Origin of the sequence: Mesorhizobium sp. M0217 (assembly GCF_040321955.1) — a bacterium.
In the GTDB taxonomy this organism is placed as follows: Bacteria; Pseudomonadota; Alphaproteobacteria; order Rhizobiales; family Rhizobiaceae; genus Mesorhizobium.
The window spans coordinates 1-57,671 of record NZ_JAMYSN010000001.1; the positions used below are offsets into that span (position 1 = coordinate 1).

General features: G+C 59.8%; 50 protein-coding genes (1 of these 50 running past the window's edge). 22 read left to right on the top strand and 28 right to left on the bottom strand.

Features of this window, described 5'->3' with window-relative positions; genetic code table 11:
- The 8 genes from NKJ18_RS00005 to NKJ18_RS00040 all read left to right on the top strand — a co-directional run.
- Window positions 1-2,700, top strand: a 2,700-nt coding sequence (locus NKJ18_RS00005) for an Ig-like domain-containing protein (protein WP_352757580.1), incomplete at its 5' end; no start/stop codon positions are given.
- A gap of 67 nt (window positions 2,701-2,767) precedes the next feature.
- Window positions 2,768-3,139, top strand: coding sequence for a hypothetical protein (locus tag NKJ18_RS00010; RefSeq protein ID WP_023736102.1), 372 nt, complete (start codon window positions 2,768-2,770; stop codon window positions 3,137-3,139).
- 34 nt (window positions 3,140-3,173) lie between these two features.
- Window positions 3,174-3,923, top strand: coding sequence for a lytic transglycosylase domain-containing protein (locus NKJ18_RS00015; RefSeq protein WP_023736103.1), 750 nt, complete (start codon window positions 3,174-3,176; stop codon window positions 3,921-3,923).
- Window positions 3,924-4,021: 98 nt separating this feature from the next.
- Window positions 4,022-5,221, top strand: a complete 1,200-nt coding sequence (locus NKJ18_RS00020; RefSeq protein ID WP_352757584.1) for a type 1 periplasmic-binding domain-containing protein — start codon at window positions 4,022-4,024, stop codon at window positions 5,219-5,221.
- A gap of 13 nt (window positions 5,222-5,234) precedes the next feature.
- Window positions 5,235-5,942 (top strand): thermonuclease family protein, encoded by a 708-nt coding sequence (locus NKJ18_RS00025; RefSeq protein WP_352757586.1) that lies wholly within the window; start codon window positions 5,235-5,237, stop codon window positions 5,940-5,942.
- 165 nt (window positions 5,943-6,107) lie between these two features.
- Window positions 6,108-6,860 (top strand): GGDEF domain-containing protein, encoded by a 753-nt coding sequence (locus NKJ18_RS00030; RefSeq protein ID WP_023691474.1) that lies wholly within the window; start codon window positions 6,108-6,110, stop codon window positions 6,858-6,860.
- 102 nt (window positions 6,861-6,962) lie between these two features.
- Window positions 6,963-7,202 (top strand): hypothetical protein, encoded by a 240-nt coding sequence (locus tag NKJ18_RS00035; protein ID WP_352497624.1) that lies wholly within the window; start codon window positions 6,963-6,965, stop codon window positions 7,200-7,202.
- Between the two features lie 9 nt (window positions 7,203-7,211).
- On the top strand, window positions 7,212-7,526 hold the full coding sequence (locus NKJ18_RS00040; protein ID WP_352757588.1) for a hypothetical protein: 315 nt from the start codon (window positions 7,212-7,214) through the stop codon (window positions 7,524-7,526).
- 410 nt (window positions 7,527-7,936) lie between these two features.
- Here NKJ18_RS00040 and NKJ18_RS00045 read toward each other — a convergent pair whose 3' ends face one another.
- The 3 genes from NKJ18_RS00045 to NKJ18_RS00055 form a co-directional block, all read right to left on the bottom strand.
- Window positions 7,937-8,182, bottom strand: coding sequence for a hypothetical protein (locus tag NKJ18_RS00045; RefSeq protein WP_023714697.1), 246 nt, complete (start codon window positions 8,180-8,182; stop codon window positions 7,937-7,939).
- Window positions 8,183-8,219: 37 nt separating this feature from the next.
- Window positions 8,220-8,369, bottom strand: a complete 150-nt coding sequence (locus NKJ18_RS00050) for a hypothetical protein (protein ID WP_023815062.1) — start codon at window positions 8,367-8,369, stop codon at window positions 8,220-8,222.
- Window positions 8,370-8,476: 107 nt separating this feature from the next.
- Complete coding sequence (locus NKJ18_RS00055; RefSeq protein WP_352757590.1) at window positions 8,477-8,773, bottom strand: hypothetical protein; 297 nt, start codon at window positions 8,771-8,773, stop codon at window positions 8,477-8,479.
- 179 nt (window positions 8,774-8,952) lie between these two features.
- On the opposite strand from NKJ18_RS00055, the gene NKJ18_RS00060 reads away from it, so the two are divergent.
- Window positions 8,953-9,465, top strand: a complete 513-nt coding sequence (locus tag NKJ18_RS00060; protein WP_023753040.1) for a response regulator — start codon at window positions 8,953-8,955, stop codon at window positions 9,463-9,465.
- A 1,129-nt stretch (window positions 9,466-10,594) separates the two neighbouring features.
- Here NKJ18_RS00060 and NKJ18_RS00065 read toward each other — a convergent pair.
- Entirely contained in the window at window positions 10,595-11,065 is a 471-nt protein-coding gene (locus NKJ18_RS00065) for a pyridoxal phosphate-dependent aminotransferase (protein WP_081726094.1), read from the bottom strand.
- A gap of 481 nt (window positions 11,066-11,546) precedes the next feature.
- On the opposite strand from NKJ18_RS00065, the gene NKJ18_RS00070 reads away from it, so the two are divergent.
- Entirely contained in the window at window positions 11,547-12,977 is a 1,431-nt protein-coding gene (locus NKJ18_RS00070; protein ID WP_023821907.1) for a coiled-coil domain-containing protein, read from the top strand.
- Between the two features lie 289 nt (window positions 12,978-13,266).
- Here the strand turns inward: NKJ18_RS00070 and NKJ18_RS00075 are convergent, their stop codons facing one another.
- The 9 genes from NKJ18_RS00075 to NKJ18_RS00115 all read right to left on the bottom strand — a co-directional run bounded on the left by NKJ18_RS00075 (window position 13,267) and on the right by NKJ18_RS00115 (window position 23,833).
- Window positions 13,267-14,604 (bottom strand): HlyD family type I secretion periplasmic adaptor subunit, encoded by a 1,338-nt coding sequence (locus NKJ18_RS00075; protein WP_352757870.1) that lies wholly within the window; start codon window positions 14,602-14,604, stop codon window positions 13,267-13,269.
- A gap of 26 nt (window positions 14,605-14,630) precedes the next feature.
- Entirely contained in the window at window positions 14,631-16,343 is a 1,713-nt protein-coding gene (locus NKJ18_RS00080; RefSeq protein WP_023737037.1) for a type I secretion system permease/ATPase, read from the bottom strand.
- A gap of 335 nt (window positions 16,344-16,678) precedes the next feature.
- Window positions 16,679-17,593 carry a class I SAM-dependent methyltransferase gene (locus tag NKJ18_RS00085; RefSeq protein WP_023805942.1) on the bottom strand — a complete coding sequence of 305 codons (915 nt, stop codon included), beginning with the start codon at window positions 17,591-17,593 and terminating at the stop codon, window positions 16,679-16,681.
- A gap of 70 nt (window positions 17,594-17,663) precedes the next feature.
- A complete protein-coding gene (locus NKJ18_RS00090; RefSeq protein ID WP_352757593.1) occupies window positions 17,664-18,923 on the bottom strand; it encodes a polysaccharide biosynthesis/export family protein in 1,260 nt (419 codons plus the stop codon).
- Window positions 18,910-20,187, bottom strand: coding sequence for a hypothetical protein (locus NKJ18_RS00095; RefSeq protein ID WP_023753035.1), 1,278 nt, complete (start codon window positions 20,185-20,187; stop codon window positions 18,910-18,912). Before NKJ18_RS00095 ends, NKJ18_RS00090 begins: the two co-directional genes overlap by 14 nt.
- Entirely contained in the window at window positions 20,184-21,188 is a 1,005-nt protein-coding gene (locus tag NKJ18_RS00100; RefSeq protein WP_023753034.1) for an SDR family NAD(P)-dependent oxidoreductase, read from the bottom strand. The genes NKJ18_RS00095 and NKJ18_RS00100 overlap by 4 nt, the downstream gene beginning before the upstream one ends.
- A gap of 44 nt (window positions 21,189-21,232) precedes the next feature.
- A complete protein-coding gene (locus NKJ18_RS00105) occupies window positions 21,233-21,907 on the bottom strand; it encodes a sugar transferase (RefSeq protein WP_023681043.1) in 675 nt (224 codons plus the stop codon).
- On the bottom strand, window positions 21,904-23,055 hold the full coding sequence (locus tag NKJ18_RS00110; protein WP_023737039.1) for a DegT/DnrJ/EryC1/StrS family aminotransferase: 1,152 nt from the start codon (window positions 23,053-23,055) through the stop codon (window positions 21,904-21,906). Before NKJ18_RS00110 ends, NKJ18_RS00105 begins: the two co-directional genes overlap by 4 nt.
- A gap of 49 nt (window positions 23,056-23,104) precedes the next feature.
- Window positions 23,105-23,833, bottom strand: a complete 729-nt coding sequence (locus tag NKJ18_RS00115) for a nucleotidyltransferase family protein (RefSeq protein WP_023681041.1) — start codon at window positions 23,831-23,833, stop codon at window positions 23,105-23,107.
- 635 nt (window positions 23,834-24,468) lie between these two features.
- On the opposite strand from NKJ18_RS00115, the gene NKJ18_RS00120 reads away from it, so the two are divergent.
- Complete coding sequence (locus NKJ18_RS00120; RefSeq protein WP_023670902.1) at window positions 24,469-25,146, top strand: LuxR C-terminal-related transcriptional regulator; 678 nt, start codon at window positions 24,469-24,471, stop codon at window positions 25,144-25,146.
- Between the two features lie 101 nt (window positions 25,147-25,247).
- Here NKJ18_RS00120 and NKJ18_RS00125 read toward each other — a convergent pair whose 3' ends face one another.
- Entirely contained in the window at window positions 25,248-26,966 is a 1,719-nt protein-coding gene (locus NKJ18_RS00125) for a PAS domain S-box protein (RefSeq protein WP_352757595.1), read from the bottom strand.
- A 254-nt stretch (window positions 26,967-27,220) separates the two neighbouring features.
- Here NKJ18_RS00125 and NKJ18_RS00130 point away from each other — a divergent pair, with 254 nt between their 5' ends.
- Both NKJ18_RS00130 and NKJ18_RS00135 read left to right on the top strand, forming a co-directional pair.
- The gene (locus NKJ18_RS00130; protein ID WP_023689781.1) at window positions 27,221-27,898 is read left to right on the top strand and encodes a helix-turn-helix transcriptional regulator; all 678 of its coding nucleotides are present in this window, start codon (window positions 27,221-27,223) and stop codon (window positions 27,896-27,898) included.
- A gap of 159 nt (window positions 27,899-28,057) precedes the next feature.
- The gene (locus NKJ18_RS00135) at window positions 28,058-29,194 is read left to right on the top strand and encodes an NAD-dependent epimerase/dehydratase family protein (protein WP_352757597.1); all 1,137 of its coding nucleotides are present in this window, start codon (window positions 28,058-28,060) and stop codon (window positions 29,192-29,194) included.
- A 49-nt stretch (window positions 29,195-29,243) separates the two neighbouring features.
- On the opposite strand, the gene NKJ18_RS00140 is transcribed toward NKJ18_RS00135, so the two are convergent.
- From NKJ18_RS00140 to NKJ18_RS00165, 6 genes are all read right to left on the bottom strand, one after another.
- Window positions 29,244-30,449, bottom strand: coding sequence for an acyltransferase family protein (locus tag NKJ18_RS00140; protein WP_081731308.1), 1,206 nt, complete (start codon window positions 30,447-30,449; stop codon window positions 29,244-29,246).
- A gap of 221 nt (window positions 30,450-30,670) precedes the next feature.
- Complete coding sequence (locus NKJ18_RS00145) at window positions 30,671-32,839, bottom strand: polysaccharide biosynthesis C-terminal domain-containing protein (protein ID WP_031247041.1); 2,169 nt, start codon at window positions 32,837-32,839, stop codon at window positions 30,671-30,673.
- A 69-nt stretch (window positions 32,840-32,908) separates the two neighbouring features.
- Window positions 32,909-35,110 carry a GumC family protein gene (locus NKJ18_RS00150; RefSeq protein WP_023733255.1) on the bottom strand — a complete coding sequence of 734 codons (2,202 nt, stop codon included), beginning with the start codon at window positions 35,108-35,110 and terminating at the stop codon, window positions 32,909-32,911.
- A gap of 1 nt (window position 35,111) precedes the next feature.
- Complete coding sequence (gene asnB / locus NKJ18_RS00155) at window positions 35,112-37,109, bottom strand: asparagine synthase (glutamine-hydrolyzing) (RefSeq protein WP_023733256.1); 1,998 nt, start codon at window positions 37,107-37,109, stop codon at window positions 35,112-35,114.
- Between the two features lies 1 nt (window position 37,110).
- On the bottom strand, window positions 37,111-38,370 hold the full coding sequence (locus NKJ18_RS00160; protein ID WP_023670893.1) for an O-antigen ligase family protein: 1,260 nt from the start codon (window positions 38,368-38,370) through the stop codon (window positions 37,111-37,113).
- Window positions 38,367-39,593, bottom strand: a complete 1,227-nt coding sequence (locus tag NKJ18_RS00165) for a glycosyltransferase family 4 protein (protein WP_352513641.1) — start codon at window positions 39,591-39,593, stop codon at window positions 38,367-38,369. Before NKJ18_RS00165 ends, NKJ18_RS00160 begins: the two co-directional genes overlap by 4 nt.
- A gap of 963 nt (window positions 39,594-40,556) precedes the next feature.
- Between NKJ18_RS00165 and NKJ18_RS00170 the strand changes: the two genes are divergently transcribed.
- Together NKJ18_RS00170 and NKJ18_RS00175 are read left to right on the top strand one after the other, a co-directional pair.
- On the top strand, window positions 40,557-42,035 hold the full coding sequence (locus NKJ18_RS00170) for a M10 family metallopeptidase C-terminal domain-containing protein (RefSeq protein ID WP_023670890.1): 1,479 nt from the start codon (window positions 40,557-40,559) through the stop codon (window positions 42,033-42,035).
- Window positions 42,036-42,123: 88 nt separating this feature from the next.
- Window positions 42,124-42,336: a DUF768 domain-containing protein gene (locus NKJ18_RS00175; protein WP_023670889.1), complete on the top strand. Its 213-nt coding sequence runs from the start codon at window positions 42,124-42,126 to the stop codon at window positions 42,334-42,336.
- A gap of 79 nt (window positions 42,337-42,415) precedes the next feature.
- Here the strand turns inward: NKJ18_RS00175 and NKJ18_RS00180 are convergent, their stop codons facing one another.
- A complete protein-coding gene (locus tag NKJ18_RS00180) occupies window positions 42,416-43,141 on the bottom strand; it encodes an AAA family ATPase (protein ID WP_023670888.1) in 726 nt (241 codons plus the stop codon).
- A 342-nt stretch (window positions 43,142-43,483) separates the two neighbouring features.
- Between NKJ18_RS00180 and NKJ18_RS00185 the strand changes: the two genes are divergently transcribed.
- The 5 genes from NKJ18_RS00185 to NKJ18_RS00205 are packed head-to-tail and all read left to right on the top strand — an operon-like array spanning window position 43,484 to window position 51,113.
- Entirely contained in the window at window positions 43,484-46,234 is a 2,751-nt protein-coding gene (locus NKJ18_RS00185; RefSeq protein ID WP_023691500.1) for a non-ribosomal peptide synthetase, read from the top strand.
- Window positions 46,231-47,211, top strand: coding sequence for an NAD(+) synthase (gene nadE, locus NKJ18_RS00190; RefSeq protein ID WP_280790677.1), 981 nt, complete (start codon window positions 46,231-46,233; stop codon window positions 47,209-47,211). Before NKJ18_RS00185 ends, nadE begins: the two co-directional genes overlap by 4 nt.
- Before the next feature lie 6 nt (window positions 47,212-47,217).
- Window positions 47,218-49,245, top strand: coding sequence for an asparagine synthase (glutamine-hydrolyzing) (asnB, locus tag NKJ18_RS00195; protein ID WP_352757600.1), 2,028 nt, complete (start codon window positions 47,218-47,220; stop codon window positions 49,243-49,245).
- The gene (locus tag NKJ18_RS00200; RefSeq protein WP_023830100.1) at window positions 49,235-50,791 is read left to right on the top strand and encodes a class I adenylate-forming enzyme family protein; all 1,557 of its coding nucleotides are present in this window, start codon (window positions 49,235-49,237) and stop codon (window positions 50,789-50,791) included. The genes asnB (NKJ18_RS00195) and NKJ18_RS00200 overlap by 11 nt, the downstream gene beginning before the upstream one ends.
- A gap of 55 nt (window positions 50,792-50,846) precedes the next feature.
- Window positions 50,847-51,113 (top strand): acyl carrier protein, encoded by a 267-nt coding sequence (locus tag NKJ18_RS00205; protein WP_023670883.1) that lies wholly within the window; start codon window positions 50,847-50,849, stop codon window positions 51,111-51,113.
- Window positions 51,114-51,166: 53 nt separating this feature from the next.
- Here the strand turns inward: NKJ18_RS00205 and NKJ18_RS00210 are convergent, their stop codons facing one another.
- Window positions 51,167-51,859: a N5-glutamine methyltransferase family protein gene (locus tag NKJ18_RS00210; RefSeq protein WP_023697126.1), complete on the bottom strand. Its 693-nt coding sequence runs from the start codon at window positions 51,857-51,859 to the stop codon at window positions 51,167-51,169.
- Window positions 51,860-52,345: 486 nt separating this feature from the next.
- On the opposite strand from NKJ18_RS00210, the gene NKJ18_RS00215 reads away from it, so the two are divergent.
- Both NKJ18_RS00215 and NKJ18_RS00220 read left to right on the top strand, forming a co-directional pair.
- Window positions 52,346-52,717: a response regulator gene (locus NKJ18_RS00215; protein WP_023670881.1), complete on the top strand. Its 372-nt coding sequence runs from the start codon at window positions 52,346-52,348 to the stop codon at window positions 52,715-52,717.
- Between the two features lie 371 nt (window positions 52,718-53,088).
- Window positions 53,089-53,292 carry a hypothetical protein gene (locus NKJ18_RS00220; protein WP_155921622.1) on the top strand — a complete coding sequence of 68 codons (204 nt, stop codon included), beginning with the start codon at window positions 53,089-53,091 and terminating at the stop codon, window positions 53,290-53,292.
- 173 nt (window positions 53,293-53,465) lie between these two features.
- Here the strand turns inward: NKJ18_RS00220 and NKJ18_RS00225 are convergent, their stop codons facing one another.
- The 6 genes from NKJ18_RS00225 to NKJ18_RS00250 all read right to left on the bottom strand — a co-directional run.
- On the bottom strand, window positions 53,466-53,651 hold the full coding sequence (locus NKJ18_RS00225; RefSeq protein WP_023697125.1) for a hypothetical protein: 186 nt from the start codon (window positions 53,649-53,651) through the stop codon (window positions 53,466-53,468).
- A gap of 188 nt (window positions 53,652-53,839) precedes the next feature.
- Window positions 53,840-54,034, bottom strand: a complete 195-nt coding sequence (locus NKJ18_RS00230) for a hypothetical protein (RefSeq protein WP_023701119.1) — start codon at window positions 54,032-54,034, stop codon at window positions 53,840-53,842.
- Between the two features lie 208 nt (window positions 54,035-54,242).
- The gene (locus tag NKJ18_RS00235; RefSeq protein ID WP_352757602.1) at window positions 54,243-54,746 is read right to left on the bottom strand and encodes an NAD(P)H-dependent oxidoreductase; all 504 of its coding nucleotides are present in this window, start codon (window positions 54,744-54,746) and stop codon (window positions 54,243-54,245) included.
- Window positions 54,747-54,857: 111 nt separating this feature from the next.
- The gene (locus NKJ18_RS00240) at window positions 54,858-55,913 is read right to left on the bottom strand and encodes an aldo/keto reductase (protein WP_023670876.1); all 1,056 of its coding nucleotides are present in this window, start codon (window positions 55,911-55,913) and stop codon (window positions 54,858-54,860) included.
- 20 nt (window positions 55,914-55,933) lie between these two features.
- Window positions 55,934-56,881, bottom strand: coding sequence for an ABC transporter ATP-binding protein (locus NKJ18_RS00245; RefSeq protein ID WP_352594890.1), 948 nt, complete (start codon window positions 56,879-56,881; stop codon window positions 55,934-55,936).
- On the bottom strand, window positions 56,859-57,671 hold the 3' portion of the coding sequence (locus NKJ18_RS00250) for an ABC transporter ATP-binding protein (RefSeq protein ID WP_352594888.1). It continues 186 nt past the right edge of the window; 813 of the gene's 999 nt are visible here — the last part of the coding sequence; the start codon falls outside the window, past its right edge; its stop codon occupies window positions 56,859-56,861. The genes NKJ18_RS00245 and NKJ18_RS00250 overlap by 23 nt, the downstream gene beginning before the upstream one ends.

The window sequence follows — 57,671 nt, forward strand, 5'->3', positions numbered from 1 at the left end:
GTCACCATCGGCGGCACCACGGTTGCCATCGGCAGCCTCAACGGTTCGACCTTCCCGGGCGACCACGGCACGCTGCTGATCACCGGCTACAACGCCGTAACCGGCGTAGCGACCTACCAGTACACGCTGACCAGCCCGACCACGGACGTTCCCGCCGTCACCGAGACCGAGACCTTCTCGCTCACCGTCTCGGACGGCACCTCGTCCTCGGCTCCGGCGGCAATCGTCATCGACATCGTCGACGACGTGCCGACCGCCAACAATGACACCTGGGGCCTGACCGTCACCGGCGCCACAATCCTCACCGGTCTCTTGACCAATGACGTGTTTGGCGCCGACGGCGTCGATACGGACAATGCTCCAACGCCAGGCCAAGTGACCGTAACGACAAACGGCGCCCACGGCACGGTGGTCTACAACAACGATGGAACGTTCACCTACACGCCGACGGGCATCTATATCGGCTCGGACTCTTTCACATACACGATCAAGGACGGTGACGGCGACACTTCGACGGCCACGGTGACCCTGAATGTGCAGACCAACACCGTTCCATCGGGTGGCGGGACAGCGTCGTTGACATTGAACGAAGCCGCGCTCGACACTACGCTCGATGCCTCGGCGCCCGCGGATCTCCAAGCTGGGGCCGTGACCGGCACCAATCCGAGCAGTCGCGGCGAGACGGCGCAAGCAATCAGCGGCATCACCTTCACCACGACCGGCGAAGCCATTAATGTTGCATTCGCCAACCCGACCGGCGATCCAAACTGGGTGGCGCCGACTGTTTCTGGCCTAGCCTCTGGATACACAATCAGCTGGGCGCTCGTCGGCAACCAACTCGTCGGCAGTCTGATACAAACGGCCGGCAGCGTGAACCTCGGCGCATTCGTCTATCTGGCGCTGTCAAACACAAGCGCCGGCGCCAACAGTTCGTTGACACCCGTCGTTACCGCGACACTGACCGACCAGCTCCAGCATCTTGCCGGCTCGGGCAACGTCACCATCAACGGGCTTCAGGTGGTGGCAACCGACACCAGCGGTGATCATGTTTCCGGATCGGTCAATCTGACGGTCCTGGACGACGTTCCGCTGCCATTCAAGCCGGATGGCATCTTCGTGGAAAACACCACGCATACGGTGCTGACGGAGAGCATCAATTTTGCCGCGAGCGCCGGTGCTGACGGCGTTGGCAATGTCGTGTTCAACGTGACCGAAGGCGCGGCCGTCACATCAGGCAGCACAAACATATTCCTGAATGGCGAGCAGGTCTTCTTCCACGTCGTCGATACGCATACTGTGGAGGGACGGACCTCGGCCGCGAACGGCAGCGACCTCGCTTTCACGGCGACCCTGAACCCGGCGACAGATACTTGGACATACACCCAGGCCGCGACGATGTTTGCCGGCAACCAGTTCAATACGGCGAACTTCTCGCCAAGCGGCGGCAACAACCAAGCGATTGTCCTGGACTCCATCGGCTCAACCAGCGACCTGCTTGCAACCGCCAACAGCCCCAATTTCGTGAACACCAGCACAGGCAGTTGGGGCGTCGATGGCGGAAACAGCATCAGCCCTGGTGAGAAGATCCGCTTCGATTTCGTCAGCAATGCAACCACCGACGGCACCATCGCCGGAACCCCCGCGGGCATCGGGGCGGGAACCCACTATACGGATCACTACGAGGTGGCTAGCTATACACAGGGGATTGGCAATGTCTCGGGACCGGGCCTGGTTTCGATAACGATCCGCCCGGTCAACGCCGACTATGATAACACCTACATAGGTGATGTTACCGGCGAAAGCACGGCCCTCGGCGCCTTGGTCACTGTCGTCAACGGCTCCGGCGGAGCTACTCCGACCGCAACGAACAATGGGGACGGAACGTGGACGATCACCGGTCTCGCGCAAGGCGACACCTTTACCGTGGTTGCAAATTCGGACCCGTTCAGCGCAATCGAAATTTCGGCCAATGTAGGCTCGAATGACTTCAAGCTAGGCCCGGTCACCTACACGACCGCCAACGCCGTCACACCGTTCGACATCTCGATCCCGGTCACGGCGACCGACGGTGACGGCGACCCAATTGCCGGGTCAGTGACGGCACACCTTTCGCCCGATCTCAGCACCTGGCAAGGAACTTCGGGCGTGGACACTCACACCACGACCGCGACAGAAACCACGCTGCTCGGCGAGGACGGTAACGACACCCTCAATGGACTCAATCTCCAGGCTGATATCCTCTCCGGCGGACGCGGCGATGATACCTTGTCGGGCAACTCCGGTAACGACACGCTTTACGGCGGCTCGGGAGCGGACATATTGTTCGGCGGCGACGGCAACGACCTGCTGATCGGCGGTTCCGGTCAGGACACGCTCACCGGTGGTATAGGCGTCGATACGTTCAAGCTCGAGCACCTCGACATCAAAGATCTTATCGCTGACTACAGCGGTGTCGGCGGCCATGGCGACATCATCGACCTTACCTCACTGTTCGATACAGCCGCCGGAGGGGCCAATGTCGGCGACTTCGTGAACTACAATGCGGGAACGAACACTCTCAGCGTCGACGCCGACGGTTTGGCCAACGGCGCCAATTTCGTGGACGTGGCCACCTTGACGAACGCACCCGTCGCCAACACGATCACCCTGCTCTACGATGACGGAGTGACGCAGCATACGACAACGGCAAACGTGGTCTAGGAGCATGGTGCGGGGCCACGCGACTATGCTATGTATTAGAGATTAGGAATACAGAGGGGATCTCATCATGAAACGTTCCGTAAGACTGTTGGTTTCCGCTGCGACGCTGTTTCTGGCAGTCGGATCGACGGGCTATGCCGCCGACATCATCGACGGGCCGGTGGCCGACCATTGCCGGACCGTCGGCACATCGAACCTGGTGTTGAACGACAACATCGTCGATCTCAAGGTCCAGGTGGTCAAGCTGATGGACGAGTCGGTGGCCGTCGCCAACAGCTCGGAATGGATCAATTCGTCCCGCCCCGCCTTCGTCTGGGCGTCGGAAGCCAAGGTCGCCTGCGGCATGGCCTATGGCTACCTCAAGACGAACTACAAGGACGAGGACACGCTCAACAAGTGCGAGTGCTTCCACGACCGCATGGTCGAGTACATGAACTGACCGAAAGGGATCAAGTCGCGCCGACAGGCTGACGATGATCGCCCGTGGAAGATTGTCGAGAGCGATTGCCGGAGCGATCGCACTGGCCGTTTTTGCCCCTGAAGCCCGTGCCAACTGGCTGGAACGACCTGCCCTCGAGCAGCAAGCTCCGTCCGGCTTGACGCGGCCGGTTCGCTGCGATTTCGCTCCGGAATGGACGCGCGAGACATTCAAGGCGTTCGCGACGTGCCAGGCATCGCTCTACGGCCTGGAGCCGGTGCTGGCGCACGCGGTGATGGAGATCGAAAGCGGATTCGATCCCGATGTGCACGGCGCCGATGGTGAAGTCGGGTTGATGCAAGTGATGCCGGCGACGGCGCGAATGCTTGGCTTTCGCGGTTCGCTCGACGAACTCGCGGTCCCTGCGACCAACATCGCGCTCGGCGTCAGATATCTGGCGCAGGCAAACAGCCTTGCCGAAGGCGATCTTTGCACGACCGTCATGAAATATCGCGCCGGGCACGGTGAAACCCGGTTCTCCGAACTTTCGGTCCGCTACTGCCGGCATGCGCGCGCAATCCTGGCGAGAGAAGGTTTTGCGGTGGCCGGCCCGCTACCGGTGGCGACGTTCGGATTCTCCGCATTCCCGACAGCAGGAGACGATGGTGCCCCTGCCCCGGCGAGGCGGATTTGTGTGCGCCGGCTGTTCGTGCCGGGCCCGCGATACATGAAATGCACGGACTATCGAAGCGCCGGGCAAGCCAGAATGATCAAGGCGCTCCGGGCAAGACTTTTCGACGGCTGAGCCAAAATCCAGCAATTGCAAAGACGGCGAGGCAAGTCTGCCGTAAGATGAACGGATGAGACCGGGACAAATACCCGGCGGGATATGAGGGAGGCATCATGGATTCTGGCCGGCAGCGACACGGTTCGTGGACGTGGGCGATCGTCTTTGCGTTCGCGGGCATAGTGTCGGGCTGCCAGTCGAAGGGCAGCGTCTCGGACGCGCTCGACCCGGCGGCGATCGCCGCACCCGGAGCGCCGGCCGCCGGCGCTGTTGCCGGTCCCGCCCAGGCGACGCAATCGCTCGGCACGGGATCGACGAAGGTCACGATGCTGCTGCCTTTGTCGGCCCCGGGCAACGCCGGCGAAAACGGCAGGAAGATGCTCGATGCGACCAAGCTGGCGATGGCCGACCTTGGAAATGTCCTGCTCACGGTCACGGTCGAGGACACCAAGGGCGACAGCGCGCACGCCAGCGAATTGGCGGTGAAGGCGATCACGACTGGAACTAAGATCGTCATCGGCCCGGTCGAACTCGCGGCCGCGCAGCACATAGCCAAGCTCTCGGGATCGAAGCGACCGCCGGTGCTGGCGCTGGCCGACAATTTCGCCGGCGGCCCGGGCGTCTATGCGGTGCGCCTCAACGAGGCCGACAGCGCGGCCGCGGGCGCAGCCGGCCTGGCGGCCAAAGGCAGCAAGAAGTTCGTGTTGCTCGTTGCGGCGGGCGCGAATGCCGGCGTGGTTGAAAAGCGGGTCGCCAACAGCCTCAGCATCTATGGCGCGACACTCGCCGTCACCATTCCGTATCCGGCCGGCGATGGCGGCACCAAAGTGGTCAATGATGCGGGCTCGCTGGTCGAGGCTCCCGATGCCATCATCATCGCCAGCGGCGACGACAATCCGGCGCAGATCCTTGCGGCGCTCAAAACGAAAGGCATTCCCGGAAAAGCAGTCGCCGTCATTGGAACCAACCGCTGGCTGGAACATCCGATGGAGCCGCTGTTTGAAGGGTCCTACATCGCCACGCTCGACCCAACCGAAACCGGCCCGATCGCCGACCGCTTCAAGACGACCTACAATTATCCAGCCGACGCCAATGTCGCCTACGCCTATGATATGGTCGCCCTGACAGCAGGAATTGCAAGTTCGGCCGGGCCTGACGGCTTCAGCAAGCAGGTGCTCGAAAATCGGAGCGGATTTCGCGGATCGACCGGCCTGTTCCGGTTTCGGGCGGATGGCTCCAGTGAGCGATCCATGCCCTTCTACCAGGTTCAAAAAGGTGCACTCAAGCTGGTCGCCAAATCGACATCGGGGTATTGAGGGGCAAGGAACCTTGCTTGAGTTGATGGGCTGGCTGAGGCACAATCGCTTGATAGCGCTCGGAAGCCTGCTCCTCCTGGCAGGGGTCTTGTTGATCATCCGGGCCGCAGATCTGCTTCCGAACAATCGGCCGGCGCCACGTCAATCCATCGATCATAGCCAGGCAATGCGACCAGTTGCGACCGTCGCCAATACGCCATGGCGAGGACGGGCACGCAAGATTGCTCAGGACCTTATCGCGCCGCCACAGCTTGATCCGGCGCAAATCGAACGGGTCGAGCCGCGCCCGCCGCTCAGCGACCTTGGTCTGGCTTCGCCTGCAGGGATGCGGATGCCAAAGGATTGGAAAGAGGTCCTGCTGTACCAACCGGTTGCCACCTCGTCGGCAACCTTCAAATCGATGGGGCGCAAGGTAGCCATCAGCGGGATCCAAGGCATTGACCTGGATGAGACCTGTTCCTTTCGTGGCATCGCCTGGCCTTGCGGCCAGCGTGCGCGCGCGACGTTCAATTCCTGGCTGCGCGGCCGGGCGCTGAAATGCGTCGTGCCGCCGGAAATCGATCGTTTTGCCATTGCGGCACCGTGCAGCTTGGGCAAGCAGGATGTCGGCGCGTGGCTTGTTTCCAATGGCTGGGCGACGGCCTTGGCGAGTGGAATCTATGGCAAGGCGGAGGCAGTGGCCAGAGACGCGCAGATGGGGATATTCGGCCCGCCGCAATAGCCGATAATTCGGTGTCGTTGCTTTTGCCGCCGTAGCCTTGCTTTTGAAGGGCTGATTTCGGGCCGATGGTAGGTGATTGCGCCATTACTAAAATTGTATGTTTCCTCGAAACTGAAAGTGCAGCACCTTGGCCTTATGACAGCCGATCAGGCGGGAGATTGGCTAATGATGACACCAATGGCGAATAGCTCGCCCCGGCAATGGAAAGATATCGCATGGCTGACTGCCCTGGGATCGGCGGGAATTCTGCTCCTCTCGGTTGGCCTAAATTATCTGCTTCTGTTCTCGGAAGCCTTGACGCCCTTCGGCCGCAGCATGGTCACCGCGATCCTGTTGCCGGTCATCGTCGGTGGCCCACTTTTCCTGTTCATTGGACTGCAGCGGACCGAGCTCGTCCGTTATCGAAAAGAACTCAACAAGTCGGCGACCTTTGACAGCCTGACAGGCTGCCTCAACCGGACAGTCTTCACGTCGATGGTTGAAAGGAGAGCAACCAGGCCGGAATCGTCTGGTCCAAGATCTGGCGCCTTTCTGGTCATTCATCCCGAACACATCAGGTCCATCAATCTGCGCTTCGGCCTTGGCTGGGGTGACGAAGCCTTGCGGCTCATAGCCTCGACCATCCAGTCATCGGTACGCAAGGAAGATCTGGTGGGCCGGATCGGAACCTCCATGTTCGGGGTCTTTCTGCCCGGTGCGACAGAAGACGACGCCAGGGAGATCGGCGACCGTATCCGGGCGCGCGTGGCCCAAGCCTATTTCGCGCCAAAAGGAACCGCGGACACGCTGACCATCAGCGTCGGCGGCGTGGTGTTTGAAAACGAGTTGGAATTCGAGGACATGTTCCGATCGGCGGAATCGCTGTTATCCGGCGTCGAACGCCAGCCCGGATTTCAATTGTCGCACCTCCACAACTAGCTGAAACAAGTCGTTGCCGGAGGAACACCGCCGCAAATGTCTTGCCGCACGGCTGCGGCAGCGATCATCTTGGCCCTTGTTGCCAAACCGGACGATTGACCCATGGGCGGTTTCAACCCGTGGGAGGTCTGGTTCCTGACGGTGCTGACGGCATCCCCGCGCATCGCTGGCAGTATTTGCCGGACCGACCAAGTTCTGGTTGCCGCTGGTTGCAGCAACCTTGATCGCCTTGATGGCCGGCTATCGGACCATGCTGCTGCCGCCGAACTCTTGACAGGTCGAGACACCCGCCGCGCGATTAGCATCAGGTTCGGCGCTCAGGGTACGAGCGACAAAGCTTGAGGCACACAGATGCTGGATCCCCACGGCTCTCTCTTCATCGGTGGGGATCACAAGCGCGTCGACGTCGGAACCAGCAAGGCTGATGACCTCGTCGCCTCGCCCATTCAGCTTGTGGTCGATATTAACCGCAAGCCAGCGGCCACAGCCCCGGCCCTCTCTCACAGTTCGAAGACGCTTTCGATTTCGCCGTTGATTTGGTCGGCAGGGATGCCAGGCTTCTCGGCCGCTGTCGTCAATTGGTCTGCTAAGTCGCTGGCGGCGATCGGATCGCCCTGCGTCACAATCGCGGCGCGGAGGGGTTTTATTAGCTCCCCCTCATCTTGACGCCGGCGCCGGCTGCTCCAAAGTCTTGGGCATGGCTCGGGGAAGTATCAAAGTTGGCGACGAGGTCGCAGTCACGGCGATTGTGCGCGGCCGGGTGACGCCCGATCGCATAAGCGTGACGATCCCCTCCTACGACTTCCCGCATTCTGTTGTCGATTCGACTTGGAAGGCTGTGATTGGCCAGCATATGGAATTGATCGGCCCTGTCACACGCATCGACGGGGACAAGGTAACCGTCAGCCTCCGGCCATTGGTGACTGTCGACGCCGAGCACGTGCGCCTGGTCGAAAGCAACGTGGCGCTTCCGCGAGCGCGAAAAAGGCCGCTCGTTGACAAAGTTTAACTTGCCTGCCCACCCAAGGAACGGCCAGTGAAACTTTCCCCATCACATCGGCTCTGGTCGCCTCCCGCTAGCTGCCGGCGCGTTGCGATATCGGCGCAGTAGACGGGTCGGCATTTTCCGAACTTTCCGACATCTCGTCGCGATGACGTTGGCGAAGGCGCTTCAGCAGTTCGCGTGAGGCTTGGATCGCCCTGCGCGATTGATCCATGTTCTGGCGAAACGTGGCGCGTTCCTCCATGGACTTCTGCCACTTCAGCAAGGTAGCCGTAGTCGCAGTGGCCGCTTGAGCGATATCTATGGGCGTTGCAACCATCGCATCCTCCCAAAAAAGGCAATGGTAAACGCAATCTTTATAGGCCCGCCGAAACCCTTTCTTCAATCAAAAACGACCGTACAGATTCATACACCAAATGGTATTCGTCGGGGCGCTCGACGGCGGCTTCGTCGACCTCGGCCTCCATCTCGTCGTTGACGGTTTTGGTCTTGCCAAAACCGTCCATCGCCACACCGTCAAGCCCTGCAGCCAGCTGGCACCTCACGCTCCTTGCCATCCTTGCGCGCTTGGGCGCCGTACATCCAAGCGTAGGTGGCGCGTTCCTGATCTTTCTTAGGCATGGCCATTTGCATCATCCTCCCGGAAATCCAGCAGCCTTGCGTGCCGCAGCTTCTCTTCGCCTTTGAGGGTCTTGACCCAGCCAACCAGTCCGGGCTTCAGCCACTCGGCCTTGTCCTTTTTATGCCCCTTCGGGACCGGGCCGCCAACCTTGCCCTGGACGCGATCCCAAAGCGCTTGCCGCTCATCGGCACTGAAGTTGACGAGTGCGCCGCCTTTATAGAGGCCCTTTTCAGCGATGATCACCTGGGTAGCTTTGCCGCGCTCGCGCTGTGCACCGATGATTTGCATTTCCTTTTCCTCAAAGCACTTGATCTTGCGCCAAGCGCTCGTTTGCCGCTGCGATATGGGCTGCCCTTGAGCTTCGAGACCATGTCTTCTAGCCCGTCTCGTCGACCAGGTGGTAGACGGCGTCACCAGTGCGGCATCGCTCCGCTGAATTGAATGCGCCCGCCGGCAGGGATCATTTCGTGCAGGATCTCGCCGCGATCTTCGGTCGGCATCCCGCGCAGGTCATGATGCGTGGAACCCTGCCGGTTGCTGACCGTTCTCCGTCAATGGAAGCCCCGAACCAACAGAGCCAAACGATCCTCGTGGTTGACGGCGACGTCATCGCCCGATGCGTCATCGCGGACTATCTCCGCCACTGTGGCTACAGGGTGATTGAGGCCCATTTCGCACGTGAGGCGCAACAAGCGTTGAACTATGCGGAGTTCGGTGTCGACACCGTCTTGTGTGACGTTGACCTGCCGGGCAACATGAACGGGTTCCAACTGTCGAAGTGGGTTCGCGAGAACAAGCCCGAGGTCAAAATAGTGCTTTCCGCCGCAGTAGAACGAACTGCGATCGCGGCGGGCGACCTTTGTCAGGAAGGCCCGCACCTTGCGAAGCCGTATGAGCCGGCCAACGTAGTGGACCATATCAGGCGACTGCAGCGTGTTTGGAGCTTACGATCCAGGAACCCTGGTGCAAAGCGCAATTGATCTCTGTCCAGACGCCGAGAGGCTCGTCTGCATACCAATGGTGATTTAGCCCTGCGAACTGGACGCCGCTCAAAGGAAGAACGGCGTATAAGCCGCAGTCCTGCGTGCGGCCGCAACAGTGGACGGTTGTCGCGCGCAGGACGGAGGAAATTCGCCCTCCTGCGCGGGCGGTGAACGGGATACCGTAGGAGCGTCAGCATAGCGCCGGCCACAGGATGGGACGCGGCACCGACTGTCCCCGTCCGGTAGTCCGCATGTTTTGGTCGAAGCCGACCGGCTGAGATCGTGCGCATTTTGGTTCTCGACGGTACGGCCGCTGATCGGCGATGATGCGAGGACCGAGTTGCCTGGAAGAAATCGATCTGGTCTTGCACCTTTTTTGCTTCCTCATTCGCGGGGCAGCTTGTGATTTTCCAGCCTGACAGACCCTCCCCTGTCTATAAGAAATTTCCCGACGCATGAGCGCACGTCCAACACAGTGCGGGCTCCAATGCTCACCGGCTGCGCGAGAATGGTAACCACCTACCTTGAGGGGAGCGCCACGTGCGTAGTCAACGATGCAGGCGCTGCCAACCTCGGCATCCCCGGGAATAGCAGGCTTATAAATGAATATATCGTTGATCAACGCTATCGGCGCAGCCGCCGGGAGATGGACAGACCGCGTTCCAGCTAGGGGTATCGATGTTCCAGGCTAAAGGCATTGGCATGCCCGAATTAGAAAAAAGACCTGAATCCCGTAAAGCAGCAACAAAATGCCGAAAGCTATCCAGAAGCCGGGTCGCGTAAGCAATGCCAGATCTTTTCTTAGCTGCTCCATTCACATCAACTAACATGGCCAAGCGTCGTTCCCGTCCGCTGGGGACAAATTTCAACTAAGCTGATCGTCGCATAATGGCCGCGCCACTGCGGATCGAGACACCTCAGCGCCCCGCATGAGCACGCGCAACTCGATCGGAGGCGCAAGGAGAAAGTTCGGAACGGTTCCAAGAACCCCAAGCAAATTGAGCGCCGCAGCGGACGATAAGGTTCACGCATATCCCCGGCGAACATCCGCACAGCATTGGTCAACATCAACGGCAGAAGGGCGTCCGAAAAGAAACGCATCTCTGCGTCACCGCCTCATCGAGAGTCACCGCTGCGGCATCCTGAATACGGTCGGCGATCCGAAGAGCATGCATTGCGCAAGATTTTCCAGATGAACTGATGCCGAGACCGGCCCAAGCGTCCACCCTAGCCTCCAGCCGGTCATTGCATGAGACTTCGACAGGCTGTTCACAATTATCGTCCGCTCTCTCATTCCGGGACTGAATGCTATTGAGAGGAACTCGCCGTCGAACACTGTGCTGCGGTAAACCTCATCGCTGATGATCCATAGATTGTGCCGCTCGGCAAATGTGGCAATGGTTTCCAGATCCTCCTTGCCGAACACATATCCGCCGGGATTGTTTGGGGAGTTCAGCAAGATCGCCCGCGTTCGATCTCCTACCGCTGAACGGAGAATATCCTCGGATGCCTTCCGCCGCGCATTTTGCAGCGATAGTTTGACGGGTCGGACCACTGCTCCATCGGCGCGTATTGCCGCTTCGTATGTAGATACCAAGGCTCAAGGCAAAGCACCTCGTCGCCAGCTCCGGCAACGGAAGCTTAGTGCGATTGAGCGGCCAGGCGGCCGGTCCCCAATTCGTTCGAATGATGCGCTTGCCTCGCCAATGTCGCATGGTGAGTCAGCCGGCAAACCAAAACACTCAACCGCCGGTTAGGCCCGGCCGCCTGATGCGCCCCACAAGAGGCTGTGCCGGGCCGTTCGTCGGGGCTTCTGCACCTGAGTTGTTAATGTGCCCAGGCAACACACCATTGACGCCAAGACGATGGCAAGAAGGGGAGCCGCGCAGTCCTCAAGAATAAGTCAGCAGGCACCTAGACCGATGTAGGGCCTTCCGATCGCAGCTCTCGGCTCCTCGCGGCGCCGGCGCCCTGGCATCGTTTGATTGAACGAAGACGCTGAGTTGAGCTCTCGATACAAAAGCATCTCAGTCCTCGTGCCTCAATGGTCCGGGCATGCGGCTGCAGGGGATGAAGTCATGAAGTTCAGGGATTTGATCAGACGCGCCGAGGACAATGTGGAGAGGTCGTTCGACGATCTCGAAGCTGACTTGGCTAACGCTGTCGACCAGTGCCTCGATTTGGAGGATGTCGCCGACGTGCCAAACATGGCAGGCGAAAACAACGAACAGGATGACAGCGTACCAAGCGAGGACGGTGCCGGCGACGACGATGATAGCTCGCCGATACCAGCGCATCGGATGACCTCACATACGCAGAGCCGAATTGCTGCCGTGAGCTCGTTTAACGGCTTGTTCCACGATGCCAAGCTCCATTTCGAGGAGATCAACGCAAAAATCTCCGAAATTACAAGCACATGTCAACTGACGTCCGAGTTTTTTCACATCCTTCACGCGGACATTCTCCGTGCCAACGAACTGGAGTTGGCGAATCAAAATCTGATCGCAGATCAAAGGAACTTGTCGGAAACACTCAATGACCTGAACAGACGGTACTGTGAGCGTCAAGGCACCGTCGAGACATTGCAGCAGCGCCAGGCAAGCCTTGTTCAGGAGTGTGAAGTGCTCCGTGGCGCGTTGGCCGCGGCAAGGCTGGAGCTGGTCGAAGCGGCGAACACCACCACAAAGAACGAAGCGGAATTTGGCGACCTCACGAACATGCTTGCCGCCGCAAATGTCGAGGCCGACAGGCGCTCCCGAGAGAACAAACAGCTGCGTGAAAAGAATGTGAGCCTGTCTATTGACCTGGAAAAGGCCATGAAGCGGGAGGAAGAGGCACGGCATAGGCTGGATGCCTTCTCCACGATCCATGCCAACGAAGCTGCGCGAAATTCCGAAATGCTGAGTGCGCTCGGCAAGAGCGAAAAAGAGGCAATCAAATTGCACACCTCACTCGAGGTTGCGCAGGCGAAGCTATGGGAGGTGACCGAAGCAGCCAGGATTATGCAGGCGGACATGGATGGCGAGCTTAAACGCTGCCAGGCTGAGAACCGAGGATTGCGCTCAGAAATTCAAAGTCTCCAATCGCGCTTCGAACTCGCCTCAAACGCAAACAACGAGGCCGCGGCCGAGATCGCCAGGCTCCAGCTACAATGGAGCGACGCCCTGGCCGAAAAACAGGTGACCGACGAAAGGTTGGCCGCACTCACCGAGGAGGCCGAAACCAACAAGGTGAACCTTTCCAAGATCGCCGCAGATTTTGCACAGCTGTCCATGCAGCAGGCGTCCGATCAGATTGAACTCGATGTGAGACGGCAGGAATGCGAGGACTTGCGGGTCGAGATTGCCTCGGTCAATGCTCGGGTCAGGGAATTGCTGCCCTACAAGAGGTCGCATGGAAGCGCGAACGCCTTGCCGCATACATCTGACGTGGCAAATGTAGCGGTGACTGCAGACCGAACGGTGCATGCCGCACGCCGTGTCCGCCGCAGGGCCCTCGCCGCGTCGTAGGAGCAAAGAACCTCTCCTCGTGAGGCAATTGCCCATGTCGATGATCGTGGAACGGTATGCGCTGTTTGTTGCGCAAAAGATGACAGGACACTAACGCTGTTGTCGGGGCAGGACTTGGTGAGGCGGCCAGGAAAATCCTGTTGGGGCATCCTTGTAGCCGGGACAATGTCCCAGACGAGCCTCGCGCGTCGGCCGCAGGCGTCACCCCTGTGGCATCACGTCGCCTACCCTAATATGTCAGCAAGCACGCCTGCCGTGTTCCCGCGGTCGACCGCTCACAGCCGCCATGTCATTCCCGGAAAGCCCTCGACATCTGGTCGGTAAGCGGCTTCAGCAGATAAGACCAGACGCTGTGTTCGTCCGTACTTATGTGAACCTCCGCTGGCATACCGGGTTTGAGCACTTTGGCATCGGTCAGACAGGTGGACTTGTCTTCGACATTGATGCGCGCCGAGAAATAAGAAAGCTGGCGCTGTTGATCTTTTATCAGGTCCGCCGAGATGCGCTTGACAGACCCTTGGCAGGCAGGCGTAGTGCCGGCGTCGAAAGCCGGAAACCGGATCGAGACCCGCTGACCTGGACGAACGTCATCTATGCGCGACGGCGCAATCAGCGCGTCGACGACAAGGTTGCCGGTGTCAGGGACAATCATCATGAGAACCTCGCCCGCGGCAATCACGCCGCCGATCGTGTGAATGGAAGATTCCTGTACGGTTCCCGATTGCGGCGCGCGGATGGTGTTTTTGGCCAGTTCGTCCTGTGCCACAACCTTGCGCTCGCTGAGTTCGGTTTGCTTGGCTTCCGTTTCACGAAGTTCGCTCGTTACGTCACTACGCCTTTGTTCATCGAGCTGAAGAATCTGCAATTCGGTCTCGCTGATCCGGGCCTGCGCCTCGGCAACTGCCGCCGCGAGGCGCCCTGATTCTCCGTGCGCCCGGGTGGCATCCAGTCTGATGTTGCTAAGTCGCTCTTTGGACACCAGTTTCTTTGTAAAAAGCGCCTGTACATCGACAAGATCGCCATCCAGCAGGACCACGGATTGTTCTTCCGCGGTCTGTTGCGCCTTGAGGCCCTCAACTTGGCGTTCGAGTTGCTTTGAGCGGCTTTGCAATTGTGCCTTCTGCCCGTTGAGGGCCGTAGCGCGGCTGTCGAACAGCGTGCGCTCGCCGTTCACCAGCGCAGCCAGCTCCGGCTCGCCCATTCGCGCTTGAAGGCTGAACGGAAGCTGCATCTCCGACAGGCCTTGCCGCTCTGCCTCCAGCCGCACAAGCCGAACCGTTGCCCGATCAAGATCCTTGCTAATTATCTGCAGATTGGCTCGTGTCAGTGTGTCGTCCAACCGTGCCATCACATCGCCGGCCCGTACATGATCCCCGTCTTGCGCGAAGATGCCACCTATCGTGCCGCCCGTCAGATGCTGCACCTTCTTTATGTTGCTCTCGACCACCACGGTCGCCGGCGCAATTACCGCGCCAGCAATCTTGGTCAGACCGAGCCAGAGCCCGCCGCCGGCAAGCAACATAACCGTGACCGCCGCACCCAGGATCAGGTTGGCCCCGATTCCATCGCGCGTGCCCGAAATCGCGTTGCGCCGGCTCCCATTGCCGATCGGGGCCGATGGAGCCATCGTCGCCTCAGACAAAAAAATATTCCTCATGCGTGACCGCTCACCCCTTTGTGCATCGCGACGGCCGCTGCCGGGCGTTCAACCGGCGCAGCAAAGGGGCGGATGACGTTGGCCAGGACCTCCTCGCGTGAGCCGAAGGCGTGAAGCATCCCATTGGACATTACGAGTACCCTGTCGATGTTGGTAAGGGCAGAAGGACGGTGCGCAACTACGATGACGATGCCTCCACGTCTGCGCACTGCCAGGATCGCGCCGGCCAAGGCGGTATCGCCATCGACGTCCAGATTTGAATTCGGCTCGTCCAGAACGACAAGAAACGGATCGCCGTAAAGTGCCCTTGCAAGCCCTACGAGTTGCCGCTGTCCAGCCGACAAGGCTGTTCCTCCCTCGCCCATGCGTGTTTGAAAACCGTTCGGCAATCGCATTATCATTTTGTCGACGCCCGCTGCCTTGGCAGCTGCCAGCACGCCCTTGGCGTCGCCCTTCCCGCCAAATCGCGAAATGTTATCGGCAACCGTTCCATCAAACAGTTCGACGTCCTGGGGCAGGTAGCCAATATGTGCTCCAAGGTGTTCTTGGTCCCATTGGTCAAGCGAGGCGTCGTCCAGCCTCACCGTGCCGCGAAGTGGCTGCCAGACGCCCACCAGCGCGCGCACAAGCGTGCTTTTGCCAGAGCCGCTCGGGCCGACAACGGCCATTCCCGTCCCTGCAGCCAGGCGGAAGTTGACATTGGCTACCGTCGGTTTTTGCTGGCCCGGTGGCGCTATGGTCAGGTCCTCGACCGCAAGCTCCGCTTGGGGGCGCGGAAGTTCCATATGTTCGTCCCGGTCAGGAAAAGCGGCCAGCGCCGTTGCCAGTTGCGAATAGCTTTGCCGGAACGCGGCGAAGCCTCGCCAGTTCGCGATAGCGGCGTCAACAGGAGCCAATGAGCGGCCCAGCAAGATGGAGGATGCGATGATCACACCTGGCGAGGCTTCGCCTCCTATCACCAGGTAGGCACCCAGTCCAAGAACGCAGGACTGCAAGGCCAAACGCAGTGCCCTAGAGAGTGCCCCGGTGGCGCCGACGACGTCGGAAAGCCTCTCTTGGTGCCGCAGATATGCGTTATTGATCTCGCCCCAGCGGTGGGCAAGCCGTGCGGAAAGGCCCATCGCGCGTACGACTTCCGCGTTGCGGCGTCCGGATTCGGCGAGATTGCGTTGCGACACCAGCGTCTCGGACGCGCGTGTCACCGATGTGCGGCCAAGAACTTCCGCCATGACCGTGAGCAGCACGACAATGATCGCACCGCTTGTGGACAACAGACCGAGCGCAGGATGCAGGAAATAGATGATCAGCAGGTAAAATGGAATCCACGGAGCGTCGAATATAACAGTCGGCCCCATTCCGGAAAGGAAGCCGCGTAACTGATCGAGATCACGGAGGGGCTGTATCCGGTTCGCATCCTGCCCGCCAATGAGCGGCAAGGACAGCGAGAGGCCGAACACCCTCTGCTTCAAATTCCTATGGACACGATTGCCCACTCGAACCAGCAGGCGCAGCCGCACGAAATCCAGCAGCCCGTAGACAGCGTAAAGACCCAGCATTCCGATGGTGAACCCGACAAGCGTCGGAACGCTCTGCGAAGGTAAAACGCGATCGTAAATTTGCAGCATATAGACCGAGCCGGTCAGGGCGAGAAGGTTTATGACTGCCGAGAAGATGCCGACGCCTACCAGGCCAGGCACGGTCCCAAGCATTGCGCCTCGCAGATCCGACGAACTCCTTCCACCAGGGTTCATAGGCTTCGACCTCCCGTGAGAGATCGTTGCGCAAGCTCACTGGCCCCACTGGGCACCGACAATCTCTTGCTGTTCAGGAGCGTATCCCCTTAGCCTTCTAATATTACGCCCCACTAACATGCTTGGACTTTAGTCAAAATGTAGCAAAATCGTGGCGCTGCCCTCAGAAACCCGGAACCCACATGTCAAATCGGGGGAAAACTGCCGTTCCATGGTATTTGGGCGGGGCTTCATGCCGGGCGGAGCGGCCCAAGAAAACCACCCCCTGCCCTTTTTCGGGACATTTTCGCGCTTTAGCGCTTCCTCGCAACAACCAGGAAGTGTTGCGCCAGCTGGCCAGGAACGCAAAGCCTTCTGCAGGCCTTCTCGACAGGCTGCATCATCATTTCACAGAACCCTGGCAACAGGTTTCCCGGCCGAGGCAGGTAACCGTACGGTATCGTCTGCTCGACGGTGAATCCCGAGGCAGTCAGGAGGGCCTTGAACCTCGCCGCGCTCAGCGTGTGGCGAATTGTGCGTCCAGACACTCGATTGAGCAGCCGGCACGCCAGGCCGACGGGCGACGTCGCATTCATGTGAACGTTGCACACAAGCCGCCCGCCATCTTTCAGGTGCTCATTGATCGCTTTCAGTGCATGCCATTTCAGTTCATCCTCTGCGTTCAGGAAAAAACGAAATGCGGTTACCACATCGAACGTCATACCCAACTTCTCCCTTGTCACGTCGACGTGACGCAAACTCACATTGGGCGGTACTTGAGCGCTGTCGAGCATAGTTCTGGAAACGTCGGCGCCAACCACCTCGCTGAAGAGGCCGGCGGCTACCTCGGCGATGCGACCTGTTCCGCATGCGAAATCGAGGCAGTTTCGGCTCGCTCCGCTCAAGGGGCGAAGAACGTTGAGGATCAGGGGCTTTTCGATGTTCTCCCAAAGCGCGCCATAATAGCCGGAACTGTGCGTTTTGTTGTAATGTAGGCCGTAGCCGGGCGCGCAATGGCTGGTCCTATAGCCGTCCGACACCCAGCCGCCCTGCGCATTGCTCTCCTTGCTGGACGTAAATTCCTGCCAATTTCCGGACTCACCGGCGCGCGACCTGGACCGCACAATTCGCGCTGACGGCATATGGGAAGCATAACTTGCAGACTGCGTCATCTGATCCGCGTTCGTTGAGGGTGTCAGGGTCGCTCCCTGGTTGAAAATGCGCCTCACCTTGGATCTCCGTTCAATTGGGTTGCCCCCCCGATAGAACAGTAAGCTCCGCACGGACTGCGCTGACGCCCTATTGGACTGCCACACTTTGCAGTTCACTGCTGAATCTGGCTTCGAGAGTATCCCCCGGCAGCACAATCGCATCTTCGTCAACCAACAGCTTGCGCCATTCATTGCCGATCTTGCGCACGATGGTCACCTGGGCCCGTACCGTTTCGCCGGCAATCGGCAATGGCTGTGTGGATGCTCCGGTCGGCTGCAGCTTCTCGCTGGCGGCATGGAGCCTGGCGGTGACATCCGCCAGCCGGGCGTTGGTGTCCTTCAGATCCGTCAGCAGGCCAATCCTCCTTTGATTGTCGTTGCGTTCGTGCTGTCTGACAAAGACCTCCTGCTGGCGCCGCGCCCTCATCAGTTCGACCGAGGTTTGAAGCGCGCCGCTTGAAGATAAAAGCAACGCGCGCCTGACATCCGCGAGCCGGGTGTTGGTCAGATTGCCTGCATCGAATGCCTTCGTCACTCGCGCCAAATCTTGCTCATCCGCCTTCACGCTCTCGCCCTCGACTCGTTCGCGTTTCTGCAAAACGCCAATTTGCTCGGCAGCGTCCGTCCGGCCCTTCTCCAGAAAATCCTGCTCTTGCCGGAAATCACTCAGCGCAACCTTTAGCGCCTCTGCTTCAGCCTGAGCCATCGCGGCTACAACGCTCGGCGAAAGAGGTGATCCCTGTGGTGTCTTCTTGTCGAAATCCGCCTGGCCCTGAAGCTCGGCGCGAATGCGGGCAGCGTGAAGGTATTCTTTCGTGTAATCTCCCCAGAGCATTTCGTAATCGCGCTTGAGATCGACCGGATCAGGCCCGGCCTGGCCCGCCCGTGATCGCAAAAAACTGAAGCCGCCGGAAACGGCCAGCGCCTGCCGTACAGTCATGAGCGGACGGTAGGCCTGTTGTCCTGGGGTGAGCACATCGCCCGTTACATAGATCGGGCGATAGTCCGCTATGATTGCTGTGACATCGTCGGGCTCGACAGTAACTGTCTGCTCCCGCCCGTCAGTCAGACGCACGTGAAAAATCTTGCTTGGCAAGAGCTCTTGCATTCGCCTTTGCAATTGAGACGCCGTCAGGCCTGCGACCATGATCATCCCCGCCTCCGGAAGGGCGATATTGCCATCCATCTGGACTACGGCGCGCTGCGTCCGATCAGGGATCGGCGCTATTCCTATCTCGACCGTATCGCCAGGTGACAGTTGATAGGGCTCGACCTCGCCTGCGCAAGCCATCGAGGTTAGCGACATCATCACGACTGCGCCAAGAACGTATCGTCTACTGAAGGTCATTTGCGACAATCTCCTTCCGGTCGAACACCGGCTTCAAAGGCCATTCAACACGAGTAACGAAATCGTATACCGGGCCACCGGGCACGCCCCAGTTGCTGGACCAGACCACCTGGGTGCCGTCTGGAGACGGAGAGGCATGCGTCTCGCTCCAGTAGTCGAAGGGCGCGTTGTGCGTGTCTGCGACACGGCGGACCTCTCCACTGCCGTCTAGACGCAGCGCAATGACTTGCTGAGCGTAAGGCGCCCAATCCGGGTGCTGCGATAGTTCGGCTGGCGTGCCGCCATAACTCAGAAACACCCAGCCGGGCCTGCCGAGCGACCTGAGTGACGCATGCATGGCCTCGCCATATTTCATCAGCGAGGTAGCCTTGCCATCAGCCAAGCGGCGCTTGATCACCTGATATTTGTCAGGATCCGATTTGCTGATCCCGACATAGATTTCGCTTCCGTCGGAATCGACCGTCATGTCGCCATGGCCTGGTCGATGGTGCTCCATCCACTTCTGGCGCAATATGCCGTCTATGGAGAAGACGAAACTCGCTTCGATTCCGTCCGGTAATTGCTGGGAACACAATATGTTGATTCCGAGTGGTGAGATTGAGCAGGAGCCGGTTGTTCCCGGGAATTCGGCAAGATCGATATCGGGGAATTTCTGCCGTAGCTTTAGATCGTAGCCAAAGACCACCGCTCTGCCGTCATTGTTCGTTGCACGCACCGCAATCCGGCTGCCGTCGCGGCTCGGATTGCCTTTGTTGGGTCCAAATTTGAGGTTGGAGTACGCTGCGGAGGCAAACACGACGTCCTCATGATCGGTACGTGGCGCCCATGTCGCAATCTGCCGGCCCCCGACGCAGATCATCAACTCGGGATCAGTGGGATGCCATTCGCATTCGGTAGCGCGGTTGCGGTGGAACAAAGGCAAGTAGGTTTGTCCGTCGAGAAAGCACAGGCCACCGCAACCATTGGCGATCAGGAGCAGGCTCTGGTCGGCATTCCAAGCCTGTGCGCTTGAGTAACGGTGGGTGCAGTACTTCTTCCCGCATACACCTGCCCGGCCGAGAACGCCCGGTCTGGTGATCCGTGCGAAAACCATGCCAGACCAAGGATCCCTTGTTTCGTGCACATAGCCCGGCAGGTTGTCCACAACCGCTGTGGCCGCCGCCTCCGCTGCCTTGCTTTGACGGCCGCCGGCAACGTAGATGTTGGGAGATATGGCACCGGCAGCCAGCAACAGCGCCAACGCATGACGGCCGCCCAGGGTCATGTCATGTAACCCACTTCGCGCCGTACCCGGCCTTCACTAAGGCGCTCGCGCCACCACGTGATTGTTCGCTCCAGCCCATCGCGCAGGCTGGTCTGTGTCCGCCATCCAGTCTCACGTTCAAAGCGCGAGGAATCGGCGAGCAAGGCGCGAACTTCGGAATTTTGCGGCCTCAGGCGCCTTTCATCACGACGGACCGGCTTTTTGCAATCGGTCAACTCAAGAACAATGGCCAATACGTCCGAGACGGTCGCAGCGCGTTGGCTGCCAGCGTTGTAGGCGTGGCCGAACTCGAGCTGGGCGAGACCTGCGGTCAGGAACGCTGTCGCGGTATCTTCGACATAGGTCAGGTCGCGGATCGGGCTGGTATCCCCGATCATGATTGCAGGACATTTCGGGTCGAGGACCTGCCGGATAATGGTCGGCACGATGGCGCGTTCACTCTGGCGCGGGCCATACGTGTTGAAGGGTCGCATGATGACCACAGGGACATCGAACGACCTGGCGTAGGACTCCGCCATCATGTCAGCGCCGATTTTGGACGCCGAATACGGTGACTGTCCCTGCAGGGGGTGTGTTTCGCCGATCGGCATGGTTTGGGCAGTTCCATAGACCTCGCTCGTCGAGGTATGGATCACCCGCTCCGTCTCCCACAGGCGCGCCGCTTCGAGGACATTCACCGTGCCTAAGATGTTGGTTTCCACATAGGACTGGGCAGCGGCGTAGGAGTATGGAATCGCAATAAGCGCCGCCAGATGAAAAACCACGGCTTGGCCGCGCATGATCCGGTTAAGGAACGCACTGTCGCGGACGTCACCACGGACGAGCCTCAACTGGCTGCGGATGGTGTCCGGCAGATCGTCTAGCCATCCATGGCTGTCGAAGGAATTGTAAAGGGCAAGGGCTGTGACATCTGCCCCGTTGCGAACAAGCGCCTCCGTGACATGCGAACCGATGAATCCGTCCGCGCCGGTCACCAGGACTTTCTTTCCATTGTAGCTCATCACTGCGCATTCCCTTGGCTGTTTGGAACGCTTCCCTTGGATATTCAAACGTCGATCGGCGGTACCGGAACCCAACCGACCACTGCCAGCACTCCCCGCACCATCCACGCGAGGTCGGAGACGATGGTGCGTCGCGGATAATATGAGAGGTCCAGTGTTGCCTTGGCGGGGAACATGACCTCCCGGTAGAACACGATCGGATCTACGGATTGGGGGAAGTAATGCGCTTCGTGCCGAAAAACGACCTGGGCTGGTCCCAGCAGGCCTGGCTTGTATTGCAGCACGGCCCTAAGCTCGCCCCGGAAACAATCGGCGAAAGCCAGGCTCTCGGGCCGTGGGCCGACGATCGCCATTTCGCCTTTGAGGACATTCCACAGCTGCGGTAGTTCGTCCAGCTTCGTCGCTGCGAGAAAGCGGCCAACGGTGGTCATGCGTGTATCGCCCACGACCGTCAGCGCAAGGCCTTGAGAGCCGCAGTTCACACCGAATTTGCGAAATTTGTACATGCGGAAGGTTCGGCCGCCGGCCCCGATGCGGGTCTGAGCGAACAAGATCGAGCCACCGCCCTCGAGCAGAAGCGCTCCGGCGATCAGCAGCATCAATGGCGCCAATGCGACGGTAGCGATGCCCGCCACCGCAAGATCGATTGCGCGTCTCGCAAAGCCGTGATCAGGATTTGGAACGAACATCCGGTGAAAGGCAGGGTCTAACGCATTCATGCAGCAGTTCCTCTTTGGGCGCCTGCTTTGAGCGCGCCTGTTTTGAGCGCGGCTGCCAGGGCAGCCACGACTGATTCGGCGGCGGCGGAAGTGATCTGGGGGTGCAGCGGAATTGTGAGCTCTCGCTCAGCGAAATCCTCTGTTCGGGGCAAACTCACGCCGGGAAGGCGCTCGCGGTAGAACGTCATTTGGTGCACCGGCGGGTAGTGGATGGTGGTCTGTATGCCCTGTGTCCGCAGCTCGTCGATGACATCCTGCCGGCTCGCGTAGCGCGGCAGGACGATCGGCATGATGTGGTAAGCCGACGTCCGGGGTTCGCTAAATGGAATGACAATGGCTGGGCAACGGTCCGCGATCAGGCGTCGGTACAAGACAGCTATGATACGCCTGATTTCGTTCCACTCTTGCAGGTTCTGCAACTGAACCAGCCCTATTGCCGCTCGCATCTCGTCCATTCGGTAGTTGAACCCGAGCATCGTGACATCATATTGCGGCGTACGACTGTTCAGCCGCTGATGCGTCCCCGTGGTCATTCCGTGCCCGCGGGCCAGGCGAACCCTGTCGAGCAGATCGGGGTCACGTGCAATCACGGCGCCCCCTTCGGCCGTTGTCATGTTCTTGTTGCCATAGAAGCTGAACGCGGCCGCGGCGCCGAAGGTCCCGACTTCCCTAAGCCCGGGCGCGTGCGCAGCGTCCTCGATGATATGCAGCCCGCGAAGCCGGGCGAACCGCTGCCATTGTTCCCGATCGGGGAGATACCCGGCGAAGTGAACGAGAATGACCGCTTTCGTGCGCGTCGTGCACCGCGCTTCGGCTTCCGCAACCGAGATCAACGGCACGTCGACGGACTCGATATCGACGAAGACCGGCGTCGCCCCTACATACAGCACCGCATTCGCCGTCGCCACGAACGTCAGCGAAGGAACCAGTACTTCGTCGCCAGGGCCGATGCCCAAAGCATGGAGGAGAAGATGGAGCGCTGCGGTGCAGGAACCAACCGCAACGCAATCTCGCGCGCCATGCATGCTGGCAAAGGCCTGTTCGAACTCTCGTACCCTGTCCCCCATCGTAAGCCAGCCGCTATCAATCACCTGCGACAGGGCTGCCTTCTCTGGCACGCCTAGGATCGGGGCGCTCACCAAGAGCATCTTGACCTCCTGAAAGCCTTGTTAGTGGCTAGACCTCTGCATCAGACTTTCATGCGGCTGCAGCGGCAGCCGCGACCTCGATTGAGGACGACTGATCTTCCCAGGCAATTGCCTGTGCATTCTGGAAGTCATCGACACGACCGATGTCGAGCCAAAGACCGTCATGCTTGTAAACATGCACGGTCGTGCCGCCCTGCATCATCTGCAGCATCAGGTCATCGAACCCAAATGGGATCCCGGACGGAATGAACCGCAGGACATCTGGGTTCATGCAGTAAATCCCCATGCTGACGAGATGGGAAAGCGTCGGCTTTTCCCGGAAGAGCTGGACGGTATTGTCGATCTCGTCGATGACCCCGAAGTCCATCTTGATATGACGGCACGCCGTGGCGATCGTAACGGGATCCCTATGCAAGCGGTGCGCGGCTACAAACCGGCTCAGGCTTAGATCTGTGAGGACATCGCCGTTCAGAACGACAAATGTTTCGTTCAGTTCATCCCTAATCAGAGAGAGAGGTCCGACGGTGCCGAGTGGCTCCATTTCCTGGGTATATTTGATCTTCAAGTTCCATTGCGATCCGTCGCCGCAGACGCTACGGATCAAATGTCCTAGATACCCTGTCGTAATATATACCTCTTCAATGCCGTTGCGCCGCAGCCACTTCAAAAGCAACTCAAGAACAGGCCGGGCCCCTATCGGCATTAATGGTTTCGGCAGGACCGATGTAAACGGTCGAAGGCGCGTACCCATCCCACCACATTGAATCACCGCTTTCATTCGATCCTCCTGATCTGCAGTTGGCTTTGTTCGGGATCGGTGTTCCATTGTCCGGCCAGGGCACACCCTCAAATCCGGCCAAACCTCGGCGGCAATCCGAACATCATATGCGAAAAGGTATGTGACAGCCGGGGCGGCTGTCGTCGTGCATTCGAATGGTAGGGATTCAAAACGTTCAAGGTATTAGATGGCCACGAGATCAACAGCCGATAGAAGCGCGATTGGGCACTGATCATGACGCCGATAAAAACGAAAGCAGTTGCTTTCAAGAAAGCTGCGATCCGCCAGGGCCGGACCGGCCTACAGGTCCGGCGACAGCGGGTGGCGACATAACAGATGCCACATGATTACGATGGTCCTGAACAGCTGGCTTTGGACCCAGAGATGGGAAACCGGCATCGTTTTGCCGACGGGCACCGCACGCCAGGGTTAAAAATCTATGGATGAGCTTCGCAATTTAGTATTATATTAGACGTTCTGGATGTGCGTGGATGGGACGCTGCGGACATCACTGTGATGCGTTGACCAGTGGATGGCCGCCATTTTAGGACCACCACGGATTGTCGATCATAGGCGAATGGGAGGTTCCAGCGGGTTTTCTCGTCGGGAACCGAGTAACGCGTTGGGGTAGTTGCATGGCTCGGATCGTCATTGCCGACGATCACGGCTTATATCGGCGTGGTCTCCGGCTGGCACTCATGGCTGGAATTCCAAGCGCCGAAATATTCGAAGCTTCGTGTTTCGATGCCGCGGTCAATCTTTTAGAGGAGCAGGCGTCCATCGATCTTGCGATCCTCGATCTGAACATGCCTGGGCTGTTCCATCAGGAAGTGCTCAGCGACTTTATGGCTGCCTATCCTGACACTCGCTTTGCGATCGTTTCCGGGGATGATTCCCGCTCGGAGATACTGACCGCGCTTTCGATCGGACTTCACGGGTATATCGTCAAATCGCAGAGCGACGAAGAAGTCGTGCTGGCTGTAAACGAAATCCTCGCTGGCCGGATCTATGTGCCATCTCTGCTATCTCGAACGTCTGCCGACCAGAGATCGCATGCCCCCCCACCTCCGGTTCAAAATCCCAGCCGCCGGCACGAGGGCTCGGGCGACGTCGCTAGGCTGACGTCTAGACAGAAGGACGTCCTCAAGCTGATGGCAGAGGGGTACTCGAATAAGGAGATTGCCCGTAATCTGGACATTGCCGAGGCGACAACGAAAATCCATGCCGCAGCCGTGCTGCGTGAGCTTGGGGTTAGAAACCGTACCGAAGCAGCTGTGTTGCTCCAAAGCTGGCTGACGAGACAGGCGAGTTGACGTATGCCCCTCGAACCGGCCCGAGTTTGCTTGCAGGAAATCGCAGCAAAGGGCCCACACCATCGGTTAATTGGCCAATTCGGCTTCGACTTGGAGGGGCTCTATTGCAATCCAAATTCCTCAATTTCTTTGCGCGATACACGCAGCGAATATCGAAGGCCATCTTCGGTTATTTCCATATTCGGGGAATGCCCGACAAGCGGCGCGCTGTCCACACCGATTATCAGTGACCCGAACCCGCGGCGTACGACTTTTGAACTCTTCCGTCGGCCCGATTCCACCCAATCGAACACGAGGTCGTCACCTTCGTCCTCGGATGCAAATCGCCACTTAACTTCGACCTTGCCATTCGGGTCACCCAGCGCACCATGTTTCACCGAGTTTGTCGTCAACTCGTGAAGGATCATCGCCAAGCCCTCGGCGGCGCCGCTTGGCACAGTGAGGGAAGGTCCACTGATCGTAATGTCGCGTGTCTCCTTGAAGGGCTGCAATTCCCGGTCCACGAGTTCATGGAGCATCCCTGACAGGTTGGCATGACGAGAAAGGATGCGATGGGTCGCCTCCAGTGTTCGAATCCAATCGATCAACATCTCCTTGTATTTGGCAACATCATTGTCGGGAATATCGATCATGTTGACCAGAGCTCTGATCACTGGAAACACATTGCTGAACCGATGGCGCTCTTCGCGCATTATGCGCTCGCGTCTCTTTACGGCGGCGCGAAGCAAAGTTGTTTGTCGACGTTCGGTCAGATCCGCCGCCACCCCGATGCGCATTTTGCGGTCGCCGTGCTCTTCCTGCCGTCCACGCAATGCAATCCAGCGTGTGTGACCATCCACTTGCCGGACGCGAATCTCGACGTCAAAGTTCAATGCCGATGAAGGCTTTGCCGAGGCGGACAACTTCGGCCAGTCGACGGGATGGATTACGGCCGAGAGTTCTTCCAAGCGGCGGACTGGGGCCGGAGGCAGACCAAGGATGTCCCAGAACTTGCCGGAGCCGGCGACTGTCCCATCCTCAATGTCTATTTGCCATGTGCCCAGGCGCCCGGCAGATACGGCGAGATCGAGCCATTCCTTCTGAGCCCGAAGGGCCTCGCGTGCCGCTTGTCGCTCGGAAATATCGTCAATCACCGCGAATACGCTCTCATTTGGCGCCTCTTCCCGCGGCGACGAAGACAGGGCCAGGTGAGCCCAGAATGCCGTGCCATCCTTGCGCAAAACGCGGATATCCGTAGCAGACGCGGTCCCATTGCCCAAATCTTCCAAAAGTTTCCGCACAGTACCTCGATCGTCGGGGACAATGAGTTCCTCCAGCTTGAGTTGGGCAAGTTCCTTGTGCGCGTAGCCGGTCATCTCCAAAAGCCGTCTGTTCGACTGCAGCAGTTCGCCATGGCGATTGGTATTAGCAAAGCCCAAGGCGGCAGCGTCGATGGCACCGAGCCTCGCTTCTGCCACCCTGAGCGCACCATGCAGATCTTGTCGCAGGCGGTGGAACACAGCTGCGATCAGGCTACCCGAACCCAGAAGGAAGACGGCCCCGGTCCAGTCTCCACCAGTGAGGTGACCGTCCAACAGGTGTCGCATCCACAAGCCGGCGACCGCCATCAGAAGCGTTGCTGCGATGGCAACAAAACGGCCCTCAAGATACACGATGACAACGGTTATGGGGATAAACGCAACAAGCGGCAACGGCTGGCCGCCATATACCGTACTTATCGCCTCGAATGCTATCGATGCTGCAAACACCAAAAGCGAAGCTAGATGAGCCCACGTAGTGCTCGACACATTCGATTTGAGCCAGCGCAGGTCCGAACCCATGCGCAAAGACTACAACTTTCGGTCTAGTCCGTCGAGACTAGGCCGAAGGGGTGGCACCTAATCCCAATGCCCGATTGCCATGACTTTGCCGGCGAATAAAATCATGGTGTCAGGAGCGCTCTTCAGAAAGATATATCCAAGAGACGCTGCGGAAAAACCATTCGCAGATTTCTCGCAGTATGTGGAAATTCAAGTTGAAGCAGCAACTTCATCAGATTTGATTTGCGTCAGTAGCAATGGGTTGGGTGGAAGCGATGACACTGATTGAAACGCGAAACGATGCGCTTGCAGGCAGGCAATACATTGTATTGAACGATACCCGCCACGAAAGGCCGATAAGCCTTGTGGACCGGCCGGACGCAAGGGTCGGCGGATCTCGACGACGCAGCCTGGAATCCATCACCGGCATGCTTGATCGTATGGGTTGCGGCTATCTCGTCCTGGACCGAGACAAGAAAGTAATAGAATGGAACGCTGCCGCTCGGGACACCCTCGCACGCCAGGGCGAAGCAACTGATACAGCCGTCGAGCTTGCTGCCGGGTTGAGGCGGCTGGTCGCGAATGTTCCGGTCCACCTCCAGCCGGGCTCACTCTCATGGGTAGTGATCCACAGCAGAGGCGACAGGCCGGTGACCATGAACGAGACGGGGGTCGTTACACCGGACGGGACAACCGTCGTCGCATTGCTGGACCGGGATAACAAATCGGCGGCCAACCCTCGCACGTTGCAAAGGATGTTCGGTTTGACCAGCGCGGAAACGCAGTTGGCGCTACGCCTGGCTCATGGCGACGCGCCCCTGGAGATCGCCCGCAGCTGGCATCTCAGTCGCACGACTATCCGCTCTCAGCTCGCCTCGCTGTTCGCCAAGACCGACACGAGGCGTCAGGCGGAACTAGTGGCTCTTTTGGGGCGCATTTCAGTTTTGCCATGAGAAATCGACTGCTGTCTGCATCCGCTTTGATTCAGACAGCGGCGGCCCGCATTGAGCGCGCTGTCGCGTAGATCACAAGGCCGGCGGCGCCATTTCCGATCGTTCAAGCGCTGCCGAGATAGCGCGGAACGCGGAACCTGGAAACGGGAGTGACTTGCCATGGCCGAAGCAGATTCGAAGGTCAACAAGCTGGCGGATATCGTTCACGGGCTGCAGGATGGTGCTGCGTCGAACCTTACGCACACGGGGCCGATCATCGTCACGGGCGCCGCTGGGTTCATCGGATTTCATGTTGCGTCACGCCTTTTGCGGCTCGGCGCCGAGGTCATCGGCGTCGACAACTTCACGCCTTACTACGACCTGAAGCTGAAGGAGGCGCGATTTACACGGCTCTGCGCCGAGCCGAGGTTCACGCCGAAGCGCTTCGACCTGGCGGACCGGTCGCTGGTGAAAGCGCTGTTCTGCGAATTCCAGCCATCGCACTTCGTGCATCTGGCCGCCCAGGCCGGGGTGCGTCATTCGCTCGTCGACCCGCATGCCTATGTGGAGTCAAACATAGTCGCATTTCTCAACGTTCTGGAGGGCTGCCGACACGCGGGCGTCAGCCATCTCGTTTATGCCTCGTCGAGCTCCGTATATGGCGCCAATCGACGCATACCCTTTTCCGAGCATCATGGTGCCAATCATCCGGTGAGCTTCTACGCCGCCACCAAGGCCGCCAACGAATGCATGGCGCATTCCTACAGCCATCTGTTCGGCTTCCCCGTAACCGGACTGCGCTTCTTCACCGTCTATGGCCCCTGGGGCAGGCCCGACATGGCAGTCTATACTTTCACCCATGCCATCGCCGAGGGCCGAACGATCGAAATCGCCAATGCCGGGCGCGTATGGCGGGATTTCACCTATATCGACGACATCGTAGAGGGGGTGGTTCGCGTGCTCGCCAAACCACCGTGTCAGGATCCCGGTTGGGACGGTCGCGCTGCCGATCCTGCCACCAGTTCGGCGCCATATAGGCTCTACAATATCGGCAATGATCGGCCGGAAGAAATCAACCATCTGATCGCGCTCATCGAGACGGCCCTTGGTCGCCGCGCCGTTCGCGTCAACGTACCTTTACCGCCAGGTGACGTCCTGGAAACCCGCGCCGATGTCAGGGACCTCCGCCGCGCCGTTGGCTTCGCACCGGCGACAACACTGGAGGACGGCGTGCAACGTTTCGTGGAATGGTATCGGGAATTCCATGCACGCCCTGTGGGGCAGGTGCGACCAGCTGGCCTTCCGGCAACGGCATAGTGAGCACAACGCCGCCATTTCCTTGGTGTGACAGGGTGGCGGCTCGCCTTCAATCTGTCTTGGGATACGCCGGCACTGGAAGGGGCCCAAGCTGCCGTCCTGTACTGTGCCCGACCCCCAAAAGGCGCCGCGCATAGCGGGTGAGCGGCTTCTCGAACAGACGATGGGTGATAAATGCCACGCCGAGGGTTATCGCCAAGGCCGAACCGATGAAGGCCCACGGACCGAGCACAAAGATCAACCCTGTACGCCAGAACAATATGCGCATGGCGCGGATCACGAATGGATGCATGAGGTAAAGAGCGTATGACGCATCGCCAACGCCAGCGGCCCACCTCGCCGCCACGCTGTCATGCCTCAGTTTACCCGGCGGTGCCAAGGCAGCACTCCAAACAATTAGAGACGCCGGAATGCCATACACGACAGAGCGACCAAAGCCGGCCGAGATATCGGGAAACGCCGCCGCAAGCATCAGGGCACCCAGTCCCGTTGCGGCCATACAGGCCCTGATTGGGCCGGAAGGCCGCAGGCCTGAGGCGCACATGACCCCGATCATCGCGCCGAAAGCGAATTCGAGGATGATCGGATTGGTCCAGAAACCCCAGGGCTCAGGCAAAGGAGCCCCAAGAGCGCCCGAGAGCACCATCCCAACCAGGATCGCGAGCAGGACCGTAACTGCCCACCGCATGGGCAGCACGATCGTCGCCGTGAACAGCACGTAAAACAGCATCTCATAATTGAGCGTCCAACCCAACTCGTAGACCGGCTGAACGACGCCGTCAGGGCGACTGGCCGGAACGAATAAGTAGGATTCGACTACAAACCTGAAATCGACGTAGCTCTGGTTGAGAAGATTTGGGGCGGCCACCGCTACCGCAATGTAGAGCGAGGTGAGCGCCCAATATAGCGGGACAATTCGCGCGATCCGGCGGGAAATGAAGAGACGCGCGCCCCCGGGCTTTGCGAACAGCTGTCGCGACGTATGCACCATGATAAGCCCGGAAATCACGAAGAAAATATCGACTCCAGCGCTCCATGGTATCGGATTCCAGCTCTGAAAGGTGCGGCCGGCCTGTAATTCCAGGGTGGCCGCATCATGCTGGGCGTGTCGCAGCGCGACCGAACTAGCCGCGAGGGCGCGCAGGACCTGGACCTGGGTGAGGGTTTCGCGTTGGCTGCGCTCGACAGGCGTCGATCTCTCCGAGCGACGGCGCACTGCAGGCGCCGAGGCGCTCGCCATTCGGGCTTGTTCCATGGATGCTCCGCAGATTGTGAGCACACCGTGGTGCACCTCCGAAACTGATGCATCCTTCAAATGACGGACACCGCCCGCAAAGTATCGGCTGCCCGCGGGGACGCGGGTGTCCGGAACAGGTATACGCCGAAGCGTCTGCGCAGCCCTATGGCCTTTGTGCGATCCGGGCTTCGTGACTTCCTGCCCGAACGACGGCGATCACCGTAGCGAAAACAGTGGTCTCATTTGCTCGCCCTCAAGAACCAATGCCATTGACGGGCATCGACCGCGCTCGGCCTCATCGACAGCAAGGCAAAAACCAAGCCTGGCATGATTTTCAGTCGCTTGCGGATATAAACGGCCATGGCAATGCTCCAGATGCTCAGTGCAAGTGCCACACCCACCGCAGCGCCAAGCAGGCCGTACACCGCAACTCCGGCTGCACAGGCAATTATATTGGCCACTGCACCCGCTACCATCGTCGTTGCCGCAGCCCATTCATTTCCAGTCATGGTCAGGAGATTCTGTTGGGGCCCGCACAGCGCGACAAAGACATATCCCAAAATCAGAACCCGTGCGATCGGCGCTCCCGCGCTATAACCCTCACCGAAATAGCTCAAGAACGGCTCGACTATCACCATCATTGGGACGGCCACCAGGATGGCACCGCCAGCAGAAAGCAGGGTTGCGCGCGCGAACAGTTGTTGTAGGCCTCTGCGATCGCCTCTGACGTAGAGATCGGCTGCTGTTGGCGAAAACATGGTTGCCACGGCGATACGGGACAGGCCCACGAGCATCGCGACATTCAAGGCCAGCGCGAAAATACCCGCTTCAGCAATATGGCTTGTCCAGCCCAAAACCAGGACTCCTGCCCGACTGACGAAAACATCGAGCCCAGTGATGAGCATGAGCGGGGGGACGGCAAGCCACCATTCCCTCGAGGCATAACTTGGCTTGGCGTGTCCCAGGCCGGGTGGTTCAAACCTCCTCGCGATGATGAACACCAGCGCCGCTGTGAAAGCGGAACTCACAAGCACCGCCATCGTCACCGAGGGCGCATCCACTGTTCGAAATCCCGACAATGCCAGGAGCGCTACCAACACGAGCAGGAGTCCGTCTCGCATGATGCGCTCCGGCAACAACGCCGAGACAACGCCGCCGAAAGCACGCACAAGCGTGGCTCCGAGAGCATAGGCCGTAACCAAGGGCACAGCCATCATGCCGAGCACGATGCTTGTCTCAAGCCCTCTTTCCGTTGGATCTGAAAGGAACAGGACGGACGCAGCGCCGATCATCCCGAACAAGGTTGCCGCTATCAGCGATCTCTGCAGCGCAAATCTTATCACCCCGCGGGCCAGATCAAGCCTGCCACTGGCCCTATAGGCCGGGAGGAAACGCAACAATGATACATTAAAGCCAAGCGTTGCCAGATAGGCGAGCACTGACGTCCAAGCCTGAACGTAGGAATAGATACCGTAGTTGTGAGGTCCGATAAGGCGTGCAATTGCCAACTGTGCAAGACTGGTCAAACCAGCGCCACCAATATAGATCAGCAAGGCGAATATGCTTGCCCAAGCCAGCCGCGAGCCCATGTCCTTGTTGCGCGGCGGTGCGGTTGCTGAACCAGTTACATCTGCGCGATGAGCCGGCAACTCAATTTGCTTTTCGCCGACCGACCTATCGAAGCGCGACAATGCAGAAAGTATTTGTCTCTCAATCCGACAAATACTTTTAAAGGTCGATGGACCATCGGTGTTTTCGACGGAGATGATTTCCCGGCCAGATGTTGTCAGGAGGTCATGCATCGCTTCAAAAACGGCGAATGAGCGCATGTTAACGCTCAAGTCGGCCTCGAAAATCCGTTCCGCCGGCGGCTCAAGCTCCATCCGCCGACGAAGGCGACTTTCCACGACCGCAGCTGGCACCAAGAGCCTGACGGTGAGATCGGCCGCCGGTGCGAGGCTGAGCGCCTTTTCCAGCGCTCTGGGGTTGGTGCTCCCATTGAACATCGCAAGCGAACCAATCGCTTGAACATATCCTTGATCGAAAATTATAATTTCGGGCGATTGCTCCGCAGACTTCCAGCAACGCGAAAGGTGCAGGATGTATCGCCAGATTCGCGCGCGCCATATTCGGTTTTTTGGCGGTATCATCCTCACTATTGCAAAGGAACTGGAAATATCATCGGCTCGCCCTGCCGAAAAAAGCAGTATTCTGGCTGTTGAAAACATCGCCGATACGATCCGTGATATGAACAGAAAGATTCCGAGATCATATTTGGCGGCCCTGGTGCTTGGCTTGTAGCTGAGAGCGACCTTGGCGTGATAGCCTTTCCCGCGCAGCTGCTGCGCAAGCGCATGTGCGAAGGTTGTTTTGCCGGATCCTGGAGGTCCGAAAAATTCAATGATCATCGTGTATCTGGCTCGATTTAGGGGCTCGATCGCTCCCTGGAGCTTCTGTTGAAGATCGCACACGCATCTTCAAACCCTCTCCAACAGAAGATCGGCGTTGTCTCCGAGCCTGGAGCCGGCTAGCCTCTTCAGGTTCACCCGGGTGAGCACACTCCCTACTGGAACGGTGGCGGATCCGCCGGCCCCTATTGCATCCAGAGCACCACGGGCAATGCTGCGCCTCGTCCTTGCCCAGCGAACGGCAAAAAGCACCGAATCGGCCCAGCGCTTAAGCAGCCTGGTTTCAGGCCCCCCGAGGCCCAGGGGACCGTTCATGATGACCACGTCGTAGGCCGAACGCAGCTCCTCGGTGAACTGGCATTTGTCGACGGTGGACAGAAGCGTCAGGAGATCATCGGAAGGTGCTGGAGCGGCCATGAGGTCGATACCGATTTCCGGCATCCTCGTAATTGCATCCTTCAGCACGCAACGTTCATTCACATAGTCGCCGAAGGAGTTCCGGGCCTTGTCGGTGCTGAATTCACCACGAAACCCGTTCGTGAGCCGTACATCCTTGCGATCGAGATCGAGGAAAAGCACTCTTCCTCCCAGCCGCGTTGCCGCCAGCGCCAGGCTCCATGCCAACTCGGTCTTGGCATCGTCCTGGATGCTGGACGTCACGAGAATGATATGCGGCGGCTGCCCCTTCCCCTGAGTTGGCGCCGCAGTGACGAGCAGCGAAGTCACGGCGCGGCTGAACGGCAAGTTCTGCTGGCTCAGAACCAGATGCCGCAGCTTTCTGGCGTTAAGTCCCGCAACCCTGGGAAGCAGTCCTACGCACGGGACCCCAAGCTCGGCCTCGGCTTCGGCTTCACTGCGCAAGGTTTGGTTGAAACCGTTGCGGACCAGGACAATGACCGCCCCCATGAGACCAAAGACGACCATGCCGGGGGGAATCAGGAAAATTGGCGACAATGTCATGGGGGTCGACGGCGGCCAGGCGGTCGAAAGGACCGCTACGCCTGGGGAAGGAGCGGCGATGCGACGTGTCAAGTCCTGCTGCCGGCTCAGGAGTTCGTTGTAATGCTGCGTCACGATGGCTACCCGAGGCTCAAGGGAACGCAGCCCCGAAAGTTGGCTCGCCGTGTCGGCCACGGCCGCGTCGAGCATCGCTTTGCGACTTTCAAGAGCCGTAGCCTGGGACCGGTAGACATTTGCCTCGGCAGCGATTCGGGCAACGCTTTGCTCCATTTCGCGGGCGATCGCGTTGCGCAGATCGCCGTCGGCGGCGGCACCCGACTGGCGTGTCACCAGGTCCGTCAACACGGGCGACCCGATTTCTTCAGCGATGGCCGTGACCGGGGCGCCCGCCTTGCGCAGGTCCTCAATACGGCGAAGGCGCGCTTCCGACGCGGAAAGACTGGCTTTCGATAGGAATATCTGCCGGCCGAGTTCCGCTGTCTCACTGGCTGCGTTGTTGGCCGCAGTCTGATCGACGGCGCCATGCGTGAGCCGGTATGTCTCCAGCCGATCTGTCGCTTCGACAAGATCCCTTTGTACTTGCGGAAGGCTGGCGACTATCGAATCCAGATGAACCTGATCCGATGCTCGGCTTTTTTGTACCAGATCTTGAATGTAGACCTGGGCGAACGTGTTCGCGACAAGTGCCGCACGCGCCGGACTTGGATCGGTGAACCCGATGGTGATGACGCGCGATCGCAGCTCTTGTCCGACCCTCATTCCCTTGCGTAGCGCCTTCAGCTCGGGCGCGTCCGCTGCGTCCGGATTTTCCGCCACTGTCTTATCCTGTCTCCAGGCCCTGTTCAGGAGGTCGATGAGGAACGAGCCAGCCGCGGGCGGGACGGCATTGACGACGCTCTTTCCGTTACCGTCGACTGGTTGGGCTTTGCGCAGTGCTGCCAGGACCCGACGCAGGTGGCCTTGCGAGGAGAGCATCGTCAGATGATCATCGATGTTCGATTCCAGCGAGTCCTGGGCGGATGCCACGCCGCCCGAAGCACTGCTGCTCGGGGCATCGATAATGACCTGGGTAGTTGCCTCGAACAGCACCGGGCGGGTGAAGCCTGCCAGTCCGGCCAGGATGCCGCCCAGAAGGGCCATGGCAAGCAAGAACCATTTTCGCGTCGTCAGGATGATGACGAGCTGGTGGAAGGGTGACGATTGCGTTGGCTCGCGTGGCGGCCGCATCAAGCGCAGATTGGTTTCAAGTGTCCCAGCTTCCATCTGCTTGGCGCGCGGACGCCGGGCGCGGTTGGCTATGGAACCTTCCATCTCAATCCCCTGTCAGTTCGATATGGTAAGAAGGGTGCGTGGCGACCGTCGATGGCCGCATGGCTTCGTTGCGCCACGCCTGAAACATGAGCACCGGCCACAGGTCGCGGAAATTATCTTGGCTTCCATGCAGATGATTGCGCCAGCATGCGTCGACCTTCTCACGGTCGATGACCCCGTCCCCGGAGCGGCCGATCGTGGCAATTATATCGGTTGCCCAGCCGCGCAAGGGCCCTTTCAACCAAGTCCCGACCGGAACGTCGAAACCTTGCTTGGGCCGGTCGACCAGTCGGCGTGGTACATAACGATCAAGCAGTCGGCGAAGCAACCATTTGCCCTTCCCGTTTCGGACTTTGGCACGGGCTGGCAAGCGCCAGGCGAATTCAACGACGCGATGGTCCAGGATCGGGCATCGCCCCTCGAGGCTGCTGGCCATGGTGGCTCGATCGAGCTTCACCAAAATGTCGCCCGGTAGGTAGCCTGTCATGTCGGCGAATAGGAGACGCGAGAGCAGGCCGTCGAGCTTTGTCGTGTCGGTAGGTGCTGTCGACGGCTTGCGATGAACAAGGTCGTTGGCTGAAGATTTGGTCAGTTGCAGAAGGAGTTCGTCCTCATCTCGCGCCGCGAGCAGGCGGGCAAGGCGAGCCAGGCGGTCACCGCGCAAGCCATGCCGCATATTCGATGAAAGCGGCAGATTGCCGAAGATATCTTTCTGAGAGGCTTGGGCCAGCAACCCAGCCCCCGATGCCAACAGCCGGCGAAATGACAATGGCAGCTCATGCTGCTTTGTGAGGCGGGTTGCCAGGAAGTGTCGAGAATAGCCTGCGAAGCACTCGTCGCCACCATCGCCTGAAAGCGCCACGGTTACATGTTGCCGCGCGAGCCGCGACACCAGCAGCGTCGGTATCTGCGATTCATCGGCAAACGGCTCGTCCCAAATCCGGGGCAGCTCCGGAATGACCTCAAGCGCGGCGGCCGGCGAGAGATGAAGTTCCGTATGATCGGTGCCCAGATGCCGAGCCACCGCGGCCGCATGGGGAGCTTCATCAAACCCACCTTCGCCGAACGCTATGGTGAACGTACGAACGGGGTTTCGGGACTGTGCCTGCATCAGCGCGACGACAGTCGAGCTGTCGATTCCGCCCGACAGAAAGGCGCCCAGCGGCACATCTGCAATCATTCGTTGCTTGACGGCCAGGCGGAGCAGGCTGTCGAGCTCGGTCGCGAGGTCCTCGTCGCTGGCGGCTATCGGATCGCGCTGTCCCTTGCTGGCGACATCGGCCAGCGACCACCAAGGGTGAATGCGATGCGCAAGCGAACCGGTGCCGCGGGCGTCGGCGAATTGCGCCGCAGTGACCGACAGGATTGAACCAGGCGGCAGCTTGAACACGCCCTGCCAAATGCAACGGTCATCCGGCACCCAGCCGTTGGAAACCATCGTCGTCGCCGCATCGACATCGAGTTCCGGAGTGAAGCCTGGGAAGCAAGTGATCGCCTTCAGCTCCGAGGCGAAGACAAGCGCGTCACGTGTCAAGGCGACATAGAGTGGCTTCTTGCCCATTCGGTCGCGGGCAAGCTGAAGCGTTCGGTTCTCCAGGTCCCACAGCCCGAAAGCAAACATGCCAGCGAAGCGCGCGAGGGCTGCATCAAGGCCCCAGCTTTCGATCGCGCACAGCATGACCTCCGTGTCGCTGGCGCCGCGGAAATGATGGCCCGCCCCTTCCAGTTCACGGCGCAGATCGCGAAAGTTGTATATCTCGCCATTGAAGGTGATGACATACCGACCGCTCGCGGAGAGCATTGGCTGGCGACCCGCTCCGGACAGATCGACGATGGCCAGTCGCCGGTGGCCGAAGGCTACCCCCCCTTCACGGCTCACCCAGAAGGCCTCACCGTCAGGTCCGCGATGACGAAGCGCCGTCGCCATCGGTCCGATGGCCCTAAGCGCACTTGCGTTGGGTGCATCGGGCGCCAACAAAATTCCGGCGATCCCACACATTCTAGCATCTCCTCTCGCGAACAATCGCGGGGATCGCTTCCGGCGTCCCAGCGACAAGGCAGAGGGTCAGACAGAACCACACGATCGGATGGCGGATGACCAAATGCGGAGCACTGAAGACGGCGATCGATGCCACGAGCGCCACCAGAGCATCCAGCTTCGCCCGCCAGGCGGACAACGCAGCCGAGCCGAAGATCCACATCAGGGCTAGAACCGAAATCAGGCCGCCCTGAGTGTAGAGATCCAGGATGGTGCTGTGCGCCTCGAAGGGCCGCGGCAAAAACTGTTGATTGACCACGGGGGGACTATCTAGGTGCGGGCCCGGACCCAGTCCAAGCGATCCCGATCGTGCCCCCTTCTCCAAGGCTGCATTCCAGAGGTAGAGGCGAAGCGCCGCGGTTTGGGCAGTCGCTTCCCCGCCCTTGTCTTTGGTCAGGCTCTTGGCGAAGTCTTCGGCGCTGGAGGCCTCGCTGAGGGCATAGGGCGCTATAGACAGGGCCAGCGGCAGGAAGCCAACGGCCATCAGGACGGCAAGCTGCCTTGAAAGGCTCGCCTTATTGCCGTCGCTCGCCAGCCAGGCCCGGACCCGCAGCCCGAGAAGGATCAGACAAGCCAGGACCGTGGTATAAAGGTAGGTATCGCTTTTTGTCAGCCTTCCGACGTAAACGGTGAATATGAGGCTGCATAGGGCAAGGCATCTTCCCCATTTATTGCTGGTGGTTGTGGCAAGATGCAAGGCCAGTGGACCGAGCAGGGCGCAGTAGAGCGCAAGCTGGTTCGGATTGTCGGACCACCCGCAGAAGCGGTCCCAGTACCAGGGTTCGACCCCAGCCTGATGGAGCCAGCCGAAACCAAGCCCTACCTGAACGATGAAGCCCGCATTCGCGACAGCAACCATCCACCAGGCGATACGACGCAAACGGAAGGACGCGTTGGGCTCCGCAGCGGCCAGACAGGTGACGCACGCCAACAGCACATAGGCCAGCGTGTCGTGCAACAACGGATCCAGGAACAACGTGGTTGTCAGAAAACCGATGATGTAACCCACGCCCATGGCAAGCGCCAGGATCAGCCAGAAAAGCCCAAGCTTAGCCAGTGCCGGCGTAACCTCCAGTTGGCCGCCAGCAAGGATTCGCGTCATCGACAGCATTATCCAGAGCGTGAGGCATAGTTCGCTGTAGCCGAAGGGCAGCCCTGGGATGCTGAGTTGCGCCGCGTAGGACATCGCGACGCCGAAGGCCAGAAGCGCATCACGCATCATTGCCGCGCCTCGCCCAGTCGATGGGGGCTCGGCACCGCCTCTTCCCTCGGATTCGCCTGCGCAGCTTGAACAAGCCTGCTGCGATATCTGCCACCCAGGATTGTCTTGTACAGGTCGCAATACTGGTCGATGACCCACGACAACGAGAACCGCTCCCGCACGAATCCGACGGAACGGCTGCCCATGGTCTTGCCACGGGCGGGGTCGGAAAGAAGATCGACTATCCGGGAGGCCAAGCCATCCGCATCGCGCGGCGCCACGAGATAGCCGTTCCAGCCATCCTCAACCACATCGTTGCAGCCCGGCATATTCGAGGCGACGATCGGCAATCCGGACAATCCCGCCTCCAGCAGGACACGCGGAATTCCCTCGCGATATTGCGTCGGAAATGCAAACAGATCCGCCATCCCAAGGAGGGCTGGAATGTCGCGCCTTGGCCCCAATGCGACAACGTGGGGAACATGGCGCTCGATATCGGCTCTGCTGACGGCAAACGGACCTTCGGAGTCTTGCGGGCCGACAAGTACGAAACGCGCGTTGGGCCTCTCGCGGATAACGCGAGGAACCGCCTCGATGAGGGTTGGAATCCCCTTCTGCCGCGTGAGCCGGCCGACAAATATTATGACCTGGGCCGATTGTAGGCCAAGTTCCTCGCGCATCGTGGCAGCCGAAGGACCACGATACCTTGCCATCGAGAATGCATCGGGGTCGATGCCAGAACTCCGGATCAGTCGCCCTTTGCCGCGAGCCACCAGCCGGTAGCGCTCGAAGAAGGCCTGATCATCACTATTCTGGAAGACGGTCATGGCTGTCCAACGAGACGCCACCCCCTGAAGGCCGCAAAAGAAAGGACGCAATGCCAGGGCCCGCGGCTCCCGCGACGAGAATGTCCAACCAAGCCCGTTGATGGTGCGAACGACGGGAACGTGCCCGCGCACCGCCAGTGGAGTTAGGATATTGGGCTTGGTGTCGAAACTTTGAATGATGTCCGGACGCAGTTCGGACATCAGTTCACGGATCGCGCTGACAGCACCCCATTCTGCACCGCCGCTGCCAAAGCGGTCGAACCCAAATCGGCGATGGGCAATGCCGTGGGGTGAGAAGGCGGCTCCGAGATCACTCGAAACGGCAGTGACTTGAAAACCCCTTTCGCGAAGCGCCAAAAGAAACGGGATTCTTAGTCTATGATCCTCGCCTCCAACGCAAACCAGATGCGGACTCATCCTGTCGCTCCTGGATGCGATACCAATCGCTTAAAACAGCTGACCCTATCCGCGGTTTCCATGGCCGGTTTCATCGCCCCTGAACACACAACAGCCAGTCCCACGCTAGGAGCAGGCTTTCGTGCTGTCCTCGTCTGTTTGCATGAAGCAAGCTGATCAACGATGCGGCAATGCAGCCACAATCGCTGTCACCTCGGTCAGTGAGTTGGATTCATCCGGTCTGACGGTGCAAGGACGGCACCTTCGCGTACGACACGGCGGGCCGGATATAAAAAAGGGCTGTGTTCGAAAGGTCCGCGCGCCGCGTTCAAAGCAACTTCCGCCCGCCTTCTCACGCCGGATCAACATCGCGCCCAGATGGTGTGATGACTCGCACCGCCAGTTCTCCCGAGCGCTTCGTCTGGAACAGGCTTTCACCCGGTGTCTGGATATGGTCGGACCACCAGCCGCCTCTTCCCGCGGATGGGCGACCGCGTTGCCATGCTCGCCGTCATTCGGACCGGCACGCCCGCCTTTCCGTTGAACCCGGTGGGATCCAGTTCAGTGCCTCTCCGCAATTGCCAGCGGCGCGCGCCTCGCATGACCTTGTGGAGTACTGCCTTGCTCATTTTGGCGCCGAGGCTTTTCACGAGGAGCATTGAGCGGCTGCAATGGGAGGGCTTCGCCAGGACGCGACTTCTTCGAGCTCAGACCGCAAAGGAATCGCGCATTGGCCGATTACCGCCACTGCAAACGCACAAGGCGCTCCGGCAGACGTCGCTGCAATGCTTTCGTTGCAGGCTTGAGCACCCCATACTTGGATCATCTACATACCTCTGAGGCAAGCGTAGCATCGAGGCTGTTGTGTTTTTCGGACGCTGATCAAAGATTCTATCAAGGGGCGCCGGTATTTGATTTGTCGCTAATGGATCCTTTCCCTAGGCAGGTGTGGGGCGCCTACCGAATCGGACGAAGGGTATGTCAATGACAACACTCCATTACGCCTCGGGCGGGTCGGCCTCCGAGGTCGCGAAAGCCGGATTCAATCTTGTTGATGTATCTTCCTTGGACCAGCTCAACGCCTTGCCGGCCGGCCAGAAAGGCCTGGTGTGGCTCAATGAAGCCGATGGTGCAACCTCCTCCTTTATCCAGAAGGTCACGCCCTTCATCGGCAATCCGAAAGTGTTTGGCTTCTTCCTAGTCGATGAGCCGGACCCGACCGGCAAATGGGGAACTTATGCCACCGCCGCTGATCTGAAGGCGGAGTCAGACTGGATCCACAGCCACCTGCCCGGCGCCAAGACCTTCATAACCATGATGAACATGGGGTCTTCCGCTAACCCCGACTTTTCAAACACATTCAATCCTGCCAACACGCATATCGACTATTACGGCTTGGATCCCTACCCGGTACGGACCGGAACAAGCACGATTGATTACAACATGATCGACAGGACTGTGGCGGCGGCCGTCGCCTCGGGCATCCCGCTCAGTCAGGTCGTTCCCGTGTATCAGACCTTCGGCGGCGGCGACTGGACGACCGACACGGGCGGTCGCTATGTCCTGCCCAGCGTTGCTCAGGAAAAGACCATGTTGGACCACTGGGCCAAGGTAGCGCCTTCGCCGGCCTTCGACTATGCCTATGCTTGGGGTTCTCAACAGGGCGACACGGCGCTTGAGAGCTCGCCGACGCTGCAGGCTCTGTTCCTTCAACACAACCAGAGCACCGCAAGCGGTCCTTCGGCCAGCGAACCGACGCCGCCGCCTACCAGCACAGTGCCTCCGCCCACAAGTGTCCCTCCGACCAGCACCGGCGATCACATTTTCTACGGCACGGGTAGCGCGGATGTGCTTCGCGGCACCGCTGGCGCGGACACGATGATGGGCCGCGGCTACAACGACACCTACTATGTCAACAACGCCGGCGACAAGGTGGTGGAACTGCGGCACAGCGGCAACGATAGCGTGCTGGCATCGGTCAGCTACGCGCTGTCGGCCGGCTCGCAGGTCGAGCATCTTGCGACCACCAGCAAATTGGGAACTGCCGCCATCAAGCTCACGGGAAACGAATTCGCCCAAACCATTGATGGCAATTCCGGGAGCAACACTATCAACGGCGGTGGCGGGAGAGACGTCCTGACGGGACATGGCGGCAACGACGTCTTTGTCTTCGATTCGGCTCTCAAGGTCGGCAATATCGACAAGGTCACCGATTTCAAAGTGGGCCACGACAAGATCCAACTCGACCACACCGTGTTTGCCGGCCTGCATACAGGCGCCCTTCCCCCTTCGGCGTTTTACGCCGGCAGGGCCGCGCACGACAGCGGCGATCACATCGTCTATAACAGCACGACCGGCGCGCTTTCCTTTGACAGCGACGGCTCGGGCGGCGCACATCAGATCCAATTTGCCACTCTATCGCCACACTTGGCTCTGACGGCGTCCTCGTTCATCGTGACGTGACCGCGGGAACGTCAGCCTGAGCAAGATGGTCTGACGTTCTTGAATATGGCTGACGGAACCAAGAAGCCCCGCCGAGCTTGTACTTGGTATGAGCGCGCGCGGCATCGAATTCCTGCAGAAATGGGTAGAGGATAAGATCCCACTCTACACCAAGGCCGATCCGGCTCTTGCGGCGAAACTTGCGGACCAAGCAACGGCGGATGCCATCAGAGCGGGAATCCGCCCCGAGGAAATCTCTGAGGAAGTCGGAAGCATGTTGACGACCATGCTCGAAGTGCTCGATCAGCACGATTCGACATGATTGCGCGCTTGGCGGCAGATGCTGCCCGGCTTGGCGCCAAATGCATAAATGTGTCATGGATCATAGGTCATGGGCCAGCCTAGGCAGCATGACCAACATGCTCTCCCAGAACGCGCGCGACGACCCCGTCCACGTCGTGAGGTTCAGCACCATTGACTTGTATCAACGGCCATCGGTCCTGGCGCAGGCACTCGCCGACCTCTCTTGAGATTTCGGCCTGCCTTAATCCTTTGTCCACGCCAAGTTCGAACAGCATAACCTCGAGGAGCGGTTGCTGCGCATGCCTATCCACAAGACGGCGGCGTAACGTTTCCTGGGGCGCGTCGAGTTGCACAACGAGATCCGGCCGCGGCAGGAACGCCAGGCACTCGCGGACCGCGTCGAGGCTTGGAGTTCTAGCCAGCACACCCAGCGCACACAAAGCCTGAATCATGCCCTCTTCGAAGATGAAGCAACCGGGCGACTCCCGCGCTTGGCGCCAGGACTGGCACAGTTGGGCGATGTCGACCTTCATTCGCCATGACCACACGCGGCTTCGAAGAGGGATCGATGCCAGAAGCCGGGCCGCGACACTGTCCTTTGGCAAGGTCGACAGCAAGATAGGACCGGATGTGGCAATCTTTTTGCCAATTCTTCCTATGCCATGGCGGATTTCCGGAGCGTCATCCTGAGCCGATCCAGGTTCAATCAGGCGATACCCATTTACTGTCTTCACATTGATGCCGTGTCTCGCCAGCCCTTGGCAGAGGCCGCGAAGCAGCGTGGTTTTACCCGCGCCAGGCGGCCCAAACAACTCGATGATCATATGCTCAAGCGTCTCCGAAACGAGCAGTCATTCCCCTACGGATCAAGCTTAGCCGGATTTCCGATCACACCAACGTTCATTTGAATGATTGTTCCAGTCAGTGAATCTGGGCACCGAGCCCGGATTCTAGCGGAGATGCCGATCGCTCCGTTTGCCTGGGCAAGCCGTCTTGCGCTCGACGGAGCTTGCAAGGAAAAACGACCGGTGCTGGACACAGATGGCAAAACTTCTGAAGGACGCTCGGGAAGCGCTGGCTAGGCAAGATCGAGGCATCATCCGAATGATTGATGAAAAGATCTCCGCGGCGAGCGATGTTCGACCGTCAGCTTGGCGGGGCCCTGAATGTCCTCAGTGTGTTTGCATTCGGAAGTGGCAAATCAAAACCTACAGGTGGATCTGCGACCCACCCGAAAGTGGTCAGTCGTTCCCGAATATGATCTTGACCAAGGGGGGCCAGTCTGGCGCCGTTACCGACAGATGGGTGCCAAATTTGCGGACACTCCAATCTTCGACCACCTTGGAGATGTCGCCAGGCGGTATCCTGACAAGCTCGCAATCAGCGACGGCGCGAACCGCCTGACTTTTTCTGAGCTTTTCCGGGCGGTCGAGACGCTGGCAACTCATATCGCTGCCGTCGTCCCCGAAGGGCAGGCCATCGGCATCCTGCAAGCAAACTCCGCTTGGTATCCTGTGGCGATGTTGGCGACCATGGCGGCGGGACGGCCTTCGGTCCCGCTCAACACAAGAGATCCCGCCTCTCGCATTTTCGATATAGTCAGTGCCGCGGGGCTCGGCGCGATTATAGGCGCCGAAAATGTTCGCCCGGTCGAATTGGCCCAAGAGATCGTCTGGATCGAAATTGCGGCCGCCGTGGCGTCCAACGATCAACACCCAGAACAGCAGCATAAGCCCCCTATGGTTTCGGTCGATGCGCCCGCATTGGTGCTTTACACTTCGGGCAGCACCGGGCGCCCCAAGGGAATCGTCAACAGCCAACGCAGCCTGCTATGGCGGGTCCGGCAATATGTCGATGCGTGCCATATCAGCGCGGATGACGTTTTCCTGCCGCTGACCGGGCCAGCCACGATCGCCGGTTGCCGGGAGATCTTTGCGGCGCTGCTGACGGGCGCCACGTTGCATCTTCTCGAGGTGGAGGCTGTCGGCCTGCGCGCTACGCGCGCTCGATTGCAGTCCGAAGGTGTGACGATCGCCTATCTTGTGCCGGCACTGCTTCGAGCCCTCCTGGCTGAGGCGCCCGCCGACGCTTCCTGGCCGCTCAGAGTGGCCCGAATCGGTGGGGAGAAAGTGTCATGGACGGACATCGCTTTGCTGCGCAAAGCCGTTTCGGACCAGTGTCTGATCCAGATCGGCTACTCATCGACTGAAACCATCGGTTCGCAATGGTTCTTGCCGCCTGACTGGCCCGAGCAAGACGCGTCGGTTCCCGTCGGCAGGCTGCTCCCTGGTATGACATTCGCTATCGTCGACGAAGCGGAGCGCAATGTAGGGCCAGGCGAAAGTGGAGAGCTTCTGATCAAAAGCCGCTATGTCCTGCTTGGTCATTGGGAGAACGGTGTGGTCGTTCCCGCGCAGCCGGACCCCGACGATCCCGAGGCTCGGCTTTTTTCGACCGGGGACCTCGTTCGGCTCGACGATGATGGCATCTTGAGGATCGTCGGCCGCAAAGGGCGCCAGATCAAGATCAATGGTCGACGCATCGAGCCCGCCGAACTCGAACGGGTCTTGCGTTGCGCGCCTTCGGTGGCGGATGCCGTGGTGATGGTAACGGCCGCGCAGGAACTCATCGCCTTCGCGGTTCCCCAGCGCTTCGCAGGCGGCGCTTTTGCAGACGACCTTCGCCAGCTCCTCAGAATGACCTTGCCGGCACCATTGCGTCCCTTGCGATTGCACCCCGTTGACGCAATCCCACGCCTGTCGGGAGGTAAGGTCGATTTGGCAACACTGGCCGAGATAGATCGTTCGCACGGAAGGAGGGCGCGAGTCGCCCGGTCGTCCACTCTCGATGCTCCGCCCGCCGGAGGAGCAAAGGACACACGTCAAATAGTGCAGCACGCGTGGACGCAGGTTCTCAACACAGGCACTGCCACGGGAAACTGGGATGATGCTGGAGGAGATTCGCTGCAGCTGCTGCACTGCGTGATGGCGATCGAAAACGCCATCGGGCAAGAGCTGGGCCTCGAAGCATTCACCGTCGGCATGAGCTTGGACGAGATGGTTGAGGCGGTCGTCTCTGCACGGTCGGGCGAAGGGCGCGAAAAGAAGCACCACCCCCCGGTTCTTTTCCTGTTTCCAGGGTCCGTTGGCTATGGTCCGAGCCTCGCTGCGTTCGCAGCCGCCATGGGGAAAGTCGCCCGTGTAAACCCGATCCGATATCCGAGCCTTGCGGCGATACTGGACGGACACAACACCCTCAGCGCCATGGCTGGCGCCGCACTCGAGCAGATAAGCCGCATCCAACCTGCGGGTTCCGTGCGACTTCTCGGCCATTCTCTGGGTGGCGCGGTTGCATTCGAGGTTGCCGCACGGCTCATGAAGGCCGGGCGAACGGTGCGGTTCCTGGGCATCCTCGACACGAGCCTTCTGGACGAGCCGAGCAACCATTGGGAGACTCTTACCCGTACGTTCTATCGTATTCGCACCAACCGCATATCCGCGCACCGGATGGCTTGCAGAGCCCTTGCGAAGATCACCGTCGCCGTGGGCGGCGAAGCGCGTCTGGCCAGGATTCTGGACAGATTTGCCAATGGAGAGTTCAACCCGACGATCTTCAGGACCAAACTGGAACTGCAGGAAGTTTTAAGGGCGAAGTCATTCTTCCAGTGGCTTGAGGCACCGAAACCGGCTCTGCCCCTCTCCGGTACCTTGTTCCGATGTCGCAGGGAGGGAATGCCGCGGGCCTTGGGCTGGGACAGCGTCTTGGCACACCTGGACGTCATTTCGATCACGGGCAGCCACATCGACCTTGTCGTCGAACCAAACCTTGCCACCAACCGTCCGCTTATCGAGACGGCCATCGTGCAGACCTATTCCCCCGCCGAATCTCGCAAAAGGGAGGACTTGTCATCGACATAATTCCGGAATTCAGCAAGGACATGCTGACGCTCGATGCCCGCGCGGAGGTCGATCGCATCGTTGACACCTTGCGCACTCAGGTTCTCGGCACCCTGCATCGTCGCGGCGTGGTTGTCGGTCTTTCCGGCGGTATCGACAGCTCCGTCGTCGCGACCTTGTGCATGCGCGCGTTCGGGAAAGACAAGGTCCTGGGACTGTTCATGCCGGAGCGGGATTCTTCCGGCGACTCCCTGAGACTTGGCCGCCGCGTCGCGGCACAGCTTGGCATTGAAAGCGTCCTTGAGGACATAGCACCGGCACTGGAGGCCATTGGGGCCTACCGCCGGCAGATCGATGCGATCCAGACCGTCGTTCCCGACTATGGGGAAGGGTGGAAATGCAAGCTGGTGATCGCGTCGGTTCTGGAGAGCAGCGGGCTCAATATAACCCGCCTCACGGTCCAGGATCCGCAGGGTAAAGTAGATACCGTGCGTCTGCCGCCAGCTGCCTATCTGCAGATCGTTGCTGCGACAAACTACAAGCAGCGCCTGCGCAAGATGACGGAATACTATCACGCCGACCGCCTCAAATACGCGGTTGTCGGCACTCCAAATCGCCTCGAGTACGACCAGGGCTTTTTCGTCAAGCAGGGCGACGGAGCCGCCGACGTGATGCCGATCGTTCACCTTTACAAAACCCAGGTTTATCAACTCGCGGAATATCTCGAGGTGGATGATGAAATCCGGCAGCGGCCACCGACCACCGACACCTTTTCCATGACCCAAAGCCAGGAAGAATTCTATTTCGCGCTGCCCTATCACCTGATGGATCTATGCCTCTACGGCCTGAACCACGGGGTCGCCAGCAATGAGCTCGCGGCGGTTGCTGGCCTCACCGAGCCCCAGCTTCAGAAAGTGTTCAAGGACATCGAAGCGAAACGAAGGGCGGCCCACTATCTTCACGCGCGGCCTTTGCTGTCCGCGGAAGGCGGAGATTGACCGAGCATGTGCGGCATCGCTGGAATCGTGGCGCTGAATGCCACAGCGGCTTCTCCTTCGCGGCAGGCGCTGATGCAGATGATGGGCGCGCTGGCGCATCGCGGCCCCGACGGGCGCGGTCTCTACCGGGACAGACGCGCGGGGCTGGCGCATGTGCGCCTGTCCATCGTCGATCTTTCCAGTGGCCAGCAACCGATGGCGGACACAGGCGATACGACGTGGATCGTGTTCAACGGCGAGATATTCAACTACGTCGAATTGCGTGAAAAACTCACGGCGCTCGGCCACCGCTTTCGAACCCGCAGCGACACGGAGGTCGCGCTACACGCCTATCGTGAGTGGGGAGAAACGGCCTTCGAGCGGATGAACGGCCAATGGGCAATTGCGATCTGGGATTCAGTGGCCAATCGTCTTATATTGTCGCGCGACCGCTTCGGCATTTGCCCGCTGTATTTCAGCGAGCATGCGCACCGGCTTTATTTCGCCAGCGAAGTGAAAGCCATTTTCGCGGCCGATCGAACCATACCTCGCGCCCTTGATCCAGCCGGCATCGATCAGACGTTCACGCTCTGGACGGTCGTTCCGCCGCAAGGAGTTTTCCACGGAATCAACGAACTCGAGCCGGGTCGTGTCCGCATCTATCAGGATGGCACCGTTCGTGAGCGGATTTTTTGGCAGCCTTCCTATCCCGACAATTTCGGATCGCGGCAGGGCGAGTTCCCCGGGTCCTCCAACGACGCGGTGGACCGCGTGTCTAGCGCTCTTGAGGCCGCGACGGCGCTCAGAATGGTGCGCGCCGACGTGCCTGTCGGGTGCTACCTCTCCGGAGGGCTGGACAGTTCGCTTGTGGCTGCGCTCGCAAGGCGCTTCGCGGGCGAGCGCTTCCAAACCTTCTCCTTACGTTTTGCCGACGCCGAATATGACGAGACCCGCTTCCAGCGAATGGTTGCCGAGACGATCGGCAGTGAGCACCATGAAGTGGTCGTTTCGCGCAGAGATATAGCCGGAATCTTTCCGGAGGTAATCCAACACACCGAACGCCCGATCCTGAGGACTGCCCCGGCGCCACTCTTCCTGCTCTCGCACCTGGTGCGCGAGCGTGGCATCAAGGTCGTGCTGACCGGCGAAGGCGCTGACGAAATGTTCGCCGGCTACGACCTGTTTCGCGAAGGCAAGGTCCGCCGCTTCTGGGGGCGCCACCCGACTTCGACACGACGCTCTCGGCTCCTGGAACGCCTTTACCCCTATCTCACCCGCTCGCCGGTGCAACAGCAGGCGATGGCGCGTCGGTTCTTCGGGCGAAATATTCAGGCTTACGACGCGCCGGGCTTTGCTCATGAAACGCGCTGGCAAACGACCAGGGCCATCAAGCGCTTGTTTACGGCCGATATGCGGGCTCGAACCCAGGGCCGCGACGCCGTGTCCGAGTTGCTCGCCCGTCTGCCAACGCAGTTTGCCCGTTGGAGCCCTCTTGCGCAGGACCAGTATCTCGAGGTCCAAACACTGATGTCGGGCTATCTGCTCTCCTCGCAAGGCGACAGGATGCTGATGGCTCACTCCGTCGAGGGGCGCTTCCCGTTCCTGGACGATGAACTTGTGAGGCTCGCGAATTCGCTGCCACCCTCCTTCAAACTCCGCGGCCTCGACGAGAAGCACGTGCTGAAGCGCATGGCGGCACCTATCCTGCCCTCCGAGATCATAGCCCGCAAGAAGCAGCCCTTCCGTGCGCCCAACGCGCTTTGCTTCGTCGGCGCAGACGCTCCGGATTACGCTCGCGAGGCGGTTTCGCAGACGGCCCTGCGCGAGGCGAATGTCTTCGATCCAAAGGCGGTCACGCACCTGCTTGCCAAATGCCAGGCCAGAACTGGCGATGGCGACCTGTCCAATGCCGACAACATGGCGCTGGTCGGCGTGTTGTCGACCCAACTTCTTCATCAGCAGTTCGTCGCGGGTTGTCCCAGTGCAACGCTCGAATGCACGCTCAGCGTCGACGTCGACTGCGAACATCGGGAAGAGCGCCTGTATGTTGCATGATGCCGTACCATTGCTGCATGACTACCTCGCCCATTCCGCCGTCCGACACGGAAGTAAGGTGGCGCTGGTGTGCAACAGGCAGCGTGTCACCTACCTCGAACTCGAAACGCGAGCCAACGCGATCGCCTGGGACCTGTCCGCATCCGGAGTCGTTCGCGGTGATCGCGTGATGATCTTCGCCGACAACACCGTCGAGACGGTGGTTAGCTTCTGGGCGGTGCTAAAGGCGAATGCGGTGGTGTGCATCGTCAACCCGCTCACCAAGAGCGACAAGCTCGATTATCTGCTCAACGACTGCCGGCCGACGGCGCTCATCACGGACGGCCATCTGCAAGCGATCTTCCGCGAGCCGGCGCGCGGCTGCCCGTCACTTCTGCGGGTGATCGTATCGGGACCGATCGACGACGTCGAACTCGCCCAGCTGCCGTTTGCCGTGCGCTGGGACGCCGCCCTCGCCAATGGCGCGGATACGCCGCCGGCACGGCAGTGCATCGATGTTGATCTGGCAGCCATCATCTACACGTCCGGGTCGACGGGCGAACCCAAGGGCGTGATGCTGACGCACAGAAACATGATGGCCGCGTGCGCGTCTGTCGCTTCCTACCTCGCGATTGCCGAGGACGAGGTGATCCTCAATGTCCTACCCCTCGCCTTCGATTATGGACTGTACCAGATGATCATGGCTTTTCGTACCGGCGCCCGGCTGGTGCTCGAACGCTCGTTCGCTTTCCCGGCACAGATCCTCGGGTTGATCAGGCAGGAGGGAGTTACGGGCTTTCCCGGCGTGCCCACAATCTTTGCCGCACTCTCCGAACTCAGGTCCCTCAAAGACCAGGATTTCTCGAGCATCCGCTACGTCACAAACACTGCGGCAGCCCTACCCCTCAAGCATATTTTCATGCTTCGCGAGCTGTTTTCGGGTGCACGCATCTATTCGATGTACGGTCTCACCGAATGCAAACGTTGCACCTATTTGCCGCCAGAGGACCTCGAGCGAAAGCCATTGAGCGTAGGGATCGCAATCCCGAATACGGAGATGTGGATCGTTGACGAGCATGACAGGCGGATAGGCCCAGGCGTTGTCGGCCAACTCGTCATTCGCGGCGCAACGGTGATGAACGGGTATTGGGGCAAGCCCGAGGCAACGGCCAGGAAACTCAAACCCGGCCCGCTGCCCGGCGAGCAGGTCCTATACACCGGCGACTACTGCCGGATGGATACGGAGGGTTACCTCTACTTCGTTGGCCGTGGGGATGAGATCATAAAGTCGCGAGGCGAGAAGGTGGCGCCAAGGGAAGTGGAAAACGTACTCATGGACATTCCAGGAGTCCGGGAAGCGGCTGTCATCGGTGTTCCCGACGAGCTCCTCGGGCAAGCGGTGAAAGCCTTTGTGGTGATGGAGCATGGAAGAGCCATTGGCGAAAGGGAACTGCAGAAGGAGTGCCAGAAGCGTCTGGAAAACTTCATGGTCCCGAAATCCATCGTCGTTGTGGCGAACCTGCCGATGACGGACACGGGAAAACTCAAGAAAACGGCGCTGTCATGATGCGGGGCCAGAACCAAGTCGCTGATTTAATGGTGACGCCACGGAGGACGAATTCATGTTGACCATCAAGGAACGCACCGGAATCTACAGCGAGCAGATTCGTAGTTTCTTGGTTTCAAATTTCTACGTCAGCGACGTCAAGGCATTGCTGGATGACGCATCCTTGCTCGATCAAGGCATTGTCGACTCGACGGGTGTGCTTGAGATTATCGGCTTCATCGAGGAGACCTTTGGCATTACCGTCGAGGATAGCGAACTTCTGCCTGAAAACCTCGATTCCATCCAGGGGATCGAGCAATACATCATCCGCAAAATGAACTGATGGGTAAGCGTTACGCCCAGAGCAGCCCGTATTTGGTCTGACTGTCGCAGGATTCATGCCTGCGACTTGACTTGCCCCAGAACCACCCGGCCCTCGCCCGCTTCGTTCGAGACCGAACGGATGTTCTCGAATGCCTTGCTGCGTTCCAGCAGACCCGCTACCTGTCGGTCTTGGCCAAGCCCGACCTCGAAGAGCAGGATGCCGCCACGCCGCAGGTATCGCGGTGCGTCTTTCAGTACGCGCATATGGATGCTCAGGCCGTAAGGGCCGGCTGCGAACGCCTCGCGCGGCTCAAGCTCGATCAGATGGGCGCGGTCGCCCTCGAGCCGCTTTTCAGAAATGTAAGGCGGATTGCAGACGATTACGTCGATAGTTCCGTCTAGCCCAAGGCCGATGAGAGAGTCGAACAAGTCGCCCTGAAGCACCGAAAGACGCTCAGCCATGCCGTGATGTGAGGTGTTGCGGCGTGCCGTTTCGACGCATTCATCGGTGAGATCGCTTGCCCAGACAAGGGCGCTGGGCACATGGTAGGCGATCGCGCACGCCAGATTCCCAGTGCCGCAGCACATATCAACTATGCGCGGAGCCGGCAGGTTCATCTGATGCAACACACCAAGCGCGGTCTTGCCGAGCAACTCGGTCTCAGGTCTGGGGACGAGCGCACCGGGCGAAACCAGCAGTTCAAGTCCCATGAACATGGCGCGGCCGGCGCCATAGGCATCAGCTACACTGAACTCTTTGCTCATGGCCGACCCCATCGCTTGATCTCCCCAGTATAGATCTGCGGCGCTCATGCGCCAGCCAAACCTGCTCCGAAATCATGAATTCTCAAGCCTTTCCTTCGAAAAACTGCAGGCACAAACTCGGTGCATCGCACTTCTGACGCTCATTGACCGATTGCAATCTCAGGTCGCCCAAGATGGAGAGAGAGGTGCTGCTCATGCTTTGAAGAGCCAATGGCGCGGTACGGCGGCTTTTAGATTTTGTGGATCGTGGAGAGGGGTAAACGCCTATCCAACTCTGATGGAGCGGAGGCGCGGACGGCAGCTCCATTGACGCGCTAATCTTCGGCTCCGGTAATTCAGCAAGTGGTCGGTGGAAGCGCCTCCGCTCCAGCATCAGCCTCACCTTGCTGCATGGAGAGGTTACCTATAGGTTTGCGGACATGTCGAAACAACTACCCGAAGGTCTCGGATCGACATCTCATTTCCGGTCAATCGCAGAGAGGGGCCGTGAGCGAAAGCGTGAGTGTTCTGATTGTTGAGGATCAATGGCTAGTCGCGCAGGACACTGCCGCGCGGCTGCGTCGCGCCGGTTATCAGGTGGTCGGACCTGTGCCGTCGGTATCCGCCGCTCTGCGTCTTGTCGAATCGGACAAGATTGACGTGGCGTTGCTAGACATCCAGCTGAACGGTGAAACGGGGCTGCCGGTGGCGAGGATATTGCAGGCGCGAGGCATCCCCTTTGCCTTCTTGTCGGGATTTGGCCCCGCCGACGTTCCCGCGGCTTTCCGCGACTGCAGATTCCTGCCGAAGCCGGCAACCGATGCTGTCATCCTTGCTGCTGTCAGCGAGTTGGCGTCCCTGCGCACAGCTTCGCGCTGACATTCGCTCCGCCGCATTATTACCGGAGTTGCGCCCTGGCGACCTGGTAGGCCGGACGAGGTCAGTCTCACAAAGGGCAACATTGGCGCTTTGGCCATGAGGACGGCGGACTACGACCGGCGAGGACGGAAATTCAGCGTTCAAAAAGCATCCGCCGGGGTTCCACTTCTCGGCCTGTTGGCGGCGATTTGGACTTAGGTCCGATCCCGGTCGCCAGAGGTCGGATTGCGGAACATCTGCCAAGGACCCACGTTCGGGGTTTGAGCACGGAGGTACCGGCCGATCTCGAAGCGCAAGTTTCACGGGCAACTGTTGGGGAGTGTCGTAGTGCCGATTTCAAACGATATGGGGGACGAGTACCTGGAACTGGAATGTCCAAACTGTTCTCATGTCATCATAAAAAAGGGATCGTGGTTGAAGGTGATATCCAACTTCAACTGCACCCAATGCCATGCAAAAATCAGAATTGGTTATATGACCAAGCTCGCGCTTTTCGAGAAAAAAAGGCAAAGCATGAACCCGGCTGCGCAGTGAGCGTCCTGGCGGCCCGACAGTCGTTTGGGGTGGTGCGTTGAACCGTCGGGCCTGACCGGCCCGATGGCGGGGGAGCCAGGCCGGCTGGGTGAATCGTATACATTAGATCATGCTTATCAAGCCCAAATCCGCGGCGCGACATCGCCTGGTGGAGCAACGGTGAACCCCGCGCCCGTATACGCGCTAGCAGGAACGTCGGCGGTCAACATGCCGCTCATTCGTAGAGAGTGCGAACAGCTTCATCAAACAGCTCCACCTCGGCTTCAACCTTTTCAGCCGCTTTATCGACCTTCTCGAAACGCTTCAGCATTCGATTGTGGAGCATGGACAAGCGTGCGGCATGGTAGACCACGCTGCGCTTGTAACCTTCAGAGTCGAGTGGTTCGAACAACATTGTCATGGCAGAAATCCTCAATGTTTTTCGCCCTGCAATCCTTCCCTAGTAAACCGCCAATTAACTCTTTCGTTCCGCTGGTGATGCGAAGGCGCCCGAATGAATAACTCGTTGCGCTGTCTCCAGACTGCACGAGCGTGATTCGTCTGTCTGCGGTTGGGCCTCAAGGCTTGCGCTTGCCTCGCCTGTTCGGCTCATGCTGCGTCAGTCACGACATGGACGGCCAGCTTCAGTTCAATCGCTTTGGGCGTGAGTTGAATACCGGCGCTGCCAAGAATTGCCGAATGATCATCCTGCTGTGGTGGGACCGCCGAACCCGTCAGGAGCGACGAACCGAGCCGGCTTGGATAGTCGCCCCACCGCAAGGACGCGAGCGGATCGAAGATCACGTCGGCAGGTGCTCTGCCCTCTCTGGGAAGCCGGCGCCGCGCGCACTTACTGAAAAAACCCAAACAGAATAAGAGCGAGAAAGGCAAACAGCAGCGCTGCAGCCGCTAGCAACACACCTTTGTTGGAGCCCCGCCGAGGTTGAGGGTCAGGCACGAGTTTTTTCCGGTTTGGGAGTTCATTCATTGGACATTAATTTGCGGCTGCAAATTAGGTTCCGCTCATGCAACGTCGCGAACTGGTCCACGGCCTGTGCGGCCAGCCCAGGACCGTTGGATCCAAAAGCTTGCCGTCGGCAAAATCGCTGTCGCTGCGACAGACGGCGCTCGGCACCCTCAGCGCCGAATAGAAGCCGAACGGCGGGCGAAGCTGGTGTTCGACCACCAGCGCGTGGCGCTGGCCGCCTCCCGTCGCGCCGATCAGGACTGGGCGATCGACGAGTGCCAGCGGATCGATGAGGTCGAACAGGCCAGCATAGGAACCATTATAGACCGGCGTCGTCACGATCAGCGCGTCGGCTTGTTCGACCGCGGCCATCACATCCAGCGCCTCCGGCGTCAATTCCTTTCGGGTGAACGCAGCACCCAGACCGCGGCTGGCATCGACGAGATCGAGGAAATTCACTGTGACCGACAGTTTTTCGCGCAGTGCCTCACCCAGGTGATGCGCCAGCCTCCGTGATTTCGACGGCCTATGGGTGTTGCCTGACAACACGACGATGTTCTGGCGCAGCCGTTCGACATGGAAATTCGTGGTCTCTCTCTCTGTGCGAAATGATTGGAGACTCTGACGGGGCCGCCGGCCCCGCCAGTCCACAGCTGACCGTCAGGCGGCGCGCAGAGGCCGCGTCAGCGGGATCGGTGCGGCCGGCTCGGAACGCGGCACACGGCCTTCGACCGGATGGCTCGGATCGTTGAACCCATGCGTCGAGGCATGGCCGGCGGTGACGAGGCGGTCGACAAAGGCCTCGTCCTCGGCGGTCAGCCTGAAGTCCAGCGCCTTGGCGTAGCTGTCCCACTGTTCCTCAGTGCGCGGACCGGCGATCGCCGCCGTGATCAGCCGGTTGTTGAGCACCCAGGCCAGCGCGAAATCGGCGGCCGAGACACCGCGCGACTTTGCGTGCGCCGCGATCTGCCTGGCGATCTCGATCGATTCCGGGCGCCACTCGGTCTCGGCGATACGCTTGTCGCCACGCCCGGCCCTAGTGTCGGCGGCTGGCGCCTGGTTGGGCTCGTATTTGCCGGTCAGCACGCCGCGCGCCAGCGGGCTGTAGGAGACGACACCAAGACCAAAATAGGCTGCCGCCGGCAGTTGCTCGGCCTCGGCGGTGCGGTTGACGATGTTGTAGAGCGGCTGGCTGGCCACCGGCCGGTCGATGCCGAGTTCATCGGCGAGATGCGCGACTTCGGCGATGCGCCAGCCACGGAAGTTCGACACGCCGAAATAGCGCAGCTTGCCCTGGCGGATCAGGTCGGCGATGGCCCGCACCGGCTCCTCCAGCGGCGCATCGAAGACGGCGCGGTGGAAATAGAACAGGTCGATGTAGTCTGTTCCCAGGCGCCGCAGACTGTTCTCGACGGTCTGGATCACCCATTTGCGTGAATGGCCGCCGAGATTGGGACCCTTGTCATGCGAGTTGACGAATTTGGTCGCCACCACCCAATGATCGCGCGTCGCCTTGATGCCGCGGCCAACAACTTCCTCGGACTTGCCATTGTGGTAGACGTCGGCGGTGTCAATGAAATTGACGCCTTGCTCGCGCGCCTTGTCGATGATGCGGTGCGCGACCGTCTCCTCGGTCGGCCCGCCGAACATCATGGTGCCAAGGCTGAGCGGGGAAACCTTCAGGGCGCTGCGGCCGAGATAGCGGTAATCGGACATTGTTTTGCTCCGTTGAACTTTCAGTTGAGGGTTGGTTCGGCGTAGTGGCAAGCGACGTGATGCCCCGCCGCGATCGCCCGGAATGCAGGCTCCTGCGAACGGCAGAGATCCGTCGCCAGCGGGCAGCGCGTGTGGAAACGGCAACCGCTGGGGATGTTCTGCGGGCTCGGCAGATCGCCATGGATCGGCGCTGCCTGGCGCCGGCGCGCCGGGTCCGGCACGGCGTCCATCAGTGCGCGCGTGTAGGGATGTTTTGGCGAGGTCCACAGCGTCGCATTGTCGGCGCTTTCGACGATGCGTCCGAGATACATGACCAGCACCCGGTCAGCGAAATAGCGGACCACCGACAGATCATGCGAGATGAACAGGTAGGACAGGCCGAGCTGCCGTTTCATGTCGACCAGCAGGTTGAGGATCTGGGCCTGGATCGAAAGGTCGAGTGCCGACACCGGCTCGTCGCAGACGACCAGTTCCGGATTGAGGATCAGTGCCCGGGCGATGCCGATGCGCTGGCGCTGACCACCGGAAAATTCATGCGGGTAGCGGCCAAGCGAATCCTTGGGCAGACCGACGCGCTCGATGATATCCTCTACAATCTTGCGCCGCTCGGCCTTGTTGCCGATGCTATGGACTTTCAGCGGCGCGGTCAGGATGTCGCCAATCGTGTGGCGCGGGTTGAGCGACGCGAACGGATCCTGGAAAATCATCTGGATGTTGCGGCGCGCCGCCTTCAGCCGGCGGGCGTCGAGAACGGTGATGTCGGTGCCGTTGAACTCGATCTTGCCGCTGGTCGGATCGACCAGCCGCATGATCGTCTTGCCGAGGGTCGATTTTCCGCAGCCGCTTTCGCCTACGAGGCCAACCGTTTCGCCGCGTCCGACCTCGAGCGAGACGCCGTCGACGGCGCGCAACGCACCACCGTGAGCATGGAAATGCGTGGAGAGGTCAGAGACCGAGAGCAGCGCCATGCGCAACCTCCGGAATGAAGCTGTAGGGGCAGGCGACGAGGCGATCCTCGCTCACCTCGACGAGGTCGGGCACGAAATGAGCGCAGCTATCGCGCGCCACCGCGCAGCGCGGCCGGAACGGGCAGCCTTTCTCGCCAGCGGCCGAGACGATGCCGCCGGGTATCTCCGTCAGCCTGGCGTCGCGGTAGTGCAGATTGGTCTTCAGCCTTGGCGAAGCGGCCAGCAGGCCGCGCGTATAGGGATGGAGCGGGGTTCTGAACAGCGCGCCGGGCAGCGCCTGTTCAACCTTGCGTCCTGCATACATGACGACGACCTTGTCGGCCCACTGCGCGACGACGCCGAGATCGTGGGTGATGAGCACGACAGCCATCGACAGTTCGCGGCGCAGCGTATCGAGCAGGTCGAGCACCTGCGCCTGGATGGTCACATCCAGCGCCGTCGTAGGTTCGTCGGCAATCAGCAGGCGCGGACGGCAGGCAACGGCAATGGCAATCATGACTCGCTGGCGCATGCCACCGGAAAGCTGGTGGGGATAGTCGTCGATGCGCCGCTGCGGATCGGGAATACGCACCAGATTGAGAAGCTCGATGGCACGGTTCCGCGCTGCCTTGCCGCGTATGCCTTCGTGCAGCGTCAGTACCTCGGTGATCTGCCGGCCGATGGTCAGCACCGGGTTGAGCGACGTCATCGGCTCCTGGAAGATCATGGCGATCTCGCGCCCACGCAGGTTCCGCATCGCCTTCTGGTCGAGACCGAGCAGATCCCTGCCGGCGAACTCGATCCTTCCATT

Excerpts from the sequence above, each read along its gene's own strand:
- NKJ18_RS00135 (WP_352757597.1), top strand. The coding sequence starts at position 28,058 with ATGGCCGAAGCAGATTCGAAGGTCAACAAGCTGGCGGATATCGTTCAC.
- NKJ18_RS00020 (WP_352757584.1), top strand. The coding sequence starts at position 4,022 with ATGGATTCTGGCCGGCAGCGACACGGTTCGTGGACGTGGGCGATCGTC.
- NKJ18_RS00145 (WP_031247041.1), bottom strand. The coding sequence starts at position 32,839 with ATGATCATTGAATTTTTCGGACCTCCAGGATCCGGCAAAACAACCTTC.
- NKJ18_RS00030 (WP_023691474.1), top strand. The coding sequence starts at position 6,108 with ATGATGACACCAATGGCGAATAGCTCGCCCCGGCAATGGAAAGATATC.
- NKJ18_RS00200 (WP_023830100.1), top strand. The coding sequence starts at position 49,235 with ATGTTGCATGATGCCGTACCATTGCTGCATGACTACCTCGCCCATTCC.
- NKJ18_RS00150 (WP_023733255.1), bottom strand. The coding sequence starts at position 35,110 with ATGGAAGGTTCCATAGCCAACCGCGCCCGGCGTCCGCGCGCCAAGCAG.
- NKJ18_RS00045 (WP_023714697.1), bottom strand. The coding sequence starts at position 8,182 with ATGGTTGCAACGCCCATAGATATCGCTCAAGCGGCCACTGCGACTACG.
- NKJ18_RS00070 (WP_023821907.1), top strand. The coding sequence starts at position 11,547 with ATGAAGTTCAGGGATTTGATCAGACGCGCCGAGGACAATGTGGAGAGG.
- NKJ18_RS00100 (WP_023753034.1), bottom strand. The coding sequence starts at position 21,188 with ATGAGCTACAATGGAAAGAAAGTCCTGGTGACCGGCGCGGACGGATTC.
- NKJ18_RS00105 (WP_023681043.1), bottom strand. The coding sequence starts at position 21,907 with ATGAATGCGTTAGACCCTGCCTTTCACCGGATGTTCGTTCCAAATCCT.
- NKJ18_RS00050 (WP_023815062.1), bottom strand. The coding sequence starts at position 8,369 with ATGGACGGTTTTGGCAAGACCAAAACCGTCAACGACGAGATGGAGGCC.
- NKJ18_RS00205 (WP_023670883.1), top strand. The coding sequence starts at position 50,847 with ATGTTGACCATCAAGGAACGCACCGGAATCTACAGCGAGCAGATTCGT.
- NKJ18_RS00225 (WP_023697125.1), bottom strand. The coding sequence starts at position 53,651 with ATGACAATGTTGTTCGAACCACTCGACTCTGAAGGTTACAAGCGCAGC.
- NKJ18_RS00125 (WP_352757595.1), bottom strand. The coding sequence starts at position 26,966 with ATGGGTTCGGACCTGCGCTGGCTCAAATCGAATGTGTCGAGCACTACG.
- NKJ18_RS00210 (WP_023697126.1), bottom strand. The coding sequence starts at position 51,859 with ATGAGCAAAGAGTTCAGTGTAGCTGATGCCTATGGCGCCGGCCGCGCC.
- NKJ18_RS00240 (WP_023670876.1), bottom strand. The coding sequence starts at position 55,913 with ATGTCCGATTACCGCTATCTCGGCCGCAGCGCCCTGAAGGTTTCCCCG.
- NKJ18_RS00075 (WP_352757870.1), bottom strand. The coding sequence starts at position 14,604 with ATGGCTCCATCGGCCCCGATCGGCAATGGGAGCCGGCGCAACGCGATT.
- NKJ18_RS00140 (WP_081731308.1), bottom strand. The coding sequence starts at position 30,449 with ATGGAACAAGCCCGAATGGCGAGCGCCTCGGCGCCTGCAGTGCGCCGT.
- NKJ18_RS00245 (WP_352594890.1), bottom strand. The coding sequence starts at position 56,881 with ATGGCGCTGCTCTCGGTCTCTGACCTCTCCACGCATTTCCATGCTCAC.
- NKJ18_RS00040 (WP_352757588.1), top strand. The coding sequence starts at position 7,212 with ATGCTGGATCCCCACGGCTCTCTCTTCATCGGTGGGGATCACAAGCGC.
- NKJ18_RS00035 (WP_352497624.1), top strand. The coding sequence starts at position 6,963 with ATGGGCGGTTTCAACCCGTGGGAGGTCTGGTTCCTGACGGTGCTGACG.
- NKJ18_RS00165 (WP_352513641.1), bottom strand. The coding sequence starts at position 39,593 with ATGAGTCCGCATCTGGTTTGCGTTGGAGGCGAGGATCATAGACTAAGA.
- NKJ18_RS00130 (WP_023689781.1), top strand. The coding sequence starts at position 27,221 with ATGACACTGATTGAAACGCGAAACGATGCGCTTGCAGGCAGGCAATAC.
- NKJ18_RS00220 (WP_155921622.1), top strand. The coding sequence starts at position 53,089 with ATGTCCAAACTGTTCTCATGTCATCATAAAAAAGGGATCGTGGTTGAA.
- asnB (WP_023733256.1), bottom strand. The coding sequence starts at position 37,109 with ATGTGTGGGATCGCCGGAATTTTGTTGGCGCCCGATGCACCCAACGCA.
- NKJ18_RS00120 (WP_023670902.1), top strand. The coding sequence starts at position 24,469 with ATGGCTCGGATCGTCATTGCCGACGATCACGGCTTATATCGGCGTGGT.
- NKJ18_RS00055 (WP_352757590.1), bottom strand. The coding sequence starts at position 8,773 with ATGCAAATCATCGGTGCACAGCGCGAGCGCGGCAAAGCTACCCAGGTG.
- NKJ18_RS00080 (WP_023737037.1), bottom strand. The coding sequence starts at position 16,343 with ATGCTTGGGACCGTGCCTGGCCTGGTAGGCGTCGGCATCTTCTCGGCA.
- NKJ18_RS00090 (WP_352757593.1), bottom strand. The coding sequence starts at position 18,923 with ATGACCTTCAGTAGACGATACGTTCTTGGCGCAGTCGTGATGATGTCG.
- NKJ18_RS00170 (WP_023670890.1), top strand. The coding sequence starts at position 40,557 with ATGACAACACTCCATTACGCCTCGGGCGGGTCGGCCTCCGAGGTCGCG.
- NKJ18_RS00175 (WP_023670889.1), top strand. The coding sequence starts at position 42,124 with ATGAGCGCGCGCGGCATCGAATTCCTGCAGAAATGGGTAGAGGATAAG.
- asnB (WP_352757600.1), top strand. The coding sequence starts at position 47,218 with ATGTGCGGCATCGCTGGAATCGTGGCGCTGAATGCCACAGCGGCTTCT.
- NKJ18_RS00095 (WP_023753035.1), bottom strand. The coding sequence starts at position 20,187 with ATGACCCTGGGCGGCCGTCATGCGTTGGCGCTGTTGCTGGCTGCCGGT.
- NKJ18_RS00180 (WP_023670888.1), bottom strand. The coding sequence starts at position 43,141 with ATGATCATCGAGTTGTTTGGGCCGCCTGGCGCGGGTAAAACCACGCTG.
- NKJ18_RS00010 (WP_023736102.1), top strand. The coding sequence starts at position 2,768 with ATGAAACGTTCCGTAAGACTGTTGGTTTCCGCTGCGACGCTGTTTCTG.
- NKJ18_RS00115 (WP_023681041.1), bottom strand. The coding sequence starts at position 23,833 with ATGAAAGCGGTGATTCAATGTGGTGGGATGGGTACGCGCCTTCGACCG.
- NKJ18_RS00185 (WP_023691500.1), top strand. The coding sequence starts at position 43,484 with ATGTCCTCAGTGTGTTTGCATTCGGAAGTGGCAAATCAAAACCTACAG.
- NKJ18_RS00160 (WP_023670893.1), bottom strand. The coding sequence starts at position 38,370 with ATGATGCGTGATGCGCTTCTGGCCTTCGGCGTCGCGATGTCCTACGCG.
- NKJ18_RS00110 (WP_023737039.1), bottom strand. The coding sequence starts at position 23,055 with ATGCTCTTGGTGAGCGCCCCGATCCTAGGCGTGCCAGAGAAGGCAGCC.
- NKJ18_RS00015 (WP_023736103.1), top strand. The coding sequence starts at position 3,174 with ATGATCGCCCGTGGAAGATTGTCGAGAGCGATTGCCGGAGCGATCGCA.